The 57,671-nt window shown below is 41.1% G+C and carries 53 protein-coding genes (2 of these 53 cut by a window edge); 27 read left to right on the top strand and 26 right to left on the bottom strand.

Features of this window, described 5'->3' with window-relative positions; genetic code table 11:
* A protein-coding gene (locus ABJH64_RS01525) for an ATP-binding protein (RefSeq protein ID WP_348276785.1) crosses the window boundary here: on the bottom strand, positions 1-1,005 show its 5' portion. Its footprint begins 927 nt before the window's first position; the window shows 1,005 of its 1,932 coding nt (coding positions 1-1,005); its start codon is at positions 1,003-1,005; the stop codon falls past the left edge of the window.
* A gap of 226 nt (positions 1,006-1,231) precedes the next feature.
* Between ABJH64_RS01525 and ABJH64_RS01530 the strand changes: the two genes are divergently transcribed.
* The gene (locus ABJH64_RS01530; protein WP_348276784.1) at positions 1,232-1,552 is read left to right on the top strand and encodes a YbjQ family protein; all 321 of its coding nucleotides are present in this window, start codon (positions 1,232-1,234) and stop codon (positions 1,550-1,552) included.
* 18 nt (positions 1,553-1,570) lie between these two features.
* On the opposite strand, the gene ABJH64_RS01535 is transcribed toward ABJH64_RS01530, so the two are convergent.
* The 4 genes from ABJH64_RS01535 to ABJH64_RS01550 are packed head-to-tail and all read right to left on the bottom strand — an operon-like array spanning position 1,571 to position 4,446.
* Positions 1,571-1,813 (bottom strand): (2Fe-2S) ferredoxin domain-containing protein, encoded by a 243-nt coding sequence (locus tag ABJH64_RS01535; RefSeq protein ID WP_348276783.1) that lies wholly within the window; start codon positions 1,811-1,813, stop codon positions 1,571-1,573.
* On the bottom strand, positions 1,813-3,066 hold the full coding sequence (locus ABJH64_RS01540; protein ID WP_348276782.1) for a DUF819 family protein: 1,254 nt from the start codon (positions 3,064-3,066) through the stop codon (positions 1,813-1,815). The genes ABJH64_RS01535 and ABJH64_RS01540 overlap by 1 nt, the downstream gene beginning before the upstream one ends.
* 56 nt (positions 3,067-3,122) lie before the next feature.
* Complete coding sequence (locus tag ABJH64_RS01545) at positions 3,123-3,761, bottom strand: CoA pyrophosphatase (RefSeq protein ID WP_348276781.1); 639 nt, start codon at positions 3,759-3,761, stop codon at positions 3,123-3,125.
* 1 nt (position 3,762) lies between these two features.
* Positions 3,763-4,446, bottom strand: a complete 684-nt coding sequence (locus ABJH64_RS01550) for a hypothetical protein (RefSeq protein WP_348276780.1) — start codon at positions 4,444-4,446, stop codon at positions 3,763-3,765.
* Positions 4,447-4,760: 314 nt separating this feature from the next.
* Here ABJH64_RS01550 and aceK point away from each other — a divergent pair, with 314 nt between their 5' ends.
* The gene (gene aceK, locus ABJH64_RS01555; RefSeq protein WP_348276779.1) at positions 4,761-6,488 is read left to right on the top strand and encodes a bifunctional isocitrate dehydrogenase kinase/phosphatase; all 1,728 of its coding nucleotides are present in this window, start codon (positions 4,761-4,763) and stop codon (positions 6,486-6,488) included.
* A 191-nt stretch (positions 6,489-6,679) separates the two neighbouring features.
* Here aceK and ABJH64_RS01560 read toward each other — a convergent pair whose 3' ends face one another.
* From ABJH64_RS01560 to ABJH64_RS01570, 3 genes are all read right to left on the bottom strand, one after another.
* Positions 6,680-7,765, bottom strand: a complete 1,086-nt coding sequence (locus ABJH64_RS01560) for a PmoA family protein (RefSeq protein ID WP_348276778.1) — start codon at positions 7,763-7,765, stop codon at positions 6,680-6,682.
* A gap of 70 nt (positions 7,766-7,835) precedes the next feature.
* Positions 7,836-8,738 (bottom strand): sugar phosphate isomerase/epimerase family protein, encoded by a 903-nt coding sequence (locus ABJH64_RS01565; RefSeq protein WP_348276777.1) that lies wholly within the window; start codon positions 8,736-8,738, stop codon positions 7,836-7,838.
* 5 nt (positions 8,739-8,743) lie between these two features.
* Entirely contained in the window at positions 8,744-10,114 is a 1,371-nt protein-coding gene (locus ABJH64_RS01570) for a Gfo/Idh/MocA family oxidoreductase (protein WP_348276776.1), read from the bottom strand.
* A 291-nt stretch (positions 10,115-10,405) separates the two neighbouring features.
* On the opposite strand from ABJH64_RS01570, the gene ABJH64_RS01575 reads away from it, so the two are divergent.
* From ABJH64_RS01575 to ABJH64_RS01615, 9 genes are all read left to right on the top strand, one after another.
* Complete coding sequence (locus ABJH64_RS01575; protein WP_348276775.1) at positions 10,406-11,047, top strand: hypothetical protein; 642 nt, start codon at positions 10,406-10,408, stop codon at positions 11,045-11,047.
* A complete protein-coding gene (locus tag ABJH64_RS01580) occupies positions 11,047-11,757 on the top strand; it encodes a DUF3307 domain-containing protein (RefSeq protein WP_348276774.1) in 711 nt (236 codons plus the stop codon). Before ABJH64_RS01575 ends, ABJH64_RS01580 begins: the two co-directional genes overlap by 1 nt.
* Positions 11,758-12,660, top strand: a complete 903-nt coding sequence (locus ABJH64_RS01585) for a bile acid:sodium symporter family protein (protein WP_348276773.1) — start codon at positions 11,758-11,760, stop codon at positions 12,658-12,660.
* A 33-nt stretch (positions 12,661-12,693) separates the two neighbouring features.
* Positions 12,694-13,695 carry a 1-acyl-sn-glycerol-3-phosphate acyltransferase gene (locus ABJH64_RS01590; RefSeq protein ID WP_348299195.1) on the top strand — a complete coding sequence of 334 codons (1,002 nt, stop codon included), beginning with the start codon at positions 12,694-12,696 and terminating at the stop codon, positions 13,693-13,695.
* 75 nt (positions 13,696-13,770) lie between these two features.
* Positions 13,771-14,865 (top strand): 4-hydroxyphenylpyruvate dioxygenase, encoded by a 1,095-nt coding sequence (gene hppD, locus ABJH64_RS01595; protein WP_348276771.1) that lies wholly within the window; start codon positions 13,771-13,773, stop codon positions 14,863-14,865.
* An 83-nt stretch (positions 14,866-14,948) separates the two neighbouring features.
* Positions 14,949-15,539: a hypothetical protein gene (locus ABJH64_RS01600; protein ID WP_348276770.1), complete on the top strand. Its 591-nt coding sequence runs from the start codon at positions 14,949-14,951 to the stop codon at positions 15,537-15,539.
* Positions 15,540-15,601: 62 nt separating this feature from the next.
* Positions 15,602-16,624, top strand: a complete 1,023-nt coding sequence (locus ABJH64_RS01605; protein ID WP_348276769.1) for a DNA topoisomerase IB — start codon at positions 15,602-15,604, stop codon at positions 16,622-16,624.
* A gap of 77 nt (positions 16,625-16,701) precedes the next feature.
* Entirely contained in the window at positions 16,702-17,658 is a 957-nt protein-coding gene (locus ABJH64_RS01610; protein ID WP_348276768.1) for a mechanosensitive ion channel family protein, read from the top strand.
* Positions 17,658-18,662, top strand: a complete 1,005-nt coding sequence (locus ABJH64_RS01615; RefSeq protein ID WP_348276767.1) for a YihY/virulence factor BrkB family protein — start codon at positions 17,658-17,660, stop codon at positions 18,660-18,662. The genes ABJH64_RS01610 and ABJH64_RS01615 overlap by 1 nt, the downstream gene beginning before the upstream one ends.
* A gap of 430 nt (positions 18,663-19,092) precedes the next feature.
* On the opposite strand, the gene ABJH64_RS01620 is transcribed toward ABJH64_RS01615, so the two are convergent.
* The gene (locus tag ABJH64_RS01620) at positions 19,093-21,876 is read right to left on the bottom strand and encodes a glycoside hydrolase family 2 TIM barrel-domain containing protein (protein ID WP_348276766.1); all 2,784 of its coding nucleotides are present in this window, start codon (positions 21,874-21,876) and stop codon (positions 19,093-19,095) included.
* A gap of 203 nt (positions 21,877-22,079) precedes the next feature.
* Between ABJH64_RS01620 and ABJH64_RS01625 the strand changes: the two genes are divergently transcribed.
* Both ABJH64_RS01625 and ABJH64_RS01630 read left to right on the top strand, forming a co-directional pair.
* A complete protein-coding gene (locus tag ABJH64_RS01625; RefSeq protein WP_348276765.1) occupies positions 22,080-23,810 on the top strand; it encodes a phospho-sugar mutase in 1,731 nt (576 codons plus the stop codon).
* 167 nt (positions 23,811-23,977) lie between these two features.
* Positions 23,978-25,060: a 6-bladed beta-propeller gene (locus ABJH64_RS01630; RefSeq protein WP_348276764.1), complete on the top strand. Its 1,083-nt coding sequence runs from the start codon at positions 23,978-23,980 to the stop codon at positions 25,058-25,060.
* A gap of 29 nt (positions 25,061-25,089) precedes the next feature.
* Here ABJH64_RS01630 and egtD read toward each other — a convergent pair whose 3' ends face one another.
* The 3 genes from egtD to ABJH64_RS01645 are packed head-to-tail and all read right to left on the bottom strand — an operon-like array spanning position 25,090 to position 28,192.
* The gene (egtD, locus tag ABJH64_RS01635; RefSeq protein WP_348276763.1) at positions 25,090-26,055 is read right to left on the bottom strand and encodes an L-histidine N(alpha)-methyltransferase; all 966 of its coding nucleotides are present in this window, start codon (positions 26,053-26,055) and stop codon (positions 25,090-25,092) included.
* Between the two features lie 3 nt (positions 26,056-26,058).
* Positions 26,059-27,204, bottom strand: coding sequence for an ergothioneine biosynthesis protein EgtB (gene egtB / locus ABJH64_RS01640; protein ID WP_348276762.1), 1,146 nt, complete (start codon positions 27,202-27,204; stop codon positions 26,059-26,061).
* 43 nt (positions 27,205-27,247) lie between these two features.
* Positions 27,248-28,192: a succinylglutamate desuccinylase/aspartoacylase family protein gene (locus ABJH64_RS01645; protein WP_348276761.1), complete on the bottom strand. Its 945-nt coding sequence runs from the start codon at positions 28,190-28,192 to the stop codon at positions 27,248-27,250.
* Between the two features lie 315 nt (positions 28,193-28,507).
* Here ABJH64_RS01645 and murB point away from each other — a divergent pair, with 315 nt between their 5' ends.
* Positions 28,508-29,521: a UDP-N-acetylmuramate dehydrogenase gene (gene murB, locus ABJH64_RS01650; protein ID WP_348276760.1), complete on the top strand. Its 1,014-nt coding sequence runs from the start codon at positions 28,508-28,510 to the stop codon at positions 29,519-29,521.
* Here murB and ABJH64_RS01655 read toward each other — a convergent pair.
* A complete protein-coding gene (locus ABJH64_RS01655) occupies positions 29,518-30,000 on the bottom strand; it encodes a dCMP deaminase family protein (RefSeq protein WP_348276759.1) in 483 nt (160 codons plus the stop codon). The genes murB and ABJH64_RS01655 overlap by 4 nt on opposite strands.
* 140 nt (positions 30,001-30,140) lie before the next feature.
* Here ABJH64_RS01655 and ABJH64_RS01660 point away from each other — a divergent pair, with 140 nt between their 5' ends.
* The 5 genes from ABJH64_RS01660 to ABJH64_RS01680 all read left to right on the top strand — a co-directional run bounded on the left by ABJH64_RS01660 (position 30,141) and on the right by ABJH64_RS01680 (position 32,556).
* Positions 30,141-30,716, top strand: coding sequence for a DUF4136 domain-containing protein (locus ABJH64_RS01660; RefSeq protein ID WP_348276758.1), 576 nt, complete (start codon positions 30,141-30,143; stop codon positions 30,714-30,716).
* Between the two features lie 215 nt (positions 30,717-30,931).
* Complete coding sequence (locus ABJH64_RS01665; protein WP_348276757.1) at positions 30,932-31,288, top strand: response regulator; 357 nt, start codon at positions 30,932-30,934, stop codon at positions 31,286-31,288.
* A 352-nt stretch (positions 31,289-31,640) separates the two neighbouring features.
* Positions 31,641-31,835 carry a hypothetical protein gene (locus tag ABJH64_RS01670; protein WP_348276756.1) on the top strand — a complete coding sequence of 65 codons (195 nt, stop codon included), beginning with the start codon at positions 31,641-31,643 and terminating at the stop codon, positions 31,833-31,835.
* Between the two features lie 71 nt (positions 31,836-31,906).
* Positions 31,907-32,056 (top strand): hypothetical protein, encoded by a 150-nt coding sequence (locus tag ABJH64_RS01675; protein ID WP_348276755.1) that lies wholly within the window; start codon positions 31,907-31,909, stop codon positions 32,054-32,056.
* A gap of 59 nt (positions 32,057-32,115) precedes the next feature.
* Complete coding sequence (locus ABJH64_RS01680) at positions 32,116-32,556, top strand: DUF6526 family protein (protein WP_348276754.1); 441 nt, start codon at positions 32,116-32,118, stop codon at positions 32,554-32,556.
* 11 nt (positions 32,557-32,567) lie between these two features.
* On the opposite strand, the gene ABJH64_RS01685 is transcribed toward ABJH64_RS01680, so the two are convergent.
* The 3 genes from ABJH64_RS01685 to ABJH64_RS01695 all read right to left on the bottom strand — a co-directional run bounded on the left by ABJH64_RS01685 (position 32,568) and on the right by ABJH64_RS01695 (position 36,776).
* On the bottom strand, positions 32,568-33,671 hold the full coding sequence (locus tag ABJH64_RS01685) for a glycerate kinase (RefSeq protein WP_348276753.1): 1,104 nt from the start codon (positions 33,669-33,671) through the stop codon (positions 32,568-32,570).
* A gap of 2 nt (positions 33,672-33,673) precedes the next feature.
* Positions 33,674-35,023 carry an alanine/glycine:cation symporter family protein gene (locus ABJH64_RS01690; protein ID WP_348299576.1) on the bottom strand — a complete coding sequence of 450 codons (1,350 nt, stop codon included), beginning with the start codon at positions 35,021-35,023 and terminating at the stop codon, positions 33,674-33,676.
* 154 nt (positions 35,024-35,177) lie between these two features.
* Positions 35,178-36,776, bottom strand: coding sequence for a family 20 glycosylhydrolase (locus tag ABJH64_RS01695; RefSeq protein ID WP_348276751.1), 1,599 nt, complete (start codon positions 36,774-36,776; stop codon positions 35,178-35,180).
* A 368-nt stretch (positions 36,777-37,144) separates the two neighbouring features.
* On the opposite strand from ABJH64_RS01695, the gene ABJH64_RS01700 reads away from it, so the two are divergent.
* Complete coding sequence (locus tag ABJH64_RS01700) at positions 37,145-38,602, top strand: Gfo/Idh/MocA family oxidoreductase (protein WP_348276750.1); 1,458 nt, start codon at positions 37,145-37,147, stop codon at positions 38,600-38,602.
* Between the two features lie 149 nt (positions 38,603-38,751).
* Here the strand turns inward: ABJH64_RS01700 and ABJH64_RS01705 are convergent, their stop codons facing one another.
* The 6 genes from ABJH64_RS01705 to ABJH64_RS01730 all read right to left on the bottom strand — a co-directional run bounded on the left by ABJH64_RS01705 (position 38,752) and on the right by ABJH64_RS01730 (position 44,398).
* Positions 38,752-40,377, bottom strand: coding sequence for an OmpA family protein (locus ABJH64_RS01705; RefSeq protein WP_348276749.1), 1,626 nt, complete (start codon positions 40,375-40,377; stop codon positions 38,752-38,754).
* 3 nt (positions 40,378-40,380) lie between these two features.
* Positions 40,381-41,352 carry a deoxyhypusine synthase family protein gene (locus tag ABJH64_RS01710; protein ID WP_348276748.1) on the bottom strand — a complete coding sequence of 324 codons (972 nt, stop codon included), beginning with the start codon at positions 41,350-41,352 and terminating at the stop codon, positions 40,381-40,383.
* A 97-nt stretch (positions 41,353-41,449) separates the two neighbouring features.
* Complete coding sequence (locus ABJH64_RS01715) at positions 41,450-42,049, bottom strand: OmpH family outer membrane protein (protein WP_348276747.1); 600 nt, start codon at positions 42,047-42,049, stop codon at positions 41,450-41,452.
* Between the two features lie 96 nt (positions 42,050-42,145).
* Positions 42,146-43,048, bottom strand: coding sequence for a histone deacetylase (locus tag ABJH64_RS01720; protein WP_348276746.1), 903 nt, complete (start codon positions 43,046-43,048; stop codon positions 42,146-42,148).
* A 55-nt stretch (positions 43,049-43,103) separates the two neighbouring features.
* Positions 43,104-43,667: a hypothetical protein gene (locus tag ABJH64_RS01725; RefSeq protein WP_348276745.1), complete on the bottom strand. Its 564-nt coding sequence runs from the start codon at positions 43,665-43,667 to the stop codon at positions 43,104-43,106.
* 380 nt (positions 43,668-44,047) lie between these two features.
* Positions 44,048-44,398 (bottom strand): phage holin family protein, encoded by a 351-nt coding sequence (locus ABJH64_RS01730; RefSeq protein WP_348276744.1) that lies wholly within the window; start codon positions 44,396-44,398, stop codon positions 44,048-44,050.
* Positions 44,399-44,703: 305 nt separating this feature from the next.
* Here ABJH64_RS01730 and ABJH64_RS01735 point away from each other — a divergent pair, with 305 nt between their 5' ends.
* Positions 44,704-45,453 (top strand): acyl-CoA desaturase, encoded by a 750-nt coding sequence (locus ABJH64_RS01735; protein ID WP_348276743.1) that lies wholly within the window; start codon positions 44,704-44,706, stop codon positions 45,451-45,453.
* A 163-nt stretch (positions 45,454-45,616) separates the two neighbouring features.
* A complete protein-coding gene (locus ABJH64_RS01740) occupies positions 45,617-45,946 on the top strand; it encodes a BlaI/MecI/CopY family transcriptional regulator (protein WP_348276742.1) in 330 nt (109 codons plus the stop codon).
* A gap of 73 nt (positions 45,947-46,019) precedes the next feature.
* Here ABJH64_RS01740 and ABJH64_RS01745 read toward each other — a convergent pair whose 3' ends face one another.
* Positions 46,020-49,253, bottom strand: a complete 3,234-nt coding sequence (locus ABJH64_RS01745; RefSeq protein WP_348276741.1) for a S41 family peptidase — start codon at positions 49,251-49,253, stop codon at positions 46,020-46,022.
* Positions 49,254-49,414: 161 nt separating this feature from the next.
* Between ABJH64_RS01745 and tyrS the strand changes: the two genes are divergently transcribed.
* Positions 49,415-50,707 (top strand): tyrosine--tRNA ligase, encoded by a 1,293-nt coding sequence (tyrS, locus tag ABJH64_RS01750; RefSeq protein ID WP_348276740.1) that lies wholly within the window; start codon positions 49,415-49,417, stop codon positions 50,705-50,707.
* A 136-nt stretch (positions 50,708-50,843) separates the two neighbouring features.
* On the top strand, positions 50,844-51,551 hold the full coding sequence (locus ABJH64_RS01755) for a TetR/AcrR family transcriptional regulator (protein WP_348276739.1): 708 nt from the start codon (positions 50,844-50,846) through the stop codon (positions 51,549-51,551).
* 92 nt (positions 51,552-51,643) lie between these two features.
* Here the strand turns inward: ABJH64_RS01755 and ABJH64_RS01760 are convergent, their stop codons facing one another.
* Positions 51,644-53,182 carry an oligopeptide:H+ symporter gene (locus tag ABJH64_RS01760; RefSeq protein WP_348276738.1) on the bottom strand — a complete coding sequence of 513 codons (1,539 nt, stop codon included), beginning with the start codon at positions 53,180-53,182 and terminating at the stop codon, positions 51,644-51,646.
* 283 nt (positions 53,183-53,465) lie between these two features.
* Here ABJH64_RS01760 and pckA point away from each other — a divergent pair, with 283 nt between their 5' ends.
* The 3 genes from pckA to ABJH64_RS01775 all read left to right on the top strand — a co-directional run bounded on the left by pckA (position 53,466) and on the right by ABJH64_RS01775 (position 56,579).
* Positions 53,466-55,064 (top strand): phosphoenolpyruvate carboxykinase (ATP), encoded by a 1,599-nt coding sequence (pckA, locus tag ABJH64_RS01765; RefSeq protein WP_348276737.1) that lies wholly within the window; start codon positions 53,466-53,468, stop codon positions 55,062-55,064.
* Positions 55,065-55,318: 254 nt separating this feature from the next.
* The gene (locus ABJH64_RS01770; RefSeq protein WP_348276736.1) at positions 55,319-55,756 is read left to right on the top strand and encodes a peptidylprolyl isomerase; all 438 of its coding nucleotides are present in this window, start codon (positions 55,319-55,321) and stop codon (positions 55,754-55,756) included.
* 217 nt (positions 55,757-55,973) lie between these two features.
* The gene (locus ABJH64_RS01775) at positions 55,974-56,579 is read left to right on the top strand and encodes a hypothetical protein (RefSeq protein ID WP_348276735.1); all 606 of its coding nucleotides are present in this window, start codon (positions 55,974-55,976) and stop codon (positions 56,577-56,579) included.
* Here ABJH64_RS01775 and ABJH64_RS01780 read toward each other — a convergent pair.
* A complete protein-coding gene (locus tag ABJH64_RS01780) occupies positions 56,576-57,277 on the bottom strand; it encodes an RNA methyltransferase (RefSeq protein ID WP_348276734.1) in 702 nt (233 codons plus the stop codon). The genes ABJH64_RS01775 and ABJH64_RS01780 overlap by 4 nt on opposite strands.
* 15 nt (positions 57,278-57,292) lie before the next feature.
* On the bottom strand, positions 57,293-57,671 hold the 3' portion of the coding sequence (locus ABJH64_RS01785; RefSeq protein WP_348276733.1) for a DNA gyrase/topoisomerase IV subunit A. The gene runs 2,246 nt beyond the window's last position; 379 of the gene's 2,625 nt are visible here — the last part of the coding sequence; the start codon falls outside the window, past its right edge; the stop codon is at positions 57,293-57,295.

The raw sequence follows: 57,671 nt of genomic DNA on the forward strand, positions 1-57,671 counted from the left end.
CTCAATCTTGCCAGATTCAATTTTTGTAAAATCTAGAATATCATTGATTAGCTCCATTAGATTCTCGGCAGAAAATTGCAAAGTCTTCAGGTTTTCCATTTGATCTGGACGAGGATTATCATCCATCAGCAAATGCGCCAATCCGATCACAGCATTCATAGGAGTTCTGATCTCATGACTCATGATCGAAAGAAATTGGGATTTGGCCATGGAAGCCTGCTCTGCCTTTTCCTTCGCATGAAAGAGATCCTTTTGAATTTGTTTTAGCTCAGTAATATCTCTGGCTACCCCAATATAAAGCCTCCTATTGGTCTCCCTTTCCAACACCATTCGTCCATTAGACCCAAAAACTCTATACTCCCCATTGATATGCTTAATTCGGAATTCCAGGTATTGGTTTTCTGCCAAAAAATCATTGACATCTCCAACTACAGATTGGAATGCATCCAAATCTTCGGGATTGAGGTAGTCTATAATACTTGTGCCGATCACCGCCTCTGCTTCATAGCCGACAAATTGGTTGATGTTTGGGGAGATATAGTCAATATTAAGGGTGTCAGAAAGTGAAAAAATAATTTCCGTCGATTCTTCTACTAGCGTTCTGTATTTTTCTTCAGACCTCAAGTAGCCTTCTTTAGGTATTGACTTCTGATTGCTGTTTTCACTAACTTTTTTCACTCCATGGCCTAGGACTATCAAAAACCTATCGGAATAACTAGAAGGAAGATTTGTGAAGGTCCACTCATAGTAATAGCTATCGGATATTTTAGGCTTCAATTGTGGTATCTCAGTAGTCATCGGCACCGCACCTGATTCAAAGAATCCATCGAGTGATTTCACCAATTCCGAATCTTCGACTACCTCGCGCCAAACCTCTGAAATTGACTTAAAATTATTTTTGAAATAGGAGTTAAAAAATAAGATCTCCTCAGAATCAAATATCAATAAAGGACTCTGGATTTCATTAAAAACATCAGAAATGTCAAATTGATTAAATCTAATCATAGTACGCTTATCAAGAAATCTTTGATTCCAAGAATCGTGGATGGGTAAATCAATAATCCAATATCATTAAAATTTCCAATGAAAAATAATTAGTTACCATATCAAATTAAGCTAAGTCTAGTTTAATTAAAATCTACTTGGTTAATTAGGGAAGCCCAAAGGGCTACTTACGCATATTTCAATAAAATCTAAAATCAGATAAAACGTAAACTACAAGCTTATTACTATGATCGTAACCACCACTAACACACTTGATGGATTCAGTGTGGAACAGTACCTGGGAATTGTATCTGGGGAAACCATTATCGGAGCAAACGTATTTAAAGACTTTTTCGCCAGTATCACTGACATCGTAGGAGGAAGATCCTCAGCTTATGAGCGGGTACTCAGAGAAGCGAAAGCTACTGCAATGGCCGAAATGGAGATGCAGGCTAGAGCCTTTGGAGCCAATGCAATAATTGGAATTGACCTGGACTACGAAACTATACGGGACGGAATGCTCATGGTCACCGCGAGCGGTACGGCTGTGAAAGTAGTAAAACACTAAACCGAAAGTCCTGAGAAATCAGGACTTTTTTAGTTGGTCTAGTACTTTTGGAGCTGAAGTTTTTTTACAGAAATAATCCCCTACGATTACATTCGGCGCAGTTTTGCACATATCCATGCATTTTGTTTTGATGAATTTGCAGCTTCCTTTCAAGTCACCTTCATCAGTCAAACCCTTCAGGTCCTTGGACAGCTTTTTGGCTCCAGCCTTTTTACAGTCAGATCCGGTACAGATAAAAACTAATTTTCTGACATGTTTCATTAGCCCACAGAGATTGCTTGCATCATCAATCCACAAAGATAGGCTCCATAAGTTCCTGCGGCATATCCCAGCACTGCCAGCAAAACTCCCACGGGCGCTAGAGACGCATCAAAAGCTGCTGCTACAATTGGTGCTGATGCTGCCCCACCTACATTGGCCTGAGATCCAACTGCCACATAAAAAAACGGAGCTTTGATCAAATAGGCCACGATTAACATGATCAAAATATGGAAAAACATCCAGACAATTCCGACTACAAACAAAAGTGGATTGTCCAATACTGCTCCCAAATCCATCTGCATACCTATAGTAGCAATCAGCACATACAGCAGCGTGCTCCCCATTCGAGATGCTCCTGCACCTTCTAGCTTTCTAGCTTTGGTGAATGAAAGCATTAGACCAGCCGTAGTGGCAATCACTACGATCCAGAAAAAGGCTGAATCTAGAGAGAATTGCTTCAAATTGGGATAGTTTTCTCCTATGTATGGAGCTATGTAATCAGCCAAAAGGTGCGCAAATCCAGTGACACCAAACCCTACACCTAAAATAATCATCGTATCTGAAAGTGTTGGAATTCGCATCAATCCTTTTCTGAATTCTTCTATTTTATCTCGAAGCTCGTAGATTTTAGTACTATCCGCTTTGAACAAGGAATCAATTTTCTCCGGCTTGGCAGCCCAATAGAGCAACACTGCCATCCAGAGATTTGCTACGAGCACATCCACTGCGATCATTTGGCTGAAAAGCGCCGGACTTGGCCCGAAAACCTCCAACATAGCAGTCTGATTAGCACCGCCTCCAATCCATGATCCCGCGATGGTCGATAGTCCTCGCCATACCTCATCAGGACCACTACCTCCCAGTAAGTCTGGAAATAATGTACCCACCGTCAGCAATGCCAACGGCCCACCCAGCATGATCCCAAGGGTTCCTGCCAAAAACATCGTCAACGCCTTTGGTCCTAATTTTAAAATTCCTTTGATATCAATACTAATCGTGAATAGCACTAAAGATGCCGGTAGCAAATACCTACTGGCAACCTTATAAAGAGAAGAACTCTCCCCCGAAATCAGTCCGAATGAATTGGCTAGCGCAGGAATAAAATAGCAGAGCAAAACAGTAGGAACTACCCCGTAGAATTTTTTCCAAAAGGGTTTTTCGCTTGATGAGGAAACAAAAATCAGCGCAAGTATGGCCATCAACAGTCCAAAGACCACTGCATCATTAGTCAGTAAAGGGGTATGTTCTTCCATGAATTCTAGATCATTCGATTACAACAATACCAACAAAAGACCGAAAAGCCCAAAGCCTAAGTCCTGCCGTTTTCCAAAATCTGCAATAATTCACTAATAATCATCGCGGTAGCTCCCCAGACCATTTCTCTGTCCACTTCAAAATATGGCGTATCCAGTCGAAAATTATCACTGAACTCTAAAATTTTCTGTTTGCGTAAGCTGGGCTCATACAGTGTACTGACTGCAGCTTGAATGATCCTGGCAACCTCTTTTTCCTCAGGAACAAAGTCCGGGATTACCTCAGAATACCCCAAAACTGGTGTCACTAGAAAATTACTCGTGGGAATAAATAGATCACTCATACGGCCAATCAAATTCACTTGCTCAGGTAAAATCCCAACCTCTTCCCAAGCTTCCCTGAGTGCTGTGTCTATTTCATCCACATCGTCAACCTCCATTTTTCCTCCCGGAAAGGCGATCTGCCCACTATGGACTCCAGGGTATTCAGGTCTTTTGATAAGAGGGAAAAAAGCTTTGTCTTCCTTCGGAAAAAGCAAAATCAATACAGAGCCTTTTCGGTGATTTGGCGGGAGATTGGAGTCAAATCTTCTGCTATCCACAGGATGTGGCGACATGGAAAGCTGCGCTGCTTTGCCTGGAAGAGGGTGTTTCATTCCTTTTACTAGCAAATCCAGTACGCTCTTGAAATCCATATTAGCCCAAATCTACCTGCTTGATTTTAGCATTGATATAAGACTGCGGCTCATAATTCTGGGAAACTTTGGAAAAACGAAATTGCTTCAACTCGTGATCTTCCACATTAATCAGCCAGGCCATAGGTCTATAACCAACTTCTTCCTGAAAAAATCCAAAGACTAAAAATTCCTGTTCATTTAGCCACATTCCATCCTCGAACATTCCCGAAGGCCCCATAAAGAGCAGACGCTCCTTCATCCCGTCTTCCCGATACCACACGACTTCTGAGTCGGGATTCAGGAAGGGTTCATCTAAAGCATCCTGTGCCTCCACTTTATAACTGTAAATATCTATCGTTCCATTGCCTGCCGGATGAGGAAATTGGTAAGGAAAAAGCGGATCATCTTTTAGAATCGGGTTTCGTTCGGGCATTTCCATCGGATTGATAGAATCAGTCATCATTAGCTCAAATTGCTCTGGACCTAACTCTCCCAGTTCATTGCTCCAGTGTGAATGCCAATTCTTTATTTGTGACAACCCTTCACCTATTTGCGCTTTACTTCGGTTTAACTCTTCTTCATCAATCGAAACAGTCTCTGAAACCTCTTCTTCACTTTTTCCCTTTGGATCACATGCAAAAAATAGAAAACCAGCAGCAACCACCGAAGCCAAGGTTTTAGAAGTAAATAAGGGAATCCTCATGTAGTTTTTATTTGAGAAGGTTAAGCTAAGTCTTGACAACCGAAAAACAAAAAAGGTTGAGACATTGTCCCAACCTTTTCCTGCTCTCAAACCTATTAAACCTATTGTAGATATTCGTTTATGAATACCTGCGAAAATTAGAAAATGTTTTCGCATACTCCAAACAATCGATTGCGAAAGATTTTCGAAATTTTATTTCCTCAGAGTACAGAGAAGATAAACCTCTAGAAATCAATGTATTTTAATTCTAGTGCATGATGATTTTTTTTGACTCAAATTTTAGCTTTTCTTTAAGTTCGAATGAATTACAATTTATGGCTGCAGACCTAGCAATTTTACTCGCACAGAAAATTCAAAATGGCTTCATCACCTACATGGAGCTATTTAATACTTACACCCGTCTTGCACCCAAGTATTTCAGCGAAAAAGCCTGGCTCGCAACACACCTCAACCATAAACAAAGACTTAGGCTCTATAAGGACTTACTATTCCCATTAGCGGCCGAATGCTCTCACATCCTCGGCAACAGAAATGCTGATGCGGAGAGCTGGAAAAAAATCAAAAGTGAATACCAATCGCTGATTTCAAAGAGACCGGATATTGAATTAGCCGAAACATTCTTCAACTCGGTGATAAGAAAAGCCTATCCAAAAATGACCATCGATGAAGAGCTAATGTTTGTCATGGAAGGCTTTGATTCCTGTGTGGTCACAGCTTCGGAGGAATTAGTAAGAACCTACCCTTCATTTTTGGGGCTGGAGCAAAACATACGGCAGATCCTGGATGATTACGATTTTGGAGCACCTTTTATGGACAAAGAGCAAGACATAAAGTTCCTAATAGCTAGTGTCAAAAAAGTAATTCTAACGAGGTACAGAGTCGGGCCAGAAACAAAAACACAAATTCTAAAATCTGTCTTTTATAGAAACAAGGCGGCATATTTGATTGGACGGACTTTTTTAGGTCATAAATGGATGCCCTTCATCATTCCAGTGGTAAATGGGGAAAAAGGTGTATTTGTGGATACGTTGATTTTTGACCCAAACCTAATGAGTAGCATGTTCAGCTTCACTCGTTCGTACTTTTTGGTGGAAGCTGAAGTTCCTTCTCAGGTGGTCAGCTTCCTGAGTTCCGTGATACCTCAAAAGAAAATCCATGAACTCTACAATGCAATTGGATTCAACAAGCATGGAAAAACCCTTTTTTACCGGGATTTTCTTCATCATCTAGATGCCAGTAAGGATTCGTTTGAAGTTGCGGCGGGGATCAAGGGCATGGTAATGACGGTGTTTACACTACCTTCCTTGAATATAGTATTCAAGTTGATAAAGGATCATTTTGAACCTCCCAAAAACATGACCCGACAGGAGGTACGGGAAAAATACAAACTAGTGTCGCTCCATGACCGCGTGGGAAGGATGGCCGATACTCATGAGTTTGAATACTTCAGAATTCCTATCGACCGAATCAGTTCAGACTTGATGGTTGAACTTAGAAAAACCTGTAACTCTCTTCTCAAGATCACTGATTCACACCTAATTATTAAGCATTTATACACTGAGAGAAGAATGGAACCTTTAAACATCTTCTTGGGACACTGTAGTACGGAAGATGGGATAAAAGCCGTGGAAGACTATGGCCGAGCTATACTCCAGCTGGCTCAGGCAAATATTTTCCCTGGTGACATGATGACCAAAAACTTTGGGCTTACCCGGCAAAAGCGAGTGATATTTTATGACTACGATGAGATCGAATTTTTGACTGATATGAATTTCAGGGAAAAGCCAAAAGCTGAAACTTACGAGCAAATCTATGCGCCTGAGCCTTGGTATTCCATAGCCAAAAACGATGTGTTCCCTGAAGATTTCAAACGGTGGATGATTGGTAGAAATGACCTCAAAGAGCACTTTCTCTCTTATCACCATGACTTATTTGATCCGAAATATTGGCAGGAGGTGCAGGGGAAAATCAAAAATGGTGAGCTCATACATGCATTCCCCTACCCCAACGAGATTAGGTTCAGGCCTACGGAAATGATTTAGCACCTTATTCGATTTGTAATGCTTTTTTGATAATTCTTCACGCTAATCTCAATACAAAGCTACTCTGGACCTTGACTTCAGGATTTCCCTTCCAAAAAAGCAAAAGGGAGTTGAGGTGAATTCAACTCCCTTTTGACAGGATTATTAAATGATATAATTCCTGACTTCGCGTTTCGTTTAATTACGCCTAATTACTTCACCCATTCTTTATAATCCTTGTTTACCTGATCTTCAGACACGCTTTCATTCGAGTAAATGATAATTCTATACTTGAAAGTCGTCGATTCACCTTTTGCAAGTTTGAAGTTTAGCTCCTCTTTCCCGCTACTTAAGGCTTTTTGACCTAAAGGATTTGCAGCAAACAAGCCATAACCTCGCGCGTGCCAGTAAGTTGGGAACCCTGGATTCGAAGGATAATCCAGAATAGCAACCGAAATATTTTCCTCATTGATTTTGCCTGTCAAACTAACCCAATCGCCTCTGGTTCCCCAGACATCATCTCCCTTTACCCCCTTACTACTTAAATACAGACCGGTGATTCCTTCATTGTTCATCGTGGGTACTCCGGTAGCTTTGCCTGAGGCATCCGTGAAAATCTCAGGTTTGTTCGATGGATGCTCCAGCTGTCTCGCTGTACGAAGTCCGAGCATGCCTTCCTTATTATCAGTCATTTTCACTTCGCCAGTTGAGGCGGTGAGAGTAGCTATCCGATCTATGCTTCTCTGGTCATCTTTGCCTCTGAAAATAAAGGTCGTTTTCTCAGTTAATAGGACTTCACCTTTGCTATTCACCCAATCCGAGCTGACTTCTAAGGTACCTTCCTTATTCCCGCTTTTTATTGAGTTTATGGACTTGTGAATGATTCGACCGTAGTTCGTCTTGTCTTTGATTGCAGAGGAATTATTCCAAAAATCTAAACCATTCACATCCCCATAGTTAAACCAAAGTCCCAAATGATGCGGATGATCCACCCGTTCCCCTGGTCTAGGTGCTACAGGCCAGCCCCTGGTGATAGCCGTACCATTTGCGGTATTGATAGGATATAACACAGGCTTCTCCAGAGAGTCTGCATAGATATAGGAGGTGAAAAATTCCCCATCGATAATAACGTCCACTTTCTGAGCAGCATCGTCTCGGACTAATTCTATTCTATTTTTCATTTCTTCGTAGGCTGCTACAGTTCCATGATTTTCCACACTTCCATAACTGCCAAAAGTGATTGATACTAGCGTCATTAATGCAGTCAAGCTGAATAGTTTTTGTTTATGTTTTTTCATGCTATTAATTCGTTTTTATAAAAATGGTTTTGTAATCCAAGGCGAAATAACCTTTGAGAATCCTGATTTTTTACTTTGTCAATTGATTGAATAGTGCTAGTTGTTCTTTCAAAGCAGCTACCCGATCTGCTGGCTCTGTTCTAGCTTCCATCAGAATCCATCCATCGTATTTTATCCCTTTGAAAAGCTTGAACAGCTCTGGATAAGGATAATCTCCTTCATTGAATTCTCGTACATGAACGGTATCACCAAACCATTTTTTCACTGAATTAAAGTTAGCTTCCAATCCTGGCGCCAAGAGATCCTCCGCGTTGCAATTCCAGCATATTTTCACAGCAGGTTCAGTGACCTGCTCGAAAATCGCCTTCATGTTTGGAAGTTCTTGTGTCAATTTCCCATGAACCTCCACCCGCACCAGTTGTCCATGTTCCGCAGCAAATTTTCCCACCTCATTGAAAGAAGCTGCGATCTGTGAGATGGTTTTCTCCTTGGGTACATCTGCCGGTAGATTATTTGGCTTTACCTTGATTCCAGTTGCGCCAATATCCTGGCACAGCTTTATGTATTCTTTCGTCCCTTCTATGTTTTTGCGAACTACGGCGGGATCTGGACTATGGTATTCAAAATTACTTCCGTAACCTAAGCAGGTGACTTTGCTATCCTCAAAACGCTTTTTCACTTCGACTCTTTCAGCCGCTGTCAAACTCGTCTCCACTCCATGTGCATGCTCCGTTCGTAGCTCCACTCCTAGTACTCCTGCCTTTTCACAGTTTGCTATCAAAGTAGGCAAGTCCCAGTCCTTACCCCATTGATAAGTGACCAAGCCGAATTTCATCCCTGACTTAGTTTTGGAAAAAGCATCTAAGGGAAATTGCATAGCTGCAAGGCTCAATCCTGCAGCTGCACTTTTCAGCATAAATTCTCTTCGTGAAGTAGAGATCAGCTGATTGGCATTCGATTGTTTTAAGTTCATAAAAGTTAGACTTTGGATGGAACAGTATATGGATCGCGGTAATCTCTCGTGAGCATTTTGTTTGCTTCTTTATCTTTGACAAAAGTCTCCGTGCTACCGTCAAATCTCAATTCACGTCCGGTGAGGTACGACACATTGGCTATCAAAGGCAAAACAGAAGATTTAAACCCTTCTTCTATGTCGCAGTGAAGCGCCTGATCATTGCCAGCGCGGATCGCGTCGAGGAAGTTAGCGTAGTGTTCGGCTCCGCCTGGAGCGGCTAAGACTTGACTGCTTGGGGCTAGAGCAGTTTCTTTTTTAGACTGGGCAAAAGGCTCTTGTTCTTTCTGGCGAAAAGCTTTCCAAGTGCCGCCTTTGAGTTCCAGGTATCCATCGGTTCCAAAAAAAACATTGCCGATATGAATATCCAAACTTGATTCACCATTGGTATATCTTCCGCGAGTTTCGAATTCCAGCATAGTTCCATCTGCATATTTGAAAGTGGAAGTTTGTGTGTTTGGAGTCTCCTGGGAGCATTCGTTGAGATCTATTCCATAGATTCCTCCAGCAGAATAAACTGAAATCGGATGTTCGTTCTTGTTCATCCCCCATCTAGCTACATCAAACTGATGCGGACCTTGATTTCCCGTATCGCCATTTCCAGTGTCCCAATGCCAATGCCAGTTGTAATGTACTTTCTTTTCATTGTAAGGAATCATCGGTGCCGGACCTCTCCAATAATCGTAATGCAAGGAAGCTGGCGGAGTGCTATCCGGCACTTTTCCGAAGGAGTCTCTAGGCTTATAGCAGGTGCCACGAGCCATGTAAATATCACCTATTCCGCCGCTATGCAGGAATTCCATCGCTTCCATTACATTGGCAATAGATCGGTTTTGAAAACCTACCTGCACTCTTCTATCGTACTTCCTAGCGGCTTCTACCATTTTTCTGCCTTCCCAGACATTGTGACTAGCAGGCTTTTCTATATATACATGCTTGCCAGCCTGGCATGCCCAAATCGTAGCCAACGCGTGCCAATGATTGGGAATAGCCATAGATAGCGCATCGATTTCTTTATCTTCAAGGACTTTCCGGATGTCCCATTCAGTTACTGGAGTAATGCCAGTTTTCTCAATCACAACTTTTGACTTTTCTTCAAAATACTGCTCATCAGCATCACAAAGCGTTTTTAATCTTACATTTCTATTGTCCTTCAATGCGCACCATTGATTGATGTGGTTGCTTCCTTGACCTCGAATGCCGACAACTGCGAGATTTATTCGCTCATTAGCTCCGATAATGGAAGCATATGATCTGGCGCTCATACTCATGCCCGCCATGGCAATTCCGGCAGTACCCAAGAGACTTTTCTTAATGAATTCTCTTCTTTTTTCCATTTTAAATTAAGGTTATAGGTTTTATTGTTATCTCTTGTTTTCCAACTGAATATTTGCCAAAATGATCATTAAACATAATTTCAGTTAGGAATTTTTAATCTAAACATTCTCATCCTACTAACCAATACTAATTATTTGGATGAGTCAATTAGATGTGCAAACGATTTCGTTTAGCTCAATGCCATCACGCGAGAAGCTTAATCACTTTATCACTAGTTATGGTGATAATTCAACATATCACCATTTACGGTGATATTTGGATATATCACCATTTACGGTGATATTTGAAGCATGATTGCATTACTTACAGGAGACATCATCAATTCACGGGAGCTGAAAGATCAGAACCTATGGATCGATCCATTTAAGAAATTGCTGAGTAGATGGGGAGAAACTCCAAAGCAATGGGAAATATTCCGGGGTGACAGCTTCCAACTGGAAATATCAGATCCAAGGGAAAGTTTGCTTGCAGCCTTACAAATAAAGGCACTCATAAAAAGCCTTCCCTATCCTGATGAGAATAAAAGAAGCTCTCCAGTGGATGTAAGAATGGCAATTGGAATTGGCACTAAAACTTATGATGCTGAGAGAATCTCCGAAAGCAACGGGGATGCATTCGTTCGCTCAGGGGAGAAATTTGAGCAGCTAAAAGGCGAAATGATCACGCTTGCAATTAACTCTCCCTGGATGGAATGGAACGATGAGATGAACCTCTACCTGAAGTTAGCTGGAATACAAATGGACAGTTGGTCAATCTCGTCGGGCGAATTGATGTCTGAAATATTTGCCAATCCAGATCGTAAGCAGGCAGAAATCGGAGAAGTACTTCACATCAACCAAAACTCAGTAAGTAAGCGCTACAAAACCGCAAATGGTGAGGATATCTTAGCTATGGAAAAGTTATTCAGAAAGAAACTTAGCCAATTACTCTAATGCTCATCTTGATCAAACTGATACTGGCTCATTTAATAGGTGATTTTCTCCTACAGCCTACTTCATGGGTGAAGGAAAAGGAAAACCGAAAAGCAGCCTCACCTAAACTGTACATCCATGTTTTAATCCATGGCTTGCTGGTACTTTTACTTCTTTGGGATATTGAACAATGGCCAATAGCAGTTGCCATCGCCCTGACACATTTGGCAATTGATCTAATGAAACTTTACACTCAGAAGTCTAAAACAAAGACGACTTGGTTTATAGCTGATCAAGGTTTGCATCTGCTCAGTATTCTGATCATTTGGATAGGATTCACAAAAGCTTCTATCGATTGGCAGTCAATAGTGGACGATCCTACCGTACTTGGACTGATCACCTTGGTGCTTTTCCTTACACAGCCTACTTCGATCATACTATCCAATCTACTGAGGAAGTGGGCCGACTCCATTCCTTCCCAGCCTGATCAATCCCTACAAGATGCGGGCAAATACATAGGAATATTGGAGCGTCTTTTCGTTTTTACCTTCATCGTCACTGGTAATTGGGAAGCTGTAGGCTTCTTATTGGCAGCCAAATCCGTCTTTAGATTTGGAGATTTAAAAAAATCTAAAGAACGAAAACTTACTGAGTACATTCTGATTGGAACATTACTCAGTTTTGGTACTGCGATGATCGCAGGTCTAATCTTTTTATCTATTGCAAAATAAATGAACCCAAACACCGAACTGGATTCTATCCAACTCAATTTTTCTTCCAGCGATTTACTGCTTCTCAATCTCGCCCTGGCACTGATAATGTATGGAGTGGCGCTGGATCTAAGATTTGAGGATTTCAAATACCTGGCAAAAAACCCCAAAGGATTCTTCCTTGGGGTATTTTCTCAATTCCTGCTTCTACCGTTTCTCACGTGGTGCCTGGTACTGATCATGAAGCCGCCTCCATCGGTAGCACTTGGAATGTTCCTCGTCGCCGCATGTCCTGGAGGAAATGTATCTAATTTCCTCACTAGCTTGGCAAAAGGAAATACGGCACTTTCAGTCAGCCTGACTGGCTTTTCCAGTATCATTTCCATCGTGAGTACGCCATTGAATTTTGCTTTGTGGGCGGGACTCTATGCCCCCACCTCTAATTTGTTAAGAGAAATAAGTCTGGATTATGCTGATACGTTTATCACGATAGCACTAATTCTGGGCATACCATTGATTCTCGGAATTCTTACACACAAGTATGCTCCTAAGTTTGCCGAAAAAGCGTCAAGGGTTCTTAAGCCCCTAAGTATTCTGATTTTCGCCGCTTTCGTAGTGATCGCTTTTGCAGGTAATTTCAATTTATTCACCAAGTACATTTCCCTGATTTTCCTTTGGGTTCTAGCCCATAATTTTGTGGCTCTGAGCGCTGGTTTTCTCACCGGCAAATTTTTCAAGCTACCATTACCCGATGTGAAAACGATGACTATCGAAACAGGAATTCAAAATTCAGGTTTGGGGCTGGTTTTGATTTTCACTTACTTTGATGACCTAGGCGGAATGGCTATTATTACGGCTTGGTGGGGTATCTGGCATTTGATCTCAGGTATGACTATCGCAATTCTCTGGAAATCAAAAGTCTGAACAAAACTGCATTTTAGAAATGCGCATTATTGAATGAAATACCTATTTAATTATATCCTGAGGCTGTTGGTGAAAATAGCACTGAAAGGATATTTCAAGAGAATTATAGTGGATGGGAAAGAAAACATCCCAAAAAACACCCCGGTTATTCTAGTAGCAAATCACCAAAATGCGCTAATAGACCCGCTACTGCTAGCGACCCATACCAAACTGAACCCACACTTTCTGACCCGAGCTTCAGTTTTCAAAAAATCCTTAGCAGCCAAAGCACTCGATTACATCAGGATGCTTCCTGTTTATCGGGTTAGGGATGGATTTTCTACGATTCAGCAAAACCAGCAAATCTTCGACAAAACCTACGAGATTCTAAAAGAGAATGGAACGGTAATTATTTTTGCAGAAGGTTCTCATAGTCTCATCAGAAACCTCCGACCGCTGAGCAAGGGATTTACGCGTATGGCATTTGGTCTGAAAGAAAAATATCCAGAAACGGAGCCAGTTATTCTGCCTGTGGCGTTAGATTACTCAGCCCACATGCGCTCGGGAAGTAGAGCTAGGCTGACCTTCGGCAAAGTCATTCCCGTGGATATGCCTTCTAGCAAATCCGGCTTGCTCACCAAATCGGTGGAGCGTGCCGTGAAAGAATTGGTGGTGGAAATCCCCGACGAAACCTACGAACAAGATTTGGCTCGCTTAATAGAAAACGACGTTGACCTCACCTGTAGAGCTGAAGTCCAGCTTTTTCTAGAAACGGGTCAAGTTCCAAATCCAGTGACAGAGACTTCGGGTTTGTTCAATAAACTGATGAAAATCTTCCATTTCCCCTTGTATTTTCTGTGGCTTTGGAAGAAATCAAGTGTCAAAGATCCTGTCTTTTCATCCACCTGGAAATTCTTAATAGGCTTTGCGTTAGCTCCTTTATATTACTTTCTGCTCATTTGGCTAGCTATGAATACAGTCCTAGGCACTTGGGCTTTGGCTTTTCTGATCATGGCATGGATCACGCTCATTGCGAACACTAACCCTCAGGAATAAAGCAGTTCATTACCAAATATTCTTTGGGTTATTTTGTAGCTTTGAGCTACTGAATAACCCAAAATTAATATAACTATGAGTCAAGACTTTCTCCCGATCAATGGAACTGACTACATCGAGATGTACGTCGGCAACGCCAAACAATCTGCTCTCTATTATCAATATGCTTTTGGTTATGAACTGATTGCTTATGCAGGGCCAGAAACTGGCATCAAGGATAAGGCTTCCTATGTCCTGAAGCAGGATAAGATCAGATTGGTGCTTACTACTCCTATTTTTCCCGAAGGGCCAATCGCCGAGCATATCAAAAAACATGGTGATGGCGTGAAAGTGCTCGCACTATGGGTAGATGATGTAGAAAAATCCTGGTACGAAACTACCTCGCGTGGAGCGGTCTCTTCCTCCGAACCGCAGACGATTTCTGATGAGTTTGGGACGGTAAAAGTAGCTTCTATCCAAACTTACGGGGAGACTATTCACACTTTTGTAGAGCGCAAAAACTATAATGGCATATTCCTTCCTGGCTACAAACCACGCAAAAGCACTTATACCTCAAAGCCTATAGGATTGAAATACATAGACCACTGCGTAGGCAATGTAGAGCTAGGCGAGATGAATCGCTGGGTGGATTTCTACGAATCGGTGATGGGCTTCAAGTTATTGATGACTTTTGACGACGAGGATATTTCTACAGAATACTCAGCACTGATGTCCAAAGTTGTTTCTAATGGCAATGGCTACATCAAATTCCCAATCAATGAGCCAGCGGCAGGCAAGAAGAAGTCGCAGATCGAAGAATACTTGGATTTCTATCGTGGTCCTGGAGTGCAGCATATGGCTATCGCTACTGACGATATTATCGAAACAGTGTCTGAACTCCGAAGAAGAGGTGTGGAATTCCTAGAGGTACCGTCCTCCTACTATGATGATTTGCTAGATCGTGTAGGGAAAATAGATGAGGATTTGCAGCCATTGAAAGATCTTAACATCCTAGTGGATCGGGATGACGAAGGATATTTATTACAGATTTTTACCAAGCCTGTCCAAGATAGACCTACTCTTTTCTTTGAAATCATTCAGAGAAAAGGTGCCAAATCGTTTGGAAAAGGCAATTTCAAAGCCTTGTTTGAGGCTATAGAACGAGAACAAGAATTGAGAGGGAATCTATAAGAACCAGAGCCGGCTAGCAATAGTCGGCTTTTTCGTTTTATATTTCAGGGAGAAACAACCTATTTTCTTCAACCCCTAGGACCATGAAAACGATCTTCTCCATCATAAGTAATACCATCAAAGGCGGAATTTTCCTCCTTTTCCCTTTAGTACTCATCCTTATTTTTCTTGAGAAAATCATTCACATTTTAAATCCAGTAGCCACTAAGATAAGTGCTAGTCTGAATTTGGAGTCTTCTGTATTTGATGTGCCCTACCTGATCGCTATTTGCATCATTCTGATTTTTTGTTTCATTGCTGGAGTTATTGCAAAATTAGGAGCTGGCAAGTTTATGTTGGAATGGATCGAAGACCATGTATTGAGTCTTTTTCCTGGCTATCAACTCATGAAAAACACGCTCCAGGATTCTGCTGGGCTGAAAAGTGACAAGGAGTTCCCCGTCGTAATGGTACCCATAGACGGCTGGATGATAGGCTTCAAGGTAGATACACTTCCCAATAGCGACATTGTGGTTTTTGTCCCTTCAGCTCCCAACACCTGGGAAGGCAATGTGGTGATTTTTGAAAAAGACAAAGTCAAAGAATCCAACCTCACCCAAAAGGACGCTACACTTATCATGCGAAGGCTAGGTGTAGGATCATCCCAACTACTTGGAAAGCACAGTCTGAAATAGCTCACGAAAGAATTGCATGAGACTTGTAATGATGCTGGTAAATCCCCTAACATCCCTTACACATGGTCACAGCAGCAGATTTGCCAAAAGGCTTGGTATATATCCGAGACACTCAGCCTGGAATACGTAGAAAAAAGCGTGGTCGAGGTTTTACTTTTTTAGATTTAAATCAGCAGAAGCTAGAAGACCAATCGCATCTAGCCCGAATCGATGAGTTGGTGATTCCGCCGGCCTGGAAAAATGTGTGGATCAGTCCTAAGAAAAATAGCTATCTACAAGCCACAGGAGTTGATGAGAAAGGCAGAAAACAGTACCTCTACCACGAGAAATGGTCTGAATACGCACAGAAAATCAAATATGAGGAGTTGCTCAATTTTGGGTTTTATTTACCCAAGCTGCGAGCTCGGTATCAGAAAGACCTAAGACAGAAAACTTGGAATAAAAATAAAGTTTTGGCGCTAGCTACTGCCATCTTAGACGAGTTGTACCTAAGAGTAGGGAGTAAATATTACACCGAGAACAACCAAACCCACGGTTTGACCACCTTGAGAAGAAAACACCTCAAAGAAGAAGGCAAAAACCTACTGATCAACTACACGGGAAAAAGTGGCCAGCAAAGATCCCTTTCTTTGACAAACAAGCGCTTGGCCTCCTTGCTCAAAGATTGCTCTCAACTGCCCGGATATGAGCTGTTTCGCTACCAGGAAGATAACAAATGGTACACTGTAGATTCCTCAGAGCTAAACGACTACATCAGCGAGGATGCTTCTGAGGAGGAATATTACACGGCCAAATTTTTCAGAACCTGGGGCGCAAACTGTGAGTGCATCAAACAAACCAAAGCTGCAGCAGAACAATGTGAAGGAACTCGAAAAAAACCCGAAACCACCTTGATAAGACTGGTCGCTCAACAGATGGGACATACGGTGGCTGTTTGCAAAAGCTCGTACTTGCACCCAGAGATTCTGTCTCAATGCCTCAAACCTACCCAATTGAAAGACTGTCTGCCAGCCGACTTTTCTGAGGAAGGATATAAGCCGGAGGAGATTACCCTCATGAGGATTCTCTGTACTAAACTTAGCTAAGCTTACATTAAACCGGTCTTTGGCATGTTTTTTTGACTTTATCCTGTACACAAGAAAATTAATAACACCTACGTAATATGATATTAGCAGATATTTTCGGGTTGGATGCCCAAGAAGTTTTTGACAAACTGACCGAGAAATTAAGTGGATGGCTGGACATTTTGATTCTCAACTTACCTAACTTTTTACTGGCCATCATTATAGTCATAGGGACAATAGCTATAGCTCGCATACTCAGGAAGTTTTCTGCCAAGTACATCCAAAAACTCGGAACAGGTGAGACCATCAGCCAATTTCTCAGTCAGTTGATCTTCATCGCTGTCATCGTCATGGGAATCATGCTTTCCCTATCGGTGATGGATCTCAGCAAAACTGTTTCATCAATTTTGGCAGGACTGGGAATTATTGGATTAGCCTTGGGTTTTGCTTTTCAGGACACTGCCGCCAATTTTATTTCGGGTGTGTACATCACCTTCAAACAACCTTATAAACTTGGAGACATCATTCATACTCACGAGGGACATGAAGGGGTCGTCACTCACATAAATCTACGTGTGACCAAAATCAGGACCTTCAATGGCCCTATAGTCTATGTACCGAATAGACACCTTTTCCAAGAGAGCTTCACCAACTTCACGGAATATGCAAAACGTAGAGTACAAATAGAATGTGGAGTAAGCTATGGAGATGACCTCGAAAAAGTAGAAAAAGTAGCGCTGGAAGCAGCGAGAAATGTACCTAGTAGATTGAAGTCTGAAGAACCTACCCTTTTCTGGACGGGGTTCGGAGATAGCTCCATTAATTTCACATTGAATGTATGGTGTGCTTACACCAACTCACACCTTGACTTTATAGCAGTTAGAAATGAAGCGATTATTTCTCTCAAAAAAGCATTTGACAAAAACGATATCATGATTCCATTCCCAATCCGTACCTTGGATTTTGGAATCAGAGGAGGCGTTCAACTCGAAAACCAACTCTCTGCGCTAAGAAATTCATCCGAAACCAATTCAGCTTCTTCCTCTGAAAACTAATGGAAACAGATAACACTATGGGCAATATTACCCCTAATCGATTCAAACTGACTCACCTGCCAAGTTTATTGGTAGAGAGTTTTAAGCAATGGAACAATGCGGATCCTTGGAGGCTAAGTGCAGTGATAGCCTACTATGCAGTGCTCTCACTACCTGCCCTGTTGGTCATTGTGATCAATACGGTGGGTTCTATCTGGGGCGTAGATATGGTGACAGGAAGGTTAAACAATGAGTTAGCTTCCGCCATGGGACCTGAGACGGCAGAGTTTCTCACTAATATGGTGGAAGAAACTCAGACCAGCGGCAAATCCACGATCGCTTCGATCATTGGTATTGGGGTATTAATCTTCGGTGCCTCAGGTGTTTTTTTTCATCTGAAAATCAGTATCAACACCATTTGGGGATTGAAGCAAAATGAGGATGTGAAATGGTATCAGATGTTTTTGGATCGTGCGGTGAGTTTTGGATTTGTGTTGGTTCTTGGTTTTTTATTGTTCATAAGCTTCGTACTCACGGCACTCTTGTCTTTTTTCAGTGACTTTATAAACAGCGTACTTCCAGAATTCGTGGTAGTGGTGGCATTCCTTGTTGATTTTATTATCTCTTTTGGAGTCATAGCTGCGCTTTTTGCACTCATATTCAAGTACCTCCCTGATGCAAAAATCCAATGGAAATCAGTTTGGGTGGGTGCTATTCTTACCTCCCTTTTATTCTCTGTATCCAAATATTTACTAGGCATATATTTCTCTACTGCTGAGCCTGGCTCTACTTATGGAGCAGCCGGATCAATCATTTTAGTATTGCTTTGGGTATCGTATTCTTGCTTGATATTTTTCTATGGAGCAGAATTCACCAAGGTATTTTCCATCCGATATGGATACGGCATCATCCCTAAGAAGAATTATTCAAGAGTAAAAAAAAAAGAAATAATTCTTCAAGGTGATTATAAACCAGCTCCAGTGGACCCCTTACCGGAAGATGAGGAGGAAGATTTGGAAAAATAGTTTTAGCCTTTATGAAATGTAAACATAAGGAATTGGCTTAGGTTTTTTGCGGATCTGATAGGAATACCGATAACCGAAAGGAACTCAATTCCGAAGTCTTGACGTATCGTACAACGCGTGTACCTTCCCATGAAATAGCTGATAATCAGATTAGTACTGATAGAAAATTTATTATGATTATCCGCAATAATGCCAGTCACCCTATATTCCTTGCTTATCTGGTTGGAAGACCGAAGCGGCCTGAATTCTTAAGTTTAACATTTGCTACATTGCTTATTCCACCATACTGGTAGAAAAGCGGATAACCATAAATTTTATATTTAAAAGAATATTGAATCTTGGTCGAATGGTTTTTTAATCCCTCACTGAAATTTGATCTCGTGATATGAATTACTTCGGTTAGGGCGTTCACATTTGGAAATAATCCTATTTAGTCAAATCTAAACCATAGAATCAAGGCTTTGCTAGCATTTCCTTTTTGATCCATATTCCTATCTATCGCCATCATTTCTTTCCCCTTATGAAACTTAGTGCTTATAGGTGGAATCTGATAGAGAAAACTCAACTCTGAAGCCGGCATAGGGACCTTTACCCCAGGTGTTGACTGGAGGGGAAACTCCGGGTTGAAAAGCCCCAAAAATAAGTTAGGTGTTTCGGTTCTGACTTCGATTGTTCCACCTTCAGCGCGAAGTAAAAGTGCATGGAAATTTGCATGAAACCCTTTGAATTCAGGATAGCTCAGCTTTTCAAAATTGTACCCCGTTATCGTGTTATTGTATTCCTTTTCCCACAGTCCAAACTCGACTCCCTTTAACCTATTGCCCCATACCCGGTAAGGACCATCCCCTATCCATTTTGCACTTTTCACTTTTTCTGAAGGAAAAGAAAATCCAATACCTGTCAAATCCGCAATAGAATCAGGAGCCGAAATTTCCATCATTAGCTCACCACTTGTAAAAATCGTCCAAGTAATCAGGTTGGGATAGCTTTCAAAGTTGGATTTTATCTGAATTGAGCCGTCTGGTAATTTTTTCCAATTCACGCTTTTCACAGCAGTAGTTAACTCAGCCTGATTTTGTTTGAAATCTATAATCTGAGAGCCTACTTTCACCAACTGAAGCTCGCCAAGCTGTTTCCCAAATACAAAAAGCTTCTGACCAACAGTAAAATGTAAATCAGTGGTAGATTCTCTGACTTTAATCGCTTGATTAGTCAGTGCTGGTCTGGCTTCAAAATAGTGAGGATTACCTATGCTAGCCTTTCTAATAGCTTCCGACCAGCTATAAAGTTCTTCACCATCCTTGCCAATCGCCCTGATTGTTAAAATATCCCCATTTCTCCAATCATCAGGAAGGTTCAAATCTATCGTGGTGGAGTCTCCAGGCAAAACAGCAGGCAATGTAATGCTCCCGGCAGACAACATAGTTGTGCTATCCCAGGAATTGATTTTATGGAGAGACCACTTGATCGAGGAAGTACTGAGGTCTGAAAAAAGGTAGTCATTTCTCAAGCTGACCTTACCATCAAAATTATCCGAAGGATCAAAAGAAGTGATCTGAATTGGTGAAAAAACCTCTTTTATCGTATAAAAACTCCCTTCTTTTTCTCGGAAAGGACCTACTATCCCATCAGGACCATGATTCTCATCAGAATCCAGAATTCCATTTTTATCGTCTCGCTTCACTGCCTCATCAGCAAAAACCCACAGGAAACCACCGGCAAACAGGGGATTTTGTCGATACTTTTGCCAGAAATCATCCAAGCCTGCCCCTAGGCCTCCATCATACAAACCATGAAGCAACTCAGTCGGCATGAAAACCTCACCACTTTTGTCCAGCCTTCCTTCTGGAGAATCGTAGGTAGGATAATGCTTAGTATCTATACCATTCCTATTCAGCCAAGGATAAATGACCGGGCGTTTTTGAATATCAAACTGATGGAAAGCAACTTCATTTTGGAAGTTCCAACCGCCCTCATTACCATGATTCCAAGCGATCACCGATGGGTGATTTGCATCTTTTAGGATTGTTTCTTGGATCAATTGTGGACCGATAATCGTGTCGTATCCATCCTGCCAGCCCGTAACTTCATCCAGTACAAAAAGCCCTAAAGAATCTGCCAACTCCAAAAATCGCTCATCAGGATTATAATGAGCCATGCGCACCGCATTCATATTCATTTGCTTCATCAGCGAAATATCCTCGAGGTGATTGGCTTCGCTGAGCGCCCTTCCAGTAGTCGGATAGAAGGAATGTCGATTTACACCTTTCAATATAACCTTCGTACCGTTCACGTATAGGCCATTTTTGGGACGCAACTCAACCGTTCTAAAACCAATTCTCTCAGTTTTCGCATACAGCACCTTGCTTTTTTGCTTAAGGGAAAAAGTAGCTTCGTACTGGGTGGGACTTTCAGGATTCCAGGTTTTGATTTGGGAAAATAAATGAGTCATCCATACCGAGTCAGTAAGAACTTCGGAGGTGAAAGATCCCACCGTGTTACCATTGGCTAAATCTTTCAGGCGAACTTCTACTTCGGCAGATTTGGGCACTTCGTTCAAGGTGAGCAAAGCTCGGAATTCTCCATTGGCTTTTGCATCAATCGCAATTCGGGTGAAGTGATTTTCAGGTAAAATCTCTAAAAAAACAGGTCTAAAGATTCCACCGAAAATCCAAAAATCAGCTTCCCTTTCTGCTTTATTAACTGATTCATTGGCAGAGCGTTTGGAGACTTTTACTTCAAGCATATTCTCTGAACCAAAATCCAGGTATTCTGAGATATCATACGAGAACCTATAAAAACCTCCTTGGTGGATAGGCCCTACCAGCTGACCGTTTATTTTGACTTCCGTATCGGTCATCACCCCATCGAAAACCAGCTGGATTGACTTCCTTTTCCAAGAAGATTCAGCCAAAAAAGCACGTGAATAATACCCCACTTCATCTCCTACTTTTCTGTCAGGGTTTTTGTGATCATGCCCGTAATTAAACGTACCAAATCCCTGTAGCTCCCAGTTGGATGGCACTAGAATCTTTGTCTGCTCATCTTTTTTTCTCCCATCAGAAATCCTAAAATCCCAATAAACGCCTGACGCTGCATCTTTACCGCTGAGATAAACCCGCTGATAATCCGTAGAAGATTGGGCATGAACAATAGAAAAGGTAAAAATTAGAAGGATAAATTGGCTCAAAAACCAAATTCTGAAAATGTTCATAAAGCCATTGATGCGGGAGTACTCGCCAAAATTAAAGTAATCCTTCAGCTAAAAAAACGGTCGTTTGAATTACAAATCCATCTCTATAAAGAGAGTAGCGAAAACCAGCAAAAAAAATACTACAGAACTTCCCCATCATATGAGCGAACAGATGGCATATTTTGGGTTTTTATATATCTTAGAACTCAAACAATTTTTACAACATGACCAACATAGACCCTAAAATCAAAGCTAAAGCTGACGCATGGCTGAACGGAAATATCGATGAAGATTCCAAAATTCAAATCCGAACACTCCTAGACCAAAATCCAACTGAATTAATAGACTCTTTTTATCAAGATCTGGAATTTGGAACGGGAGGACTTCGTGGTCTGATGGGCGTAGGAACCAATCGAATGAATGTCTATACGATCGGTATGGCTACGCAAGGGCTAGCAAACTACCTGCTGAAGTGCTTCCCGGATGAGACTATCCGCGTGGCGATCACTCACGATAGCCGAATTAACAATACGCTTTTCGCCTCGACTACTGCCAATGTGCTCACAGCGAATGGCATTCATGTCCTGTATTTCAAAGAAATGCGTCCCACGCCCATGCTTTCCTTTGCCGTGAGACATTTCAACTGTAAAAGTGGGGTGATGATCACGGCGTCCCACAACCCAAAAGAGTACAATGGCTACAAGGCATATTGGGATGATGGCGCACAAGTGGTCGCTCCTCATGACAAAAACATCATCGATGAAGTGAAAAAAATTACGTCGTTTGACCTGGTGAATTTTGACAAAAACGATGCTCTTTTTCACTACATAGATGAAGACTTCGATGCCATTTACCTGTCATTGGTGAAGGGTCTAAGCTTGTCTCCGGATGCTATTCAAGCTCAGAAAAATATGCCGATTGTCTTCTCTCCTATTCATGGAGCCTCCGGCAAAATGGTTCCTGCTGCATTGGAAGCTTTTGGATTTGAAAATGTGAATATCGTAAAAGAGCAAGCTGAACCTGACGGGAATTTTCCTACGGTGGTCTATCCAAATCCGGAAGAGGCTGAGGCTTTGACGCTCTCCCTGAAGCTGGGAAAAGAAGTAGGCGCTGAGTTAGTGCTTGCCTGCGATCCAGATGGAGATAGATATGCCGCAGCAGTTCCAAATGCTTCAGGTGAATTTGAGTTGTTGAACGGCAACCAAACCGGCTCACTATTGACTTATTATTTGCTTAGCAAATGGAAAGAAGCCGGAAAATTGAACGGCAAACAATTCATGGTAAATACCATAGTGACCACTGAACTGATCGATAGGATCTGTGAAGGATTTGGCGTGAAATGCTTCTCGGTATTGACTGGTTTCAAGAACATCGCTGCGATCATTAAAGACCTTGAAGGCAAGGAAACCTTCATCGGTGGAGGTGAGGAATCCTATGGCTATTTGGTTGGGGATTTTGTCAGAGACAAGGACGGAGTGAGTGCCTGCGCAATGGTCGCAGAATTGATCGCGTATTACAAAACCCAGGGAAAAACGGTTTTTGACGTATTGGCTGAAATTTACAGTCAGTTTGGATTCTATAAAGAATCGCTGATTTCTGTCACCAAAAAAGGCAAAGATGGAGCCGAGCAAATTCAGGCTTTGATGAATGCTTTCCGCCTAAGCCCTCCATCCGAAATGAATGGAATAGAAGTGGAAAAAATAGTGGATGTCAAAGAAAGCACTGTCAAGCATGTCAAGTCAGGGAAAACTGAAAAGCTAGACATGGACAAATCCAATGTGATGCAGTTTTATTTAGCCGATGGCAGCAAGATCTCAGCGAGACCATCAGGAACTGAACCGAAAATAAAGTATTACTTTTCAGTAAACGCTCCCTTATCCAACCTGGCTGATTACCGAAAAGTAGAAGCTGAGCTAGACGAAAGAATAGAAGGATTGAAGCGATATTTCAGCTAAGAAAAATTCACTAAAATGTAAAAGCACTGAGAAATCGGTGCTTTTTTGCTTTTCTCTTTTCGTTGAATTTTCACGTCAGCGCAAAATAGTGAGGTTGTAGCACAGCTTCTTTTGAGCTATAATTAACCATAGATGATAGATAAATATATTCAAGATTGCAGTCTGCCATGAAGTATCCTAAAGTCATTTACCTCTTTCTAAGTGTTTCATTATTTCAGAATTGTAACCAAAAGGAACCATTTGAAGCGTCTAATGCACTGCATACCATTGAAATCAAGAAAGACTTTTTGCTCAATCAGGTAAACGAATTGAAGTTTAAGGCAACAGATACCATTGATCTAGAACGGCCAGGAAATCCTCCCCTTACCACAATTCAAGATGTAGTCTTTTCTACTGAATCTATTTTCCTCTTGGATAGAAAACATGGTTTGTTGAAATACGATGACGCTGGTAATTTTCTTCAATCGATAGGTAAAAAAGGAGAAGGACCCGATGAATACCTTATGCCCACGGCGATTTATCTAAATGAGGTAGAAAATGTAGCTCTTATAGCAGATTGGGAAAAGATGGTGGTGACATCTTATGACCTAGAAGGGAATTTTATAGCGTCAAGCGGAAAAATACCTGGACGACCTATTTCCTTCTACAAAGAAGGTGATAACCTGTTGATGATTCTAGAAGGTATTGAATCTTATGGGGAGGGCTCTCAAACAGTCCTAGTTAGCTCCATCAATCCTACTACGTTGGACCTCACATCAGAAGTGACTACGCTCTACGGGTTTTCTTCAAAATTCTACCGAATCCACCAATACCTTAGACCATTTGGGGAGATAAATGATACACTACTTTTCTATTTGCCCCGTGTTCGCTTGGCAGGGCTTGCTGATCACATGGATACAATCTACCGAATGGAGGTAGGTCACTTACTACCTGAATATCAACTAGATTTCACTGATTTCCCAAAATCAGATACCATCCAAATTGACTTGATTGAAATAAATCAAGGTTATGCAAGGATAAATTTGCGTTACAAAAAAGCATCGTATCATCTAATGCTTGATTTAACTAGCAAAACCCCTACCTATAGCATGAAACTCCCTGCGGAAAGCTACTCGATGGAAGTATTTCCAAAACAATTAAATAAAGATCTCTTCTACAGCATCATTAGAAATAGAAATGAAGGAGAAGAGGAAAATCCCAAAATTGTCATCTATGCATTAAGCAAAAAAGAGAATAATCTGAGCGATTAGCAGCGTATGATTGAAGCATGTCAAAGCGATCACTTTTTAACCCACAGCACATCAGCAAAATATCCTTCGGAATCCACGAAGTTTCCCATCACTTCAAAACCACCTAAAGCAGCTAAATGGCTAATTTCCGACAGGCTATATTTCTTAGATATTTCAGTGAAAATCGACTCAAATGCTTCAAAATAGAAGGTTTGATTCAATGCTCCAATCGTGACCGTCTGCGCCTTTTGGGAAACCAAGTAGCTTCTGCATTCTCCCGAGACTGGATTATAAATTGGCCAATGAACAAATGAATCGCGGTCAAAATCAGCATCTAGCTCTCGATTTATTCGATCCAGCAAATTCAAATTGAATTCACGTGTCACCCCCTGTTCGTCATGATAAGCATTGAGAATGGTCTGAGGGTCTTTTTTCAAATCAAATCCAATTAATACCAAATCACCTTTTTTGGTCCCTACTCTCAGGTGATCAATTATATTTTTTGCCTCTTCCACCCCAAAATTCCCCAAATTCGCTCCCATGAACAAGATCAGGTTAGGCTTTCCATCCTCCCACACTTGCTTCTTGAGCGAGTCCCTGTAGGTGTCCTGAATGGGGTGGACTTCCAAAGTTGGAAATTCCTCTGCCAAACTTTCCTCCAATTCTACCAATACTGAACCCGAAAAATCTACCGGATAATAGGTGAATTCAATCTTTCGATCTGTAAGATATCTAAGGAGAATCTTTGTTTTCATCCCGTCCCCTGCCCCAAGTTCTACCAAGTTGAATGGTTTTTGAAGAGAAAGAATTTCAGCTAGAATTTGTCGGTGTTGCCCTTCCAAAATCTCATATTCTTTTCTTGTCAGGTAATATTCTGGCAAAGCCATGATCTGTTGGAACAGTTTATCGCCTTTGGCATCGTAGAAATATTTGGAAGGTAAAGTCTTCGGGTTTGAATTCAGACCAAGCATCACATCTTGGGCAAAGGTTCCGAAATCCGTATTTTTTGCATTCATAAGTTAAAGTGATTTGGCCAGGCGAATGCCCATGAATTGCCATCTATAGTTTGGATGAAAAAAGTTTCTGTAGGTAGGTCGAGAATGATTAGGAGAAGTAGCCACTGAAGCGCCTCGCAGAACCATTTGGTTGACCATAAATTTACCATTGTATTCACCAATCGCTCCGGGAGCTACAGTAAAACCAGGGTAAGGCAAATAGGCAGAATTAGTCCACTCCCACCTTTTTCCCCACTCAAATTGATCCTGAGCCACTTCCCATTCAAATTCAGTGGGAAGTCTTAAGCCTTTCCAATTAGCAAATGCAGAAGCCTCATAGAAATTAACGTGGGCAAGCGCCGCGCTTTTATCTATAACTTTTTGTCCCTCTAGTGTATAGTAAAACCATTCGTCGTCTTGCTTTTCCCAGTAAAGTGGCGCTTTCACTTCTTGGTCTTTAATCCAAGCCCAGCCTTCGTCATGCCAAAACTTAGGGTCATCGTATCCTCCGTCATTCATAAATTCCAAGTATTCACCATTGGTGACCAATGCTGACGCTATAGCGAAATCGTGAATATATACCTTGTGGGAGTTCAACTCATTGTCGTAGCAAAAGGAATCACCTTTGTAACCAATCTGATAAACTCCTTCCTTCATCGAAATCCAATTTGACTGTGGTTCATTGGCATATTCACCGATATCCATTACTCTAGGATTCAAAGGATTAAACCAGAGATTATACTTCAAATCAGTAAGCAAAAGTTCCTGATGCTGCTGCTCGTGATTCATACCAAGTATTACCAACTGATTTAGTCCTGAATCGTTTTTCTGAATCAATCCCTTCATTGCCTCATCTACATACGCGCGGTAACTTCTGACCTCAGAGACGGAAGGCCTGGACATGAGCCCGCGATGATTTCTCGCTGTCCTCGCTCCCAAAGAATTATAATAAGAATTAAACAAGAAATTAAACTGAGGATGTTTGACCTCATATTCGGGATCATTTGGCACCAAAATAAATTGCTCAAAAAACCAAGTAGTATGCGCCAAATGCCACTTAGGAGGACTAACCTCCTCAGAAGCCTGTAGGCTAAAGTCCTCGGTGATTAGATTTTCACAAATCTTTAATGAGTGATTTCTGACACCTTGAAACTCTTCTGCTAAAGACATAACTTATTGATTTTTAATTTGATCGACTTAGTATTCACTTGACTTATTCTTTACCTATGTGCACCAAGGCATCGCCGGCATTGATCACTGGCAAGTTATTCATGCCGATGATATGTCCGTTGGTAGGAGCTTTAACAGGTATTTTCACCTGACCGTACGGATCCGAAATTCGTGCCAAGATCTGACCCTTTTTCACCGAGTCCCCTACCTTCACGCTTGAGTTGAAAATCCCGGAAGCTTTGGCCCTCACCCAATTACTTTCTTTAAGAAAAATCGTGTTTTGAGGCGCAGGGGCAGTTGCAAGCATTCCCAAACTCTCCAACATGCGTTTGGTGCCATTTACCCCTTCCTCAATTCCATATTCATCCAGCCGCATAGATTCCCCTCCCTCAAAAACCAAAATGTGTTTTTTGGCTTTATAGGCCTCCTTACGGAATGATTTCTCGATGTATTTTGAATTGACTACGTAGTGCGTGCCAAAAGCCTTAGCCAGTTCTACCGCCGTTTTGTCCTTATAATCCACCCTGATTTGAGGAAAATTGGTGAGCATACGACCGCCAGTATGAAAGTCAATTCCATAATCAATCTGGGGAATTATTTCATTGCTCAATATAAAAGCTATGCTAGCTGCAAGTGATCCTTTTTTACTTCCGGGAAAACTTCGATTGAGATCCCTACCGTCTGGGAACGTTCGGCTGTTTGACAAAAATCCGTAAATATTCACCAGAGGAATAAAAATCAACGTCCCCTTGAGTAGCTCTAGCCCCTCATCCACTTCTTCAAGCAGTCTTTTGGCGGTCACTACACCATTGATCTCATCGCCATGCACCCCACCACTGATCAAAACTACGGGTCCCTCCTCCTTGGAAGACCGGATAAAAATGGGTAAGTCGATTAATGTATGGGTGGGAAGTTTGGCGATGGCTATTTCCAGGTTCATCGATTGGCCAGGTCTTATCCTTACGCCATTTATAAGCAATTCTTTCATGTGATTATTCTCGTTTTTCAATAGTGATCTCACTAGCTAGTTGGATAAATCTCAGAGGGTACGTATTCCTTTTATTATGCTAATCCTCACCGAAGCTAAATTTTAGATAGTTGACATAAGTTCTTGACGGATACCCATCGCGTTTTATCTTTTCCCCATACCTTCTGAAGCTACAGGAGAGAAATCGGTGCATTTTACTTTTCTCTTTTTCAGGAATGAATACAGGAGGATTGATTGTAAAATAAACCTTCATTAGGTAGATATCATTTCTTAATCGGCCAAAATCTTGCTTATTTCGCAAGGCACTCTAAGCTTATGAATATACAAGAAAACATCTCTCTCAAGGCATTTAACACCTTTGGAATAGACAAAATAGCTCGTTTTTTTACCATAGCCAGAACGGTAGAATCATTAAAAGAAGCGATTACGTGGGCTAAACATCAGGGAATCAAACCCTTGATCCTAGGTGGTGGAAGCAACATTCTGCTAACCCAAAATCTAAATACGTTGGTGATCAAAATTGAGATCGATGGGATCGAAGTAATTGAAGAAACTCAGGAGTTTTATTTTGTGGAAGTAGGTGCTGGAGTGATTTGGCATGAGTTCGTTTTGAAATCCATCGAAAACAACTGGGCTGGAATTGAAAATCTTTCTTTAATCCCCGGAACTGTAGGTGCATCCCCTATGCAGAATATTGGTGCTTATGGTGTAGAGATCAAGGATGTTTTTCATAGCCTAAAAGCGCTGAACAGAGAAACTCTTCAGATGGAGCAATTCGAAGGGCTGCAATGTCAGTTCGGGTACAGAGAAAGCGTCTTTAAGCATGAGTTGAAAGGGAACTATGTGATCTGCTCTGTGATTTTTCAGTTGAGAAAAAAGCCTGAGTACCACACCGAATATGGTGCAATACAGGAAACATTGGAAAATCTGGGAGTAAAAGAGTTAAGCCTAAGAGCGATATCAAATGCTGTGATCGCGATCCGTCAATCCAAATTGCCTGATCCAAAGGAAATTGGAAATGCTGGCTCATTTTTCAAAAATCCAACCATCACTTCTGATCACTACCAATTTTTAAAAAATATCTATCCGTCCATTCCTGGCTACCCTACCCTGGAAGGGATAAAAGTACCGGCAGCTTGGCTCATTGAGCAATGTGGTTGGAAAGGAAAGCGATTTGGAGAAATAGGCATACATGCTAAGCAGCCATTGGTCTTAGTGAATTATGGTGATGGTGAAGGAGAGGACATCAAGGCTTTGGCTTTACAAATCCAGCAATCAGTCTTTGAAAAGTTTCAGGTTGAAATCCACCCAGAAGTCAATTTTCTCTAGACTAATTGATCGTTCACCTCAATTTCCTTTTCATATTTGTCCACCTGCACCCCAAATTTTCTTAAGAAATCCACCCCTTCATCAGTGCCAATTCCCTTATACTCGGCATAAGAATAAAGGTATATGACTTTAGAAATTCCCATGGAGAAAATAATCCTGGCGCAGGCCAAGCACGGAGAAAGAGTGACATACAAAGTAGATCCTTCTACAGAAGTGTTATTCTTCACCGCATAAAGTATAGCATTTTGCTCGGCATGAAGAGCCAGTGAGCAACTTCCCTTGCTATCAGTAGCACACCCATGTACAGGAAACTCTAGGTCGCAATTATGAGTACCAGCCGGCGGACCGTTATATCCAATAGAAATAATACGAGTCTCCTTGGTCAATACTGCACCTACATGTTTTTTGATGCAATGTGATCGTTTGGCCAAATTGACCGCTAATTCCATAAAAATATCATCAAAATCAGGTCTATTCATATCTTAAGCTTTCGGCAAAAGTAGCATTTGAAATCCAAGCCAAATAAAAAATCTAAAATTAATAGCGGGACATTTCCGTTACCGAGTAAAAATTAACTTTCTGGTTTAAACCACGTTTTTTTAAGGAAACACACCAAACTATGAATCGAATAGCGCTTAATAAAATCTTAACTCTCTTATTACTAGCAGGAATGAGTTCTTGTAGCTCCATTGAAATCTTCAAGGAGAATACCGAAGTTCCTATCCGCAAACCTTACACTAGCTTTGTCATCATAAATCAAGAAGTGGGAATGAGAAGCTTTTCATCTGAATTTATAGACACCCAGGTTCAGATTCATTTGCAGGAAGCCTTGGAAGCAGAGGGGATGGTGTATGACACGGATGAACCACAGCTAGTGATACGCTATACTTCAAATGAAGATCCTAGAAAGAGAGAAACCACTCAGAATTTCAATCAATTCCCCTATTGGGGATACCGCGTCTGGGATCCTTGGATGTATAATCCCTACTTCAACAATCAAAACACCACGAGTACAAGCAACTATGAATTGGTTCAAGTTATTGTTGACTTTATAGATCAGGAAGAGGATAAGTTATTGATGACATTGACCGGTGTTACAGAAGTAAGCAGTCAAAAAACTAAGAGCAAAAAAGTATTGAAAACGACAGATAAAATCATTGATTATTTTCTGTTTCAAATCCAAAATGCTCAATAGACAAATGCCCTTAAATTATTCCTATTTGGATCCTTAATAATGCAGCGATTTGAAAATTAATCGACCTTTAGTTCTATTGAACTACTAAATATGCTTTAAAATTGGGTTTTTATGGATTTTTTCATCCTGAGTTGATGAAAAATTTGCATAAGACCAATTACCTTTTAATTTTGTAACATATATTTTGTATTTGACCTCCAAGTTTTTGCATTTCAATGTTAACAATAGTATTAATAGACGACGATCCAATCAGCACTTTTGTTACTGAAAAACTCATTTCTAGAAATGTGAAAGAACCTTGTCAGTTCTACAAATACCAAAGTGCACGAGCTGCATTACAAGAAATTTATACAATCAGGCCAAATTATTTGTTCCTAGATTTGAACATGCCAGAAATGACGGGTTGGGATTTTTTAGATTCTTTCAATTCAGATCAAAATGAAGCTCAGATTTACATTCTGAGTAGTTCTGTTGACGAGAGAGATATTTCCAAAGCAAGTGGCTATAGTGTAGTCAAAGACTATCTTTCAAAACCACTCATTAAAAAATACATCAAAACGATTTTCAATTAAATTTTATTAGCCTACGTATTCCTAGTCGAGGTTAAGCAAATATAAAATTGATCGGAATGTTAGCTTGATTACAGGAGGATTTCCTTAATAGGATTTCCTCTTTTTTTTATTTGCTGAGAAATGATTTTTGTCATAAATGCTCTAGTCACTGCGCTGATAAAGACCTTGATTACGAGCGTTGAGCCATTTTTCATCATTCAGGTGATTCTTAAAGCATCAGTTTCGAATAGACAAACTATTTCGATAGAAGATCTGAAAAGTTTCAAAAAAAATTAATCATCCGTATTGCGCTAATTATTTTTTTACTTTATTTAGTGCCATACAACTATTAAAAACCCCTATCTGAACTACTATGGCGGATTTTGACGACGATTTCGAAGAAGATTTCGAGGACGATGACAACTTCAATGATGATGATGAATTCGGAAATGATTATGAGGATGAGTATGACCTCGATGATGAAAATGAATTTGTCGATGACAACATTGTTGACTTCGATGACGATGAAGAAGAACAAGAGGATTTTGACGATGACCAATTCGATTAACTAGATTCCTTTGGTTAATTGGAGTTAAGAATTTATCTTCGGGCATTCATTAGCAATTCAACAATTTGATCATGATACTACTTGACGTTTTCAGTTCTCCATTAGCTGGAGGAGCCCAAACATTCCTTGTGATTGTGTGTGTATTAATCGGACTAGGTGCCGGCCTTACAGCAATAGACACTCGCAGCACATTCACCAAGAAGAAAAAGGCTGATCATTAATAACTTATATCTTGCTTAAAAGGAGGCTTTCATGCCTCCTTTTTTTATGCCTCATCACTATGTCAGAAACACAAAATTTCGAAAACCACGCAAAATATTTCCCACTGCATCATTTTTTCATCCTTCCCTTGGCTTTGATTTTCTTGGGATGGACCATGATCAGGTTAGACTTTAGCTCGTCAGAAGCTATTTCAAATAGTATTTATCAATTTCTGTTAGCATTTGTCGTATTTCTCAGCTCTTATCTGCCACGCATCTACGCTATCAAAAATCAGAATAGAATCATTCGGTTGGAAATGAGACAAAGGTATTATCACCTTACCGGCAGTCAATTCTTAGAAAAAGAACAGCAATTAAAATCATCCCAAATTATTGCATTAAGATTTGCTGGAGACGGAGAGATTTTAGCACTTATCGATAAAACGATCAAGGAAAATACCCCTCCAAAGGAAATCAAAAAAAGCATCAAAAATTGGACTGCTGATCATCATAGAGTATAAATATGGTCTCCTTAAACGTCCAGCAAAAACTCCCTTTCAAGTAGTGTTATAAGGTTTTTCCTGGACGATTCTTTAAAATCCTGTTTGGAAAAATCCAAGTCAGGTAATCTCAATACCTGGTCAAACTTTTCGTCAGCTTTTTCAATACCAGAAGTTATAAGCACAACCTTTTTTGACTGATGCAGAGCTAGTTGAAGTAACTCAAAACAAGCCTTGCCTTCAGCTGATTGGCTGTCATACCTCCCCTCTCCTGTGATTATCACATCAGCCCATTTCACTTTTTCTACTATTTTCACTTTTTTGAAAAAGTAAGAAGCTCCAAACTCAATAGTGGTGTCAAAAAAAGCTGATAATCCTACCGCGATGCCTCCAGCTGCTCCGAAACCGGGTTGATCTACAAAATTCTTCTTTTGTTTCTTATACACCTGAGCAATTACTTCTTCACAACTAGCTAGGTACGTTTGAAAGTGATTATCAAGTAATCCTTTCTGGGGACCAAAAACTGGAATAGCTCCATTATCACCAAAAAACATGTTTTTCACGTCACATAGGCAGGTAAATCTAACAGGTGGAATATTTGGGGATTTTTGAATATGTCTAATCCTAGAAAGAAAATTAGGTGAAAAATAAGTCAACTCCCTGCCATTTTCATCTAAAAAAATTACTCCCAAATTTGCCAAAATCCCAATACCCAAGTCTATCGTAGCACTTCCTCCCAGGCCTAATACAATTTCTTTTGCCCCTAAGGCCACGGCATCTCTTACCAGAATACCTGTTCCATAAGTGGAAGCGATATAGGGATCTTTTTTTTCGTTGCCGAGTATGGCAATTCCAGAGGCTTCCGAGACGTCTATATATGCTTTTTCTTCATGCAGGTCCCATCCATAAGTACAGGAAATGGGCCTTCCATAGGGATCTAAAGACCAAGCTTGCCTTTGCTCAACACCCAGGTTTCTGGTCAACAAGTCACAAGTTCCATCCCCTCCATCAGCTATTGGCAGTAGTTGAGATTGGACTTTAGGGAATTTACTAGCGAGAAAATCTTGAATTATTCCTCCAGCTTCTTGAGCGCTCATTGTGCCTTTGAAAGCATTAGGAGAAATTAAGACATTCATGATCAGGTGTTTTTCATTCGGTGAAAATAATCCTTCATAGCTACTCTTACTTTGGGTGCCAAATAGAAAGTAGAAATCATCGTAGGTACTGCCATGATAGCATACATCCCATCTACCAAACTAATTACCACATCCAGAGATGCCACTGCACCGGCTACAATAGTGATTAGGTAGAAGTAGTTGTAATAATCGGCTCTTTTGGCACCAAATAAATATCCAAAACACTTATGTCCATAATATGAATAAGTGAACATAGTAGAAAGAGCAAAAATCAATACTGCTATCATCAATAAATACCTGCCATAAATCGGAAGTGCCATGTCAAATGCAGCAAGCGTAAGTCTTACTCCATCCTTCTCTGTAGATTCCCAAACCCCCGTCAACATAATCACCAGCGCAGTAAGCGTACAAACTACCACCGTATCTATAAACGGCCCTAGCATCGCAATTAACCCTTCTCGGATGGGCTCATTGTTTTTGGATGCTCCGTGTACCATGGGTGCTGTTCCTATTCCTGCCTCGTTAGAAAAAGCTGCGCGTCTAGCTCCCACTATGATCACAGCGCCAACAGCTCCACCTGCCATAGCTTCGCCAGTAAATGCATCAGTCACGATTTTCATTAGCATCTCTGGTACGTCGCCTATGTATTTGAACACTATAATCAGCACTGTGATAAAATAAAGTGCCACCATAAATGGAACCAACTTAGAAGCTACTGCAGCAATTCTCTTAATGCCACCCAATATCACAATCGCTACTAATACCATCATAGTTATACCTATAATCCATCGAGTCTTATCTCCAGCATCTAATCCCGCAGGCTCTAAGATTACTGATCTTAAGACGGCAGTTAATTGGTTAGCCTGGAAAATCGCCAGCAAACCCAAAATTCCCGCCCCACAAAAAATGACAGAAAGAAACTTCCATTTTATACCCATTCCTTCTTCAATCACATACATAGGACCTCCTTGAATGTTGCCTTCTGAGTCCTTTCCACGGTACATGATTGCCAGGCTACAGGTGTAAAATTTAGTTGCCATACCCACAAAAGCCGATACCCACATCCAGAATATTGCTCCAGGACCTCCCATGTTGATGGCGATGGCAACCCCACTGATGTTACCTAAGCCCACGGTAGCCGCTATGGCTGCTGACAAAGCTTGAAATGAAGTAATCTGACCCGGTGCTAAATTGTCATCATATTTACCCCGAAGCAATCCTATGGCATGCCCGATTTTTCTAAAAGGAACAAATCCTGAGTGTACTAAGAGAATCATTCCCCCACCCATTAGAATGATAAGCATCGGAGTTCCCCAAATCCAGTTGGCAAAGGAAATAATATAATCGCCCATTAACGTTGTCTATTTATCATGATCAAAAATCTTGATCAGGTGATTTTAAAATTAACATCCATATTAAGTTCATTTTAGTGAAATTCAAAGAATATGGAAAGTTGGGCAATAAAAAACCCGGACTGCTCCGGGTTTAAAATTACCTTCTTTGACTTTACCAGTTCACGGTAGGTGATCTGTAAAACCCTATTCCATTGATATCCCAGCGTTTACCTTGTTGAGCTATTCTTTTTTGGAAATCTTCCCAATTTCTTCGCTCACTAGAAGACCAGGCTACTTCTGCGAGTGCCGCCAGTCTTGGGAAAGCCATGTATTCAATGTCTGCCCGGGTATCAAGAGTTTCTGTCCAAAGTGGGGCTTCGACTCCCAAAATATCTGTTTTGTTGATACCATCTGCATAGGTAGCTGGATCCCAATTGTAAGAATCATCTAGCTCAATATAAGCAGCCCAATGAAGTCCTAATCTAGAGGTAGAATCATACTGCATATCTAAGTAAGTACGCTTGGCTGGAGACATTAAGATTAGGTTGCCTTGTTCTTTGGCAAGCTTTGCGTTTTCCTCCTTCGCCCAAAATTGAGCCACAGCGCCTGGAGCTAATTTAGCTGTTGCGATTTCATCCCAGCCCATGCTTTTCTTGCCATACTTTGTTACAATCCCTTGTACTCGCTCCACAAAATAGATGTAATCATCTTTCTCAGTCACAAGTGACTCATCGCCTCCAATATGAATATATGGGCCAGGAGTAAGCTCGACAAGTTCTCTAATCACATCCTCTACGAACGTATAAGTAATTTCCTTATTGGTCGCAAATGTGCTAAAACCTACTTCTATCCCAGTATAAATCTCCGCTGGCTCGGGGTTTTTATCAAGAATATTAAAATCAATTTCTCCCTCGGTCATCGTAGAAAAGTCTCCATCTGGTAAATTGACACCAGGGTTTAGTTCGGCATAAGAAGCCAATGCAGCATTGGTATGGCCTGGCATATCAATCTCAGGTACTACTGTGATAAATCTATCTGCAGCATAATTCACGATTTCCACATAGTCTTTCTGAGTGAAAAATCCACCTTCAGTCCCTCCTACTTCCGTTTGCCCCCCTATTTCAGTCAATTTAGGCCATGATTTAATTTCTATTCTCCAACCTTGATCATCAGACAAATGAAGATGTAGGTGGTTGTATTTCAGACTTCCCATCTGATCTATGTAGTGCTTCACGTCTGCTACAGATATAAAGTGCCGCGCCACATCCAGCATCGCTCCTCTGTAACTAAACTCAGGAGAGTCTTCAATTTTCCCATTACCAATCACCCAATCCATGTCCACCACAGAGGAATTTTCAATTTCTACCGGCAGAGCTTTGATTAGTGTATGCACTCCATAATAAAGGCCAGCGGCTGAAGTAGAGGAAATTTTCACCTGATCACTGCTGATGTCTATGCTATAGTTTTCTGAAGCTTCACCACTTTTCAATTCCAATATCAAATCTCCTTCTTCTGAAGAAATGGGAATTTCAAATCCTGTTGCAGGGCGCAACTCCTCTGCAAGAAAACTACCTACTCTAGCCAAATCTTCACCAGTCCCAACCAATTGAATGGATGAACCAGCCTCTAATTTAAAAACTCCGCTGGACGAAGAAATAGCACTTGGTATGGGTATAATACCAGCATCTGTAAGTTTTACTTCAATCTGCGGCTGGCATGAACTAATGCAAAGCGCAGCAAATACAACTAAACAACTCAGGGGAAATTTCATAGAATTATGTTTGGGTAAACTTAATCTATTTTTTTAACAATGTTTGAACAGCAACTTGATTTTATAAGAAAACGATTCCTCTATACATTATTCTAGCAATCGCAGGTCAGAATTGTGGAATTGAATTCCTAATTGTAAGTTGTTTTTGATAATTTCAGATTTAGAAGAAAAATAACATGCATATCCTCTATTTTACCAGTAAAATGGCAGAAGTAACACAGGAAATATCAAATTTAAGAAATGAGACCGCTTCGATCCCCGGTCTTTCAGCATGATTGGCAAAAATTGTAAGGCGACTGGCATCATTGCGGATAATAGAATATAATTGAAATAAATACTATACTGTTTTACCATTAACTATTGAATTAATGAAAAGTAAAGGTTCGAATTCTGGGAGCTCCCGGAGAAAATTTCTTAAAGGCTCTGTGTTGGCAGCAGCCGGATTTTATATCGTTCCTAGACACGTGCTAGGTGGCCCAGGTTTTATAGCTCCTAGCGACAAGCTCCGTGTAGCGGGAATTGGTGTCGGAGGAATGGGCTGGAATGACGTGAGTGGGGTAACAAGAACTGAAAAGGCAGATTTTATAGCCCTTTGCGATGTAGATGACACCCGAGCTCAGCGTAGCCGTGACCTTCATCCCAATGCCAAATATTACAAAGATTACCGTGAGATGCTCGACAAAGAGGGGGATAACATTGATGCCGTCACGGTATCTACTCCTGATCATATGCATGCAGTGGCTGCCATGGATGCAATGAAAATGGGCAAACATGTCTATGTCCAAAAGCCTTTAGCTCATGACATCTACGAAGCAAGAATGCTCACAGAAGCTGCAGAAAAATATAAAGTAGTCACACAAATGGGCAACCAAGGTTCCTCGGGAGACGGGGTACGACAGATGGTAGAATGGTATGACGCTGGGCTAATTGGAGAAGCTACCAAAGTGTATTCTTGGACTGACCGTCCCGTCTGGCCTCAAGGTATTCAATGGCCGACCGAACCTGTTACTCCTCCAGCGGATTTGGACTGGGATCTATGGCTAGGCACCGCACCATACAAGGATTATGTAGGGAATCTTGTGCCATTCAACTGGCGTGGATGGTGGGATTATGGTACAGGAGCACTTGGTGACATGGCCTGTCACATCATGGAGCCACCTTTCCGGGTGTTGGGATTAGGTTATCCAAAATCAGCAGAATGCTCTGTAGGCTCTGTCTATGTCGGGGAATTCAAAAGGGGCTATTTTCCAGAGAGTTGCCCTCCATCTTCTCATATTACCTTGAGATTTGACAGACCAGGAAAAGAGGACTTGGAGTTTCATTGGATGGATGGCGGTATACAGCCTAATAGACCTGTAGAATTAGCACCAAATGAGCAAATGGGTGACGGTGGTAATGGAGTTATTATCGAAGGAACCAAAGGTAAAATGATGTGCTCCACCTATGGTAAAAACCCACAACTGCTACCTACTTCAAAGACAAAAGACATTACTGTTCCGCAAACATTGCACAGGGTACCTGGAGGAGATGGAGGTCATTATAATAATTGGGTAGAAGCATGCATTGCCGGACATGGATCTGAAGAATTTAAAAATTTGAGTTCTCCATTCTCTATCGCAGGGCCACTAACAGAATCTGTCCTTATGGGCAACTTGGCTATAAGAAGCTACGACTACAGAGTTCCAAAAGCAACCAACGCGCAGCAATTCGACTATCCTGGAAGAGGAATCAAACTCCTTTGGGATGGGCCAAAAATGGAAGTCACTAACTTTGACCCTGCCAATCAATTTGTAAAGCGGAATTATCGAGGAGACTATTCCTTATAACTGAAAAACGGCTTTGGAATGATTTCAAAGCCGTTTTTTTTTGGATAATTTATAAAATCTACATTGCACTTCATGTTTGGAAACTGAGCATACCCACTGAAAACTTTCTATAGTAAACCTTCTCTCTACGAATAAATTAAAAGCCCTACTTATCGCTCCACCTCTAGCTCTACCCTCCTATTTTTGGCGCGCCCTGTTTCTGTAGCATTGGACGCTGTAGGTCTAGTCCCACCCCACCCTGATATTCTGAGACTTTCAAACGGTACTCCCTGAGTAATCAGAAAATCCCTAACACTTCCTGCTCTTTCTAGAGAAAGCCCTTTGTTGAGACCTGGGTCTCCAGCACTGTCCGTGTGGCCATGAATTCTGAGTTTCATAGTTGGGTTTTCTAAAAGGAAACCTGCTAACTCTGTCAAGGATTCTTTAGTCCCTTCGCCTTCCAGTTCCGAAGTACCTCGCTTGAAATTCACATTCTCAAGCAAAACAATACTTCCCGATTCAGCTTTGGTCATTAGAACCACAGTCGGTTCACCTGACATTATTTCTGATAGCAGAACTGTTTTAGGAAAGTATCCTTCCGCGTTAACCTTAACCTCGTTGACTTGAGAATTGGCTAGCTCAGAGCGAAAAACTGAATCAGCTGCACTTCTAATTTGGGTTGATTCACCAGCCTTCCAGCTGACTGAGTAAGGAACCAGAGTTTTATTTTTCGCGTCCACTACAAACCAAGAAATAGGACTTTCACTAGTTTCTACAGGTGTCTCAGTCATTTTCACTTCTGGGAACCCCACTGAAGAAGAAGGATATATCGGTGTAATTGCTACTTTTTTTGCAGGTACTGCTTTAGCTATGGGAGCTAAAGGTTTTGGAGAAGCCATGACAAATTCCTGAGGAATGACAAGAGGAATGATCGTTTCAAAGGTTAACAAATCTGCAAAGCCATCACTATTCTGTGTACTAGTCCACACTACCTCCTCAGAAGTAATAAATGTGACAGAAACTTCAGATCCAGCCGAACTCACTTGCTCCCACTTCACAGGCTTGCTCCAAGTAGTCCAATCATCACCCATTCGCTTTGCTATGAACAGGTCTTTACCCTCAGCATCCGCATGCATGTTGGAAGAAAAATACAGCTGTCCGGATTTTGTGTCATAAAACGGACTCATTTCTTGTCCTATCGTATTTACAGCAGCTCCAATATTGACTGGTTGAGACCAAGTAATAGGACTTGTTTTTTGACTGACGTAGATGTCCTCGTTTCCTTTGGAGTCTGTACCTTTTCCAGATAGAAAAATCACCTTGCCTCCAGAAGCTACCCGGCCAGTGACTTGACCTGAAAGTTCGCTCAGGCCTTCCACAGTCACTTGACGCAGGAAATTCCAATCCTTTCCAAATTTGGAATATTGGTAAATACCGAATCTTTCCCCTCCTGTATGATAGACCAACAAGGTAAGGTAATCCTCCAGCCCCAATGAAAAATCATAACCATCCGTACTCAGGTCAGCTCGATGAACTGCTTGTAGCCATTCACCTGATTCTGACTTTTGGGTCATCCAGATATCACCAGGATCTGTTATACCTCCTAAATTATTTGGGTGAAAAGCTCGGGTAAATAGTAGGGTATTGTCACCTATCCACACCGGATTCATGTCGTCCTGTGGGCTATTAGCTCCAGAAAGGGAAACTACTTTTTGAGCATGCAGACTAAATGAAATGCAAAAAGCAAGTAGCATGAGGCCACTTGCTTTAAGTAATACGTTTTTGAATTTTCTCATAGATTATTGATCCAGCACAATGGCAAATACCAATGGCGCTACGATCGTTGCATCAGACTCGATAATGTATTTCGGTGTGTCGATCCCTAGTTTGCCCCATGTAATTTTCTCATTTGGCACAGCTCCAGAGTACGAACCGTAGGAAGTGGTCGAGTCAGAGATTTGACAGAAATAACCCCATAATGGCACATTGGTTCTCTGCAAATCCTGATGCAGCATCGGCACCACGCATATCGGGAAGTCTCCTGCAATTCCCCCGCCAATCTGGAAGAATCCTACAGTACTTTCTTCTGAAGCATTCTCAGTGTACCAATCTGCCAAGAAAATCATGTATTCTATTCCTGTCCGTACTGTATGTACATTTTTCACATCTCCAGAGATCACATGTCCTGCAAACATATTTCCCAAAGTAGAATCTTCCCATCCTGGCACAATGATAGGAATGTTCTTCTTGGCTGCTTCGAGCAACCAACTATTTTTTGGATCTATTTGATAAGACTCTTCTAATTTGCCAGAAAGCAAGATTTTATAGAAAAACTCGTGTGGAAAGAAGGATTCTCCAGCTTGGTCAGCCTTCACCCATTCTTCCAATATCACATTTTCGATTCTTCTCATTGCTTCCATTTCAGGAATACACGTATCAGTAACACGGTTCATGTGACGCTCCACTAAGTCTTGCTCCTGAGCTGGAGTCAGTTCGCGGTAATTAGGAATTCGCTCATAGTAATCATGCGCTACCAGGTTGAACACATCCTCTTCGAGGTTGGCACCTGTACACGTGATGATTTGAACTTTGTCCTGGCGGATCATCTCAGCCAGAGATATCCCGAGCTCTGCAGTGGACATAGCACCAGCGAGCGTCACCATCATTTTGCCTCCGTTATCCAAATGACTTTTGTAGCCTTCAGCGGCATCGATCAGCGCCGCCGCATTGAAGTGACGGTAATTATGCTTTAAAAATTCAGTGATTTTCATTCTATAAATTTTCGTTAGTGGGGTAAAATTACCCAATTTTTTACCACAAAAAAACCCAGCATTTGCTGGGTTTCAATATTCAGGTTGGTGGATTAGCTTATTTCGCTGTATCTACTGGATTAGCTGTATATTCTTTATTGAGGCCTTCGATCACCGTTTCAGTGATGTCAAATGCGTCATTTCCGTACCAAACAGCTCCACCTCTGGTGTAGCTAAGGATCATAGCCAATTCATTTTGCTCTGCATATGTCTTAAGGTAGCTCTGAACTTTATCATATACTTCGCTATAAAGTGCTGCCTCGTCAGCTGACAATTCTTGCATTAAGTTGTCACGATAAATCATAAGGTTTTGCTCCTTTTTCCCTAACTCTTCTTGCTTGGCACGTTGCTGATTTACAGTCATGTTGCCGCCAGTCTGCTGGAAATTTTGAACTTCCTGCTGAAAGCCAGTTGCTCTTCCCTGAAGATCACTTTCAAATTTCTTTCCCTTTTCAGTTAGTTCTTCAGATTTGGCTTTGAAGTAATCATACTTATTGATCACACTATCTGTATGGATAAATGCGATATTCAATTCACCCTTTCTTACTTCGCTTGTAGAGCTTTCTCCAGTGGAGCTAGAAGTTCCAGCATTATCACAGCCGTATAAAAGCACTGTAGCAAGGCTCAATGCACCGATTAGTTTTAATCCTCTTTTCACTTTGTAGATGTTTTTGATTACAAGGGCGCAAATATAAAGAAAGTATTGATTTTACAAGAATTGTAATTGGCGCAGATCTCAAATATGAGAAGCCAATCAAAAATATAACTCTTGAGCTATCCTATATACTTGTGTGTGAGCCTCTACAATTTTGCTGACGTTTGGCGAATAGCCGCCACCCATACAGCACATTATTGGCGTTTTCAGTGATTTGGCCAAAGTGAGTACCATTTCATCTCGCTTTCTTACACCTTCTACACTCATCGCCAAACGCCCAAGCTTGTCACTTTCCAACACATCTACACCGCATTGGTAAATGATAAAATCAGGAGAAAAATCCTTTAAAATATAATCAAGATGAAACTGTAAAATCTTTAAATACTCATTATCCCCTGTACCATCAGGGACTGCGCTGTCCAAATCAGACAGTTCCTTTCTCATGGGATAGTTCTTTTCCCCATGCATACTAAAAGTAAAAACGTTAGGATTATTGGCAAAAATACTAGCAGTTCCATTCCCTTGATGAACGTCTAAATCTACTACAAACACTTTCTTTGCCAGTTGATTTGCAAGTAAATAATTCGCTGCAACTGCAATATCATTTAACAAGCAAAAACCCTCGCCTCTATCCGCAAAAGCATGATGTGTACCTCCAGCTATGTTCATCCCTATGCCATAGTGCGAGGCAAAGACGGCTGCTTGGACAGAACCGTCTAAGATGGTAATCTCCCGATGCACAAGTTCGGCCGACAAGGGAAATCCGGTAGCGCGAATTTCGGATTTGGACAAGGTTAAGTTCTTCAGCTTCCCCCAATAGTTCTGCGTATGGGTAGTGAGAATCCATCGCTCCTCTATAGGTTCAGGGACAAAGAAATTCTCTTCTTTTACAATTCCTTCATAAAGCAGCTGGCCAGGTAGCAAATCATATTTCTCCATCGGAAATCTGTGATTATCCGGCAATGGGTGCTTGTAACTAGGGCAAAAGGCAATTTTTAGCATAAAAAAACGCCTGCGTCAAGCAAGCGTAAGATTTTAAATTTGAATTTTAGTTTGGTCAATCTTCGATATCTTCTTCCTCTGATTGGAAGGCATACATGGTATCATCTAGCTCTATGGTGTCATCATTGAACTCTTTGATAAATTTAGAAATCACCTTTTCATCTATGTGATCAATATTCAGCGCAGCATCCAGTCCTATCCCAAAATCGTGATGCGTATCTATATCTACGAACTCTTGGACCTTTACACTTTCCTCCTCTTCAATCTCCATAATAATCTCAGTGATAAACCAACCGATCTCTTCTTCCTCGCTTGTCAATGGTTTCAGATTGCCATTTTCATCCTCCTCGTATGATATCCCCTTGAAATTCTGAAACTTCTGGGCAGCCTTATGCTCCGCCAACTCATACACCTCACTCGCGTGGTGCAACCTGAGCGTGTATAATGCCGCATCATAGATTACTTCTTTACCTTGATACATTCCTACAAAGTAGAAGTTCACAAACTCGTCACTGTTCTCTTCATCCGGAAGGATTTTAAAGGACTTTTTAGTCTTTTTTAGTTCTTCCTTTAGCTCTTCAATACGTTGAGGGTCAAACCCTGGATTAGAAATTGACATAGTTAAATAGTTAAAGAATATAATTTTAAGATGGTTAGCAATTCAATAGTACTAAATCCTGAAGTAATATAGAATCAAAATCTAATGGAATTTAATTAATTCCACAAAAGTTAAAAATGATTTTTTCAAAAAAATGACCAATCCATCAAAACATAATACACTGATAATCAAATGGAATTAAATTCTCATATTCAAACCCCTTTCTTAACTGTCAACCCTATTCTGAAGAAAGAGTTACAAATTCCTGTGCGATAAAAGATTATCAGCCAAAGGAATTTCATTAAGCCTCAAAATAATTCTTATTATTCGATCTCTGACGATTCTCAAGCGAGAAGAGATTGATTAACTACACGATATTATAAAATCCAATGCATTTCCTTCTAGTTGTTACCAAAAATTGAATTGATGATACTCAGTACAATCGCAAATAAGATAGCCCACCAAAAACCATCCACCACAAATCCAGGCATAATCCAATCAACTAGCATGATCATCAGCGCATTGATCACCAAGAGAAACAGACCAAAAGTCACTAAGGTAATCGGTAAAGTCAGTAGAATTAAAAGGGGCTTAATCGTACTGTTGATTAGGATTATTACTGCAGCAAGGATAAATCCAGTCATGAAAGTATCCACATGAATTCCTGATAATAGGAATTCAGCAATTAATACAGCTATCCCTCCCAATAAAATCTTTACTAAAAAATTCAAAGGTTTATTCGTCTTTTCCATAAGTTAAAATACGTGAATTACTTTAAAGATCTCCCTCCACTATTCCAGTCGCCTTACATCCTTTGCCAATCATTTTGGAAGACCGATGATCGATCACCGAAGCGGCCTCAATTTCCAAGTTTGATATTTTCTAGGTGACTTTTGTCTCTTTACTTGTGAAATAGCGGATATACAAGATCAGTTTTAGCCAACTTTAAAAACTGATAAATATCATCCAAAAAAAAATGGAATGCTTCTGCCACGAGATGCGTTACTTGATTTCGTTGCCTTATATTTGTATCCTATTTCAATAAATCCAAATCCGAGTGATAATCATCATTTTCTTCCTTTTGCATTGGTATTTCTCTTTGTTCTGCCAAAGTTTCTTCCTTCATAGATATGCTGCCCATCAGATGTTCTACATGAATAAATTTTGGGAAAAATTCTTCTACTTTTTCACTTGGATGTGGCAAGGTAGCTCATATCTTTCGCCACGTGCCTATGCTATTCTTCACAGAATGCATCATGCTTACAGTGATACTCCACTTGATCCTCACAGTCCGCACCATACAGAGAACCTGTTTACGATGATGTGGAAAACAAAAAACATCTACAACGAATATTTCTCTTTCCGCTTAAAGCCTGAGGAGAGATTCTCTAAGGATATTCCTGATTGGAACAAGTTTGACAAATTCGCTGACACGATGCTCGTGAGAGTAGGTTGGGGCTTATTGTACGTGGCTATCTATGTGCTTTGTATCTCAGTTTTTGAGCTCTCTGGCACACATTGGTGGATGTATTTCTTATTGCCTATTCATTTTCTCATGGGACCAGTGCATGGCGCTATCGTGAATTGGAGCGGACATAAATATGGCTATTCAAATTTCGACAATAACGATAAGTCTAAGAATAGCCTCTTGTTGGATGTGCTGATGCTAGGAGAATTATTTCAAAACAATCACCATAAGCTGCCCAACAGACCGAATTTCGCGGTGAAGTGGTATGAGTTTGATCCGACTTACCCAATCGTGAAATTACTTCATCTCACCAGGATAATTAAATTACGGACTTCATAGTCCATAAGGCCTCAAAAGAGGCCTTTTTTATTGAAATCTACTTAATAGCATGTGAACTGCAGAACTCTCTAGATGAAAAAAAATTAAACTAAAATTGGTTTTTTGTTGCAATTGTGAAACTAAACGAATAATTTTCTAACAATTAAAACTTAACACCTTATTTATGAAACCATTAACTAGAGCCGAGGAAGAGATCATGCAAATCCTCTGGGAAATCGAAAGAGGATTTGTCAAAGACATCCTAACCCCTATGACTGACCCTAAGCCAGCATACAACACAGTTTCAACAATTGTTAGAATTTTGGAGCGAAAAGGATTTGTCAGTCATAAGTCTTACGGAAAGAGTCACGAGTATTTTCCTATCGTATCGAAAGACGAATACCGTTCTTTCATTATTAAGAAAATGCTAGGCGGGTATTTCGACAATTCTTTCGGAAAACTCACTGATTTCTTCAAAAATGACGAAACGCTGAACACGAAAGCATTTCAGTAAGCATTTCGAAGAATCAAAAAGCATAAAAAAACCTGGCATCACTGCCAGGTTTTTTTATGCTCATATGTTAGTATTAATTCACTACCATCAAGAGTTCTTCAACTGCTTTTACTAGTTGCTGATCTATTCCTCTATCAATCTTTCCAGGCATATTTTTCACTTCTATTTCTGGGCGTGTCTCATTATTTTCCATCCACTCTCCTGCCTTATTTTTAGCTGAAATAGGAACAGCACCCCAGCGCGAACCGTCTGGAAGGCCCTCCCATCCTGCAAACGAGCAAGTTCCGGGAGTTGGCATTCCTAAGGTTTTGCCAATTTTGAGATCGGTGTAGCCCGACGCAAAACAATGTCCGTCAGAATAATTGGCTTCGTTGAACATCGCTAACGTAGGCTTTGTCCAGCGGGAAGTAGGTTCAAAACCTACATTACGCGCTTCAGTAGCATAGGTAATAAATTTTTCTCCGGTGAAAAACATCGCCAAATCAGCCACTAAATCTCCACCACCATTGAATCTGGTATCAACTATCACCGCTTCACTCTCGCTGAATTTTCCCATCATTTCTTCATACACATTGCGGTATGGGCCGTCACTCATACCCGGAATGTGTACGTAGCCTAGCTTGCCACCACTCAGGCTATCTACTTCAGCCTGATTCATTCTTACCCATCTTTTATATAAGAGTTGATTCTCCGCACGAAGTGAAATAGGCTTGATGGTGAGTTGTTTTCTTTGGTTTGTTGCTGGGTTGAGCACCTCTATTAGTGTGAATTTGTCCGCTTTTCTATTCAGATACTTAGCCATGTCCGTATCTGGAGCTACAGTCACCCCGTCGATTTTCTCGATGATCATACCTTTTTTCACCTCCAGGTCTGCCTTGTCTAATGGGCCACCCGCTAGTATCTCCGTAATTTTGATCCCATTTCCGTCATAGTCATAATCCCAAAATACCCCCAGAGCAGCAGTAGCATCCGCCATATCAATAGACCTAGAATACCTCGATCCAGCGTGAGATACGTTCAGCTCCCCGATCATCTCAGAGATCATCTCCGAAAATTCGTAGCCGTTTCCTATAGATGGAAGGTATTTCTCATAGTCTGCCTTAGCTTTTTGCCAATCTACCCCGTGCATATCAGGCGTGTAGAATATGCCTTTGGTACGAAGCCACACGTGCTCAAACATATAAGCCATCTCTGCCTCCTGATCATATGTCATTTCCCCAGCTATCTTGATTGATTCTTTCTTCATCCCTTCTGGGTTGATTTTGGAAATACTGCCATTGCTCAACAGGAAGAGATTTTTCTGCTCCTTATCCCACATCAAACTTGCTGAATTGGCATCTAGGCTGATTTCCTGCTTAGTTTCTTTGGTTCTTATATTGGTGCTCCACAGGTTCATTCCTTTCTCAAATGCGGCCAAATAATAGAGCTTTTCACCGTCTTTAGACAAAACAGCATCGCCTAATGAAGATGAATGGATTGTCAGTTTTGCCTTTCTATCTTCTATCCCCTCCCAGTCAAACGTCAAATCCTCTACTTTTTTATCCTTTTCTTTGTCATCTTTTGCTTTATCGTCCTTCTCCTCCTTTTTACCTACTTTTTCAATCTCTTTCATCAAATCAAAATCTTCCTTAGATAGTGAAAATTTATCCCAGGCTGTCTGATCAAAAAACATCGTATAGACATCGCTTTGGCTCTGGCCGCTGGTGGCATAGCTTCGCAAACCATCTCTATTGGAAAACCAAATCATCTGCTTGCCCTCATTCACCCACATAGCATTGTCGTCACTGTAGCCACTATTTGTAAGGTTTTTCATTTTCTGCTTACCGGAAGCGTCTAAAAGAACAACCTCGGAGTTTGACATGGTAGGTCGGTAAGTTGCTAGCAACCACTTACTATCTGGAGCCCAGGTAAAGTACTGATCTCCATCTCGCATGTGAAAAAGTTGCTCAGGAGTCATCAAAGTCACAGTAGCCTTTGTCTCCAAGTCAAGGACTTTCAGCGTGCGCCTGCCTTCTACAAAGGCAAGCTTTTTTCCGTCAGGTGAAAACTTAGGGAGGTAAGCCTCATCTTCCAACGTCACAAGTGGCTCCTCTTTTATAAGTGAAGCCGCAAAAAAGAATGGCTCCTCAGATCTTACTTTTTTACTTTGAAAAATCTGCCATTTACCCTCTCTTTCGCTGGCATACACCAGTGATTTTCCGTCAGGAGCAAACTCTACAAAACGCTCTTGCTCTGCTGTATTCGTAATTCTTTTTGTCAAGGACCCATCTACTGATGTGACAAAAACCTCTCCTCTAGCTATGAATGCGATTTCTTTACCATCTGGAGCTATAGACATTTCCCGCACTCCTCCATTGATGGAGATGTATTTATCTGAGTTACTGATAGCTTGGGTTTTTATGGTAACTGCTACTTTCTTGGGAGCTTCACCTTTGCGAAGCGTATAAAGCTCACCGTCGTATCCAAAGCTCATCAGTCCATTATCAGAAATCGTTAGAAAGCGAACCGGGAAATTCTCCAAACTGGTCAATGCTTCATTTTGGGTGGGTTGGGAAGCAGACATAGCAAAGACATTGAAGCTTCCATTTTTTTCGCTCAAGTAATAAATCTCTGATTCATCAGGGGAAAAAACCGGATTTCTATCCTCACCATAAAAAGTCGTGAGCATTTTATGCTCGTTGCTTTTCGTGTCGTACATCCAAATATCTCTGGCAATTCCAGACTGATGATGCTTGCGCCATTCATTTTCGCCGCCTTTTTTATCGTGGTAGAGCATCTTGCTCCCATCTTTGTTGAGCGTCACATATTCTGCCGGAATAGTAAATACCTGATCCACTCTTCCTCCATTTCGAGGAACTGAGTAGAGCTCTGGCTGTGAACCCGTCGGATATTGCCTATGCTCAGCGATATCCATCCTTTGTGTGCCAAAGATAACCGATTGATCATCAGACGTGAATTCAAAGGGTTGCTCATCATTGGAGTGAAATGTAAGTCGGGTAGCCGGTCCTCCATCAGGACTCATAGAGAAAATATCAAAATTCCCGTAGCGATCTGAGGCAAAGACCAAAGTCTTGCCGTCCCGACTCCAAACTGCCTGGTAGTCATGTGCCTCATGGAAAGTGAGCTGTCGGGCAGCACCGCCAGTACTTGGCACCGAGTATAAGTCACCTTTGAAAGTGAAAACTATTTGCGTCCCATCAGGAGAAATAGCAGGATAACGCATCCAATTAGGAGCACCTTGAGCCACGGCTAGACTACCAATAAAGCAGCCTGCAAGAATCCCAAAAATCTTAAGTCTTAAAATCATAACTAGTTTATTTGTGCTTCAAATTAATCAAAATTGTAATTTGAAATGCTTCTCATTTTTTAATCGGCGGATTTTACAAGGATTGAATCCAAAATCAATCAATGGTTTTTATTCCTTAGGCAGACAAGGCTATATTTGCACCTCGAAAACCAACGCATTAGATGAACTCATTTATAGAAGAATTACGCTGGAGAGGCATGCTTCAAGACATGACTCCCGATATCGAAGAACACCTCACTAAAGGGATGGCTTCGGCCTATCTTGGGTTTGACCCCACGGCAGATTCCTTGCACATAGGTCACTTGGTTGGCGTGATGACTTTATTACATTTCCAACGCGCTGGTCACAAGCCATTTGCTTTGGTAGGTGGAGCTACTGGGATGATCGGAGATCCTTCCTTCAAATCCGCAGAAAGAAATCTCCTGGACAAAGCTACTCTGGATTACAATGTCGCGTCTATTCAAGGTCAACTTGCTAAGTTTCTAGATTTCTCTGGCGCTACTTCCAACAAAGCTGAATTGGTAAATAACTACGACTGGATGTCTGAATTTAGCTTTTTGGATTTCATTCGGGATATAGGCAAACATATCACGGTGAACTACATGATGTCCAAGGATTCTGTCAAAAAGCGTCTTGAAGATGGTAATGGGCTTTCTTTTACCGAATTTTCTTATCAATTGATCCAAGGTTACGATTTTTATCATTTGTGGAAAAATGAGAACTGCAGCATTCAGCTAGGCGGATCTGACCAATGGGGAAATATCCTTACGGGGACAGAATTGATCCGACGAATGGGCGGTGGAAGTGCTTATGCGCTGACCGTACCTTTGATCACCAAAGCGGATGGGACTAAATTCGGTAAAACAGAAAGTGGCTCGGTTTGGCTGGATTCGGAGAAGACTTCTCCGTATGCCTTCTACCAGTTTTGGTTAAATGTATCTGATACAGATGCCTCGAAATACATTCGGATTTTCACGGTTTTGGATCAGGAGACAATCGAAAGATTAGAAGCTGAACATGCCAAAGCTCCTCATTTAAGGGTATTACAAAAAGAAATTGCGAAGCAAATCACCATCATGGTTCATGGAGAATCCGAACTGGACATGGCAATGAAAGCATCAGAAATTTTGTTTGGCAAGTCTTCCACTGAAGATCTCGCAGCGCTAGATGAACGGACTTTCTTGCAGGTTTTTGAGGGCGTTCCGCAGGTGCAGATAGGTCAGGATGAATACAGTGCATTAGGTTCTGTTCTTGATCTATTCGGAGAAATTACTCAAGGGGTGGTATTTGCTTCCAAAGGGGAAGCACGAAAAATGATCCAAGGCGGAGGAGTGAGTATCAACAAGGAAAAGCTCACCGATCCAAACGCAGAGGTCCAATTGACTTTGCTTCAAAATAAATACTTGCTGGTACAGAAAGGCAAGAAAAATTACTTTATCATAGAAGTAAAGTAATCCTTTGAGTATCATACGAAAAAGGCTTTAGGAAATCCCTGAAGCCTTTTTTTATGGAAATAATTCAGAATATAGCGGGCATTTGCTCTGATTTTTTGACCCGAGTTTAATATCTTTGAAGTCAATGATTATCTAAATGATCAAACTCATGGCGGGAGAGAAAAACAAGGAAAAACTAATATTAGATGTTGCAGTGGCGCTTTTCACATCCAAAGGCTACGTGGCCACGAGAATGGAGGATATATCCCAAAGTGCGGGAATAAGTAAAGGCCTCACCTATTTTTACTACAAAAACAAGGAGGACCTATTCATGGCACTGACCAAAAAGGCCTTCGACCAATTCAAAGATGAATTCAGAGAAGTCTATAGATCCAAAGGAAAAACAGGCTTGGAAATGATCTCTGACCTACTTCTGAAGATTGTAGGATTTGCCAAAACTCAGCAAGTCTATTACGATGCTATTCTTAATTTTCTTGACCTTCTCAAAAAATACAACAATCCGGAAACCCGCCAGCTCATAGATCCAAAAACGCTAAACTCAATACATTTTCAAAAGCTTCTGGAGATTCACCATGAACCCGCTAAAATCGGTATCATGATGGTCAGCCAAGGAATCAAAGATGGAAGTATCCGGGCTGAATTGCAGCCAGAGATCACCTTCTACACGATATGGAGTATGATAATCGGCTATGAGAAAATGCTCGGGCCTATAGAATATGAGGGCAAAGACATCAAACTTCACGCTGAAAATTGGGAGCCTGGTTTCTTAAAGTTGCTGCAGGAAATGCTAAAAGGAACCATTCAGGCAACAAAGAAAACTACTGTGCAAACAAGTTTATTTTAAGAAAAACGTACTCAAGAATACAAAAAGAAAGGCTGTCGAATCGAATTCGGCAGCCTTTCTCATCTGTAGAAGACTTCAGTTCTCGCTACTGATTAATGCACATCACCCATCAATTTATTAATAAACGGTCCAGCGATCAATACCAGCAGACCAGCGCCCACAGAATATTGAGCAATCAATAGAAAGCCATCTGTATAGATGCTTAGCGTTTCGAACCCCCCAATATTTTTATCCGTGCTTTCAATAGAGAGTTGCTTGCCAATAAAGCCTACCACCTGAAATGCAAAGGCAGAAGAAAGGAACCAAACGCCCATCATGAATGCTACAATTCTTTTTGGAGACAAATCTGTAATCTTCGAAAGACCCACTGGAGACATAAAAAGCTCACCTACAGAGATCAAGAAGTACATAAGAAGCAGGTAAGCAAACGGCACCATTCCATTTTCATCTGCACTTCCTTGACTTATCGACAGGATGTAAAAACTAATTCCAGCAAACAATAAACCCATTCCAAATTTGTAGGGAGTTCTTGGGTTCAGATTTTTCTTGGATAGTCTAGTCCACAACATGGAAATCGGAATGGCTAGAATAATGATCCACATGGAGTTTAGAGAATTTGTCTGAGAGGCAGTCATAATTCCTCCTAGATCTACATTACGAGCTGCAAAGAGGGTGATTACACTTCCAGATAGCTCATGAAAACCCCAAAAAATGGTCATAAATACCGTAATCAAAACGGCCACGATAAGTTTCTTTCTCTCATCTGGGCTGGACTGAACAATGATATAAGCTAAATACCCCAGGATACTCACACCGATGATTTTGAAGATAATGTTGACCATGTTCTGATCTCCAAAAAAGTCCCCTTCACTGCCTAATGGCTTGTATGCAGCTAATAAATATGCGATAAAAGGTACCGTCAAGAATGATAGGATAGGAATCAAATACCTATTTTTCACACCCAATACTTTAGTATCAATGCTGCCGTTGGCAGGAGGCATACCCCTATCACCGAAAACGCCGTTCCTGATGCCTGTCCAGAAGAAAATAAGTCCTGATAACATCCCGAATCCTGCCAATGCAAAACCATAATGCCATCCATACGTCACGGCAAGCCAGCCGCAGAGCAAAGGTGCGATCCAGCCACCGATATTTATCCCCATATAGAAAATGGTAAACCCAGAGTCTTTTCGAGGATCACCATCTGGATACAGGGTGCCTACAAAAGTTGAAATATTTGGTTTGAAAAAACCATTTCCAACGATGATGAAAGAAAGTGCAATAAAAAAGGCGACGTTGTTCTCCACTGCCAAAACGAAATGGCCTAATGACATCAATATTCCACCCAGAAAAATGGAATTTCTCATGCCGAGAATTTTGTCAGAGATTCTTCCTCCTATCACTGTAGAGGCATAAACTAAGGAACCATAAGATGCATAAACGGCTGCAGTGGCATAATCTCGGTCTGTCAATGCTTCAAAAATAACGTCCACCATATATAAGGTGAGCAATGCTCGCATTCCATAGAAGCTAAATCGCTCCCACATTTCAGCAAAAAATAGATAAAATAAGCCTTTGGGATGGCCAAATAAGGTTGGCTCGTCTAGTTCAATTTCAAGGTCTTTTTCCAAGGGTAGTTTTATTTGGGTGAAATCAATTTTACAATGATAAACCTTTTTAGGGCTTGTTTCCAAAGGTAATGTGGCTGAATTATATACTTATTTCTAATTTTTTCATTATGAAAAAATGAGCGCTTTAGTACTGAAAGGCTCAGAAGAAACTAAAGCCAAATAAATATCTGTTTTTGTAGCGCAACCGATTGTAATTAAAAATAAAGCACTTTTTATTGGTTATTGTGGGAGTGTTTTTAGTAGTTTTGTGAAGACAATATTCAGATTGTAAACCCAAATATTTATGCAGGAACTAGATCTGGCTACCCAGACTTCTCCCCTGGCTTTTCTCAAGCCTACAGCCTCAAGAAAAGTACACTTCAATCTTCCACCTGCTGAGCTAGTGGAAATTGCCTTGGCGCAAAATGAAGGAAAACTCACATCCACCGGAGCATTGATGGCGGATACGGGCTCATTCACAGGAAGGTCTCCAAAAGACCGGTACATCGTCTTAGACGATAAAACCAAAGATTCGGTATGGTGGGGTGATATTAACATCCCTTTCGATCCCGAAAAATTCAATGCGCTTCTGAAAAAAATGAAGGCGTTCTTGGCAGACAAGGAGCTTTTCGTGAGGGATGCCTACGCAGGAGCAGACGAGAATCACAGGCTCAAGCTGAAAGTAATCAATACCAAAGCTTGGCACAATCTCTTCTGCTACAACATGTTTCTGAGGCCTTCTGAGGCTGAATTAGTAGATTTCGAGCACGATTTCACTATTATCTGTGCACCAGAATTCGAAGCAAATCCAGAAACCGATGGCACTAAAAACCCAAATTTCGCCATCATAAACCTCAGTGAGCGTATTATTTTGATCGGCGGAACTGGCTATGCAGGTGAGATGAAAAAGGGTATTTTCTCAGTTCTGAACTATATCCTTCCGCATGAAAAGAATGTACTTTCCATGCATTGCTCCGCAAACAAAGGAAGTAAAGGAGATACCGCGATTTTCTTCGGACTATCAGGTACCGGAAAAACTACGCTATCCGCTGATCCAAACAGAAGCCTAATAGGCGACGATGAGCATGGGTGGACAGAGAAGGGAGTTTTCAATTTTGAAGGTGGATGCTACGCAAAAGTGATCGACTTGAGTAAGGAGAAAGAGCCGGAAATTTGGGATGCGATTAGATTTGGTTCAATCGTTGAAAACACGAGATTCAAGCCCAACTCTCGAGAGGTAGATTTTACAAATAAATCGGTAACTGAAAATACCAGAACAGCCTACCCCATCCATTTCATACCAAATGCTTTGGATCCATCAACAGCAGGAATTCCAAAAAATATATTCTTCTTAACTGCGGATGCTTTTGGCGTGATACCTCCGATCTCCAAGTTGAACAAAAGTCAGGCGATGTATCACTTCATCTCTGGATACACAGCAAAAGTAGCTGGAACAGAGATGGGTATCACAGAACCGAAACTAACATTCTCGGCTTGTTTTGGGGCAGCATTTCTACCCTTGCACCCTACCAAGTATGCGACATTATTTGGGGAAAAAATGGAGAAATACGAGACGAATGTTTGGTTGATCAATACAGGCTGGACCGGCGGTCCCTATGGCGTTGGCTCTAGAATGAAACTTCCGTACACCCGAGCAATGATTTCGGCCGCACTTGAAGGAAAATTAGATCATGTAGCCTACAAAAAACATAAGGTTTTTGGTTTGGAGATCCCTCAAGAATGTCCAAATGTTCCTTCTGATATTCTCAATCCTAGTTTGACCTGGAGTGATAGAGAAGCTTACGATAAGCAGGCGAAAGCTCTTGCTGAAGCTTTCAAAGCTAATTTTGAAAAATTCAAAGATTTTGCTTCTGAGGACATTCTACAGGGAGCACCTATGTAAATTCAACCTTTACGGTAGGATAATACTGCTTTGAACTTCAACATCTTTCTGCCCACAACTAGCAGTAAAGTAAATGTAGCAACTCTTCTTAGGTGGATTGACTAGGAGTTAAACTTGCTTTTTATGCTTTCAAATACGAGTACTTATTTACTTCGTAGTCATAGCTAGAGTGCTACTATTTGAAAGAATTGTTATATTTTCGCACACCATGATTTCGAAAGGGAAAAAAAAGAATATAACGAAAAGCATAAAAGATGAAGACAGCAGAATTGATTACTGAGAAAGGGACAATGAAAGTGGAGTTTTACGAGAAGGACGCTCCTATTGCCGTTCAAAATTTCATTGACCTAGCGAATGATGGGTTTTATGATGGATTGACTTTCCATAGGGTTATTCCAAATTTTGTAATTCAAGGCGGATGTCCTAAAGGAAATGGAACTGGCGGACCTGGTCATCACATCAAATGTGAACTAGATGGAGAGAATCAATACCATGACCGCGGAGTCCTATCTATGGCTCATGCAGGTAGAAATACAGGTGGATCGCAGTTCTTTATCTGCCATAGTCGTGATAACACCGCTCATTTGGACAGAAATCACACCTGCTTCGGCAAAGTAGTAGAAGGTCTAGATGTCATCGATAAAATAAAAGCTGGAGACAAAATCGAAAAGATTGTAGTTTCTGAATCTTAAGAAATAGTTTCTCCCTTCAAATACCCTCATAAGTCAAAACCTTTTGAGGGTATTTTTTTGCTTTTTCATCAAAGCTCAATGGCTGGAATGGTTATTGAACTAGAATCATTACTTTTTACTCTTAGCCTTTAGAATCAGGACTGTACCAAGCAATAATTTACATAAATCACCTAGTTGCACGATTCCAGTAGGCTTTTCCTCAAGAACCTGTAAAACTATGAAAGCAAAAATTACCCTAGTTACTCTCCTGTTCTTCAGTTATTTATCGATCACACAGGCTCAACGCTATGGAACTGCGGTAGGGCTGAGATTTGGGAACAACAATCACTATAGAACGGTGGGGTTGACAGCGCAGCAAAGAATTGCTGAGCGATTGACCCTAGAGGGAGTTCTCCAATCGGATTTTAACCTCAACACGACGTTTTCGCTAGTGCTAGAAAAACATCGGCCGATTATTTCTAAGCGCTTTAATTATTATTACGGTGCGGGTATGTCCGTGGGAGTGGAAGAAAGCTTTGTGAAAGACCCTGAGAGCAAGCAAATCATTCATACCTATGGGAATAATACGGTAGGCGTAGATTTGATTGGCGGAGTAGAATTAACGATTCTTAATACCGCTATCTCGCTGGATTACAAACCTAACATCAATCTATCAGGCCGGGAAGAGTTCTATAGAGGACAAGTAGGAATATCTGCTCGAGTGATTTTGGTGAAAAGTAAAGAGCAAAAGAAAAAGCAACGCCAACGCCAAAAAGCCAAAAACAAGGCTCAACGAGTTCCGCTAAACGAGCAGATCAATTCAATTTTCGAAAAGAAAAATTAGAGACCCTTAGCCTTCAAATAGGCCTTTTCGTGCAGATCTGGCCTTTTTACTACCGCTCTGTACCACTTCATCCGTAAAAGTTGCTTCTCAGTTTCTGTTAAAAAATAATCAGGGTGATTGTATTTCTCCACTTTTTTAACCAACTCAAACAGGGCTATCGATGCTGCAACAGAGATATTAAAGCTCTCCGTGAATCCTAGCATAGGAATATGAACCAGACCATCTACATTATCCTGAACTTCGGGACTGATCCCGTCATGCTCATTTCCAAATACTAGTGCTATCTTTTCGTCAGGTTCCAAATCATGTATGGAAATGGATCCAGGCAATGGGCTAGTTCCGTAGATTTTATATCCCTTCTCTTTCAGAACAGAGAAACAATCCTGTACCGCTGAACCTTCCTTGTTATAATATTTGTGCAGATCAATCCACTGGGAGGCACCTCGGGTCACAAAGGGATTAATCTTGTAGGCATTGGTTTTCTCCACTACGTGCACATCCTGAATGCCAAAACAATCGCAGGTTCGAAGAACCGCACTGGCGTTGTGAGGTTTGAAAATATCTTCCAACACTACTGTCATAAATCGAGTCCTTTGGGTAAGGACTCGCTCCATTACGGACTTTTTATTGTCAGTGATGTACTGGCTGATGTAATCTAGCCAATCTTGATCTATGGGGTCTAACTTGCTTTTCTCCATAAGAAAAAATGGGGGCTAAAATAGCCCCAGTTGTTCTTCATCGTCTTTTTTCACGGACAAATCAATCGTACTGCCGATTTCTAACTCATTTTCTGCTTCTGAGTCTTGTTGCTCTTCATCGGAGGCAGCTTCTTTGTTGGCCTCTGTTTTTTTGGATTGAATCAAACTTAAATCTTTGACTTCGTAGGTGCTTAACTTATTACCGAGAGCTTTCCAGCCTTTGATATCGATCAGCATATCCAAATCATACTCCATCACCTCCTCCTCTTTTCCTTTAATCAACGTGACACGCGCCTGTGGTTGTTTTTCGGTGGAAACTAGCTTCAGATAAGAGTTCTTATGGTCAGAAATGAAGTTGAAATTCTTATTCAATGTTGTCGTTTCGATCTGGAAG

This window comes from Algoriphagus sp., assembly GCF_039969895.1.
GTDB lineage: Bacteria > Bacteroidota > Bacteroidia > Cytophagales > Cyclobacteriaceae > Algoriphagus.

Excerpts from the sequence above, each read along its gene's own strand:
- ABJH64_RS01565 (WP_348276777.1), bottom strand. The coding sequence starts at position 8,738 with ATGAACTTAAAACAATCGAATGCCAATCAGCTGATCTCTACTTCACGA.
- ABJH64_RS01585 (WP_348276773.1), top strand. The coding sequence starts at position 11,758 with ATGAACCCAAACACCGAACTGGATTCTATCCAACTCAATTTTTCTTCC.
- ABJH64_RS01710 (WP_348276748.1), bottom strand. The coding sequence starts at position 41,352 with ATGAAAATCACTGAATTTTTAAAGCATAATTACCGTCACTTCAATGCG.
- ABJH64_RS01645 (WP_348276761.1), bottom strand. The coding sequence starts at position 28,192 with ATGAAAGAATTGCTTATAAATGGCGTAAGGATAAGACCTGGCCAATCG.
- ABJH64_RS01630 (WP_348276764.1), top strand. The coding sequence starts at position 23,978 with ATGAAGTATCCTAAAGTCATTTACCTCTTTCTAAGTGTTTCATTATTT.
- ABJH64_RS01675 (WP_348276755.1), top strand. The coding sequence starts at position 31,907 with ATGATACTACTTGACGTTTTCAGTTCTCCATTAGCTGGAGGAGCCCAA.
- ABJH64_RS01615 (WP_348276767.1), top strand. The coding sequence starts at position 17,658 with ATGGAAACAGATAACACTATGGGCAATATTACCCCTAATCGATTCAAA.
- ABJH64_RS01720 (WP_348276746.1), bottom strand. The coding sequence starts at position 43,048 with ATGCTAAAAATTGCCTTTTGCCCTAGTTACAAGCACCCATTGCCGGAT.
- ABJH64_RS01690 (WP_348299576.1), bottom strand. The coding sequence starts at position 35,023 with ATGGGCGATTATATTATTTCCTTTGCCAACTGGATTTGGGGAACTCCG.
- ABJH64_RS01530 (WP_348276784.1), top strand. The coding sequence starts at position 1,232 with ATGATCGTAACCACCACTAACACACTTGATGGATTCAGTGTGGAACAG.
- ABJH64_RS01535 (WP_348276783.1), bottom strand. The coding sequence starts at position 1,813 with ATGAAACATGTCAGAAAATTAGTTTTTATCTGTACCGGATCTGACTGT.
- ABJH64_RS01660 (WP_348276758.1), top strand. The coding sequence starts at position 30,141 with ATGAATCGAATAGCGCTTAATAAAATCTTAACTCTCTTATTACTAGCA.
- ABJH64_RS01740 (WP_348276742.1), top strand. The coding sequence starts at position 45,617 with ATGAAACCATTAACTAGAGCCGAGGAAGAGATCATGCAAATCCTCTGG.
- ABJH64_RS01540 (WP_348276782.1), bottom strand. The coding sequence starts at position 3,066 with ATGGAAGAACATACCCCTTTACTGACTAATGATGCAGTGGTCTTTGGA.
- tyrS (WP_348276740.1), top strand. The coding sequence starts at position 49,415 with ATGAACTCATTTATAGAAGAATTACGCTGGAGAGGCATGCTTCAAGAC.
- ABJH64_RS01625 (WP_348276765.1), top strand. The coding sequence starts at position 22,080 with ATGACCAACATAGACCCTAAAATCAAAGCTAAAGCTGACGCATGGCTG.
- ABJH64_RS01545 (WP_348276781.1), bottom strand. The coding sequence starts at position 3,761 with ATGGATTTCAAGAGCGTACTGGATTTGCTAGTAAAAGGAATGAAACAC.
- ABJH64_RS01700 (WP_348276750.1), top strand. The coding sequence starts at position 37,145 with ATGAAAAGTAAAGGTTCGAATTCTGGGAGCTCCCGGAGAAAATTTCTT.
- ABJH64_RS01560 (WP_348276778.1), bottom strand. The coding sequence starts at position 7,765 with ATGAAAAAACATAAACAAAAACTATTCAGCTTGACTGCATTAATGACG.
- ABJH64_RS01685 (WP_348276753.1), bottom strand. The coding sequence starts at position 33,671 with ATGAATGTCTTAATTTCTCCTAATGCTTTCAAAGGCACAATGAGCGCT.
- ABJH64_RS01600 (WP_348276770.1), top strand. The coding sequence starts at position 14,949 with ATGAAAACGATCTTCTCCATCATAAGTAATACCATCAAAGGCGGAATT.
- hppD (WP_348276771.1), top strand. The coding sequence starts at position 13,771 with ATGAGTCAAGACTTTCTCCCGATCAATGGAACTGACTACATCGAGATG.
- ABJH64_RS01670 (WP_348276756.1), top strand. The coding sequence starts at position 31,641 with ATGGCGGATTTTGACGACGATTTCGAAGAAGATTTCGAGGACGATGAC.
- ABJH64_RS01575 (WP_348276775.1), top strand. The coding sequence starts at position 10,406 with ATGATTGCATTACTTACAGGAGACATCATCAATTCACGGGAGCTGAAA.
- ABJH64_RS01730 (WP_348276744.1), bottom strand. The coding sequence starts at position 44,398 with ATGGAAAAGACGAATAAACCTTTGAATTTTTTAGTAAAGATTTTATTG.
- ABJH64_RS01550 (WP_348276780.1), bottom strand. The coding sequence starts at position 4,446 with ATGAGGATTCCCTTATTTACTTCTAAAACCTTGGCTTCGGTGGTTGCT.
- ABJH64_RS01620 (WP_348276766.1), bottom strand. The coding sequence starts at position 21,876 with ATGAACATTTTCAGAATTTGGTTTTTGAGCCAATTTATCCTTCTAATT.
- pckA (WP_348276737.1), top strand. The coding sequence starts at position 53,466 with ATGCAGGAACTAGATCTGGCTACCCAGACTTCTCCCCTGGCTTTTCTC.
- egtB (WP_348276762.1), bottom strand. The coding sequence starts at position 27,204 with ATGTCTTTAGCAGAAGAGTTTCAAGGTGTCAGAAATCACTCATTAAAG.
- ABJH64_RS01680 (WP_348276754.1), top strand. The coding sequence starts at position 32,116 with ATGTCAGAAACACAAAATTTCGAAAACCACGCAAAATATTTCCCACTG.
- murB (WP_348276760.1), top strand. The coding sequence starts at position 28,508 with ATGAATATACAAGAAAACATCTCTCTCAAGGCATTTAACACCTTTGGA.
- ABJH64_RS01610 (WP_348276768.1), top strand. The coding sequence starts at position 16,702 with ATGATATTAGCAGATATTTTCGGGTTGGATGCCCAAGAAGTTTTTGAC.
- ABJH64_RS01695 (WP_348276751.1), bottom strand. The coding sequence starts at position 36,776 with ATGAAATTTCCCCTGAGTTGTTTAGTTGTATTTGCTGCGCTTTGCATT.
- ABJH64_RS01580 (WP_348276774.1), top strand. The coding sequence starts at position 11,047 with ATGCTCATCTTGATCAAACTGATACTGGCTCATTTAATAGGTGATTTT.
- egtD (WP_348276763.1), bottom strand. The coding sequence starts at position 26,055 with ATGAATGCAAAAAATACGGATTTCGGAACCTTTGCCCAAGATGTGATG.
- ABJH64_RS01665 (WP_348276757.1), top strand. The coding sequence starts at position 30,932 with ATGTTAACAATAGTATTAATAGACGACGATCCAATCAGCACTTTTGTT.
- ABJH64_RS01705 (WP_348276749.1), bottom strand. The coding sequence starts at position 40,377 with ATGAGAAAATTCAAAAACGTATTACTTAAAGCAAGTGGCCTCATGCTA.
- ABJH64_RS01755 (WP_348276739.1), top strand. The coding sequence starts at position 50,844 with ATGATCAAACTCATGGCGGGAGAGAAAAACAAGGAAAAACTAATATTA.
- ABJH64_RS01745 (WP_348276741.1), bottom strand. The coding sequence starts at position 49,253 with ATGATTTTAAGACTTAAGATTTTTGGGATTCTTGCAGGCTGCTTTATT.
- ABJH64_RS01570 (WP_348276776.1), bottom strand. The coding sequence starts at position 10,114 with ATGGAAAAAAGAAGAGAATTCATTAAGAAAAGTCTCTTGGGTACTGCC.
- ABJH64_RS01725 (WP_348276745.1), bottom strand. The coding sequence starts at position 43,667 with ATGTCAATTTCTAATCCAGGGTTTGACCCTCAACGTATTGAAGAGCTA.
- ABJH64_RS01605 (WP_348276769.1), top strand. The coding sequence starts at position 15,602 with ATGGTCACAGCAGCAGATTTGCCAAAAGGCTTGGTATATATCCGAGAC.
- ABJH64_RS01655 (WP_348276759.1), bottom strand. The coding sequence starts at position 30,000 with ATGAATAGACCTGATTTTGATGATATTTTTATGGAATTAGCGGTCAAT.
- ABJH64_RS01775 (WP_348276735.1), top strand. The coding sequence starts at position 55,974 with ATGAAAGCAAAAATTACCCTAGTTACTCTCCTGTTCTTCAGTTATTTA.
- ABJH64_RS01770 (WP_348276736.1), top strand. The coding sequence starts at position 55,319 with ATGAAGACAGCAGAATTGATTACTGAGAAAGGGACAATGAAAGTGGAG.
- aceK (WP_348276779.1), top strand. The coding sequence starts at position 4,761 with ATGGCTGCAGACCTAGCAATTTTACTCGCACAGAAAATTCAAAATGGC.
- ABJH64_RS01590 (WP_348299195.1), top strand. The coding sequence starts at position 12,694 with ATGAAATACCTATTTAATTATATCCTGAGGCTGTTGGTGAAAATAGCA.
- ABJH64_RS01780 (WP_348276734.1), bottom strand. The coding sequence starts at position 57,277 with ATGGAGAAAAGCAAGTTAGACCCCATAGATCAAGATTGGCTAGATTAC.